This window comes from Ligilactobacillus sp. JN-6 (Y).1, from assembly GCF_058111525.1.
Map to the genome: position 1 here is coordinate 2,133,844 of NZ_CM176599.1, position 57,671 is coordinate 2,191,514.

Annotated in this window: 55 protein-coding genes, 1 other RNA gene and 2 pseudogenes (2 of these 58 only partly in view); 18 read left to right on the forward strand and 40 right to left on the reverse strand. The window is 39.7% G+C overall.

All coding sequences use genetic code 11. The annotated features are described in order from the left end of the window. The 5 genes from topA to AC3XNE_RS09950 all read left to right on the forward strand — a co-directional run. Positions 1-284, forward strand: the 3' end of a protein-coding gene (gene topA, locus AC3XNE_RS09930) for a type I DNA topoisomerase (RefSeq protein WP_489831909.1). Its footprint begins 1,837 nt before the window's first position; only the last 284 of its 2,121 coding nucleotides appear in the window; the start codon falls outside the window, past its left edge; it ends in the stop codon at positions 282-284. Between the two features lie 185 nt (positions 285-469). Continuing rightward, positions 470-1,369, forward strand: coding sequence for a tyrosine recombinase XerC (gene xerC, locus AC3XNE_RS09935; RefSeq protein ID WP_489831910.1), 900 nt, complete (start codon positions 470-472; stop codon positions 1,367-1,369). A gap of 29 nt (positions 1,370-1,398) precedes the next feature. Then, on the forward strand, positions 1,399-1,923 hold the full coding sequence (gene hslV / locus AC3XNE_RS09940) for an HslVU peptidase proteolytic subunit (RefSeq protein ID WP_489831911.1): 525 nt from the start codon (positions 1,399-1,401) through the stop codon (positions 1,921-1,923). A gap of 65 nt (positions 1,924-1,988) precedes the next feature. After that, complete coding sequence (hslU, locus tag AC3XNE_RS09945; protein WP_489833402.1) at positions 1,989-3,413, forward strand: ATP-dependent protease ATPase subunit HslU; 1,425 nt, start codon at positions 1,989-1,991, stop codon at positions 3,411-3,413. Between the two features lie 34 nt (positions 3,414-3,447). Further along, positions 3,448-4,326: an aldose 1-epimerase family protein gene (locus AC3XNE_RS09950; protein ID WP_489831912.1), complete on the forward strand. Its 879-nt coding sequence runs from the start codon at positions 3,448-3,450 to the stop codon at positions 4,324-4,326. A gap of 59 nt (positions 4,327-4,385) precedes the next feature. Here the strand turns inward: AC3XNE_RS09950 and plsY are convergent, their stop codons facing one another. After that, entirely contained in the window at positions 4,386-5,015 is a 630-nt protein-coding gene (gene plsY / locus AC3XNE_RS09955; protein WP_489831913.1) for a glycerol-3-phosphate 1-O-acyltransferase PlsY, read from the reverse strand. 279 nt (positions 5,016-5,294) lie between these two features. Between plsY and parE the strand changes: the two genes are divergently transcribed. The 4 genes from parE (at position 5,295) to AC3XNE_RS09975 (ending at position 11,609) form a co-directional block, all read left to right on the forward strand. Further along, positions 5,295-7,325 (forward strand): DNA topoisomerase IV subunit B, encoded by a 2,031-nt coding sequence (gene parE / locus AC3XNE_RS09960; RefSeq protein WP_489831914.1) that lies wholly within the window; start codon positions 5,295-5,297, stop codon positions 7,323-7,325. A 65-nt stretch (positions 7,326-7,390) separates the two neighbouring features. Next, positions 7,391-9,799, forward strand: coding sequence for a DNA topoisomerase IV subunit A (gene parC, locus AC3XNE_RS09965; protein WP_489833403.1), 2,409 nt, complete (start codon positions 7,391-7,393; stop codon positions 9,797-9,799). Positions 9,800-9,913: 114 nt separating this feature from the next. Next, positions 9,914-10,414 carry an LURP-one-related/scramblase family protein gene (locus tag AC3XNE_RS09970; protein WP_489831915.1) on the forward strand — a complete coding sequence of 167 codons (501 nt, stop codon included), beginning with the start codon at positions 9,914-9,916 and terminating at the stop codon, positions 10,412-10,414. 64 nt (positions 10,415-10,478) lie between these two features. Next, a complete protein-coding gene (locus AC3XNE_RS09975) occupies positions 10,479-11,609 on the forward strand; it encodes an NADH-dependent flavin oxidoreductase (protein WP_489831916.1) in 1,131 nt (376 codons plus the stop codon). A 499-nt stretch (positions 11,610-12,108) separates the two neighbouring features. On the opposite strand, the gene lepB is transcribed toward AC3XNE_RS09975, so the two are convergent. The 5 genes from lepB to AC3XNE_RS10000 all read right to left on the reverse strand — a co-directional run bounded on the left by lepB (position 12,109) and on the right by AC3XNE_RS10000 (position 15,450). Beyond that, positions 12,109-12,705: a signal peptidase I gene (gene lepB / locus AC3XNE_RS09980; protein WP_489831917.1), complete on the reverse strand. Its 597-nt coding sequence runs from the start codon at positions 12,703-12,705 to the stop codon at positions 12,109-12,111. A gap of 10 nt (positions 12,706-12,715) precedes the next feature. Then, a complete protein-coding gene (locus AC3XNE_RS09985; protein WP_489831918.1) occupies positions 12,716-13,144 on the reverse strand; it encodes a hypothetical protein in 429 nt (142 codons plus the stop codon). Positions 13,145-13,242: 98 nt separating this feature from the next. Next, a complete protein-coding gene (locus tag AC3XNE_RS09990) occupies positions 13,243-14,052 on the reverse strand; it encodes a TIM barrel protein (protein ID WP_489831919.1) in 810 nt (269 codons plus the stop codon). 20 nt (positions 14,053-14,072) lie between these two features. After that, positions 14,073-14,939 carry a DegV family protein gene (locus AC3XNE_RS09995; protein WP_489831920.1) on the reverse strand — a complete coding sequence of 289 codons (867 nt, stop codon included), beginning with the start codon at positions 14,937-14,939 and terminating at the stop codon, positions 14,073-14,075. A gap of 82 nt (positions 14,940-15,021) precedes the next feature. Beyond that, positions 15,022-15,450: a MarR family winged helix-turn-helix transcriptional regulator gene (locus AC3XNE_RS10000; protein WP_489831921.1), complete on the reverse strand. Its 429-nt coding sequence runs from the start codon at positions 15,448-15,450 to the stop codon at positions 15,022-15,024. Positions 15,451-15,611: 161 nt separating this feature from the next. Here AC3XNE_RS10000 and AC3XNE_RS10005 point away from each other — a divergent pair, with 161 nt between their 5' ends. After that, positions 15,612-17,312, forward strand: a complete 1,701-nt coding sequence (locus AC3XNE_RS10005; RefSeq protein WP_489831922.1) for an Rqc2 family fibronectin-binding protein — start codon at positions 15,612-15,614, stop codon at positions 17,310-17,312. Positions 17,313-17,383: 71 nt separating this feature from the next. Here the strand turns inward: AC3XNE_RS10005 and AC3XNE_RS10010 are convergent, their stop codons facing one another. The 23 genes and pseudogenes from AC3XNE_RS10010 to AC3XNE_RS10120 form a co-directional block, all read right to left on the reverse strand. Next, on the reverse strand, positions 17,384-17,845 hold the full coding sequence (locus AC3XNE_RS10010; protein WP_489831923.1) for a hypothetical protein: 462 nt from the start codon (positions 17,843-17,845) through the stop codon (positions 17,384-17,386). Positions 17,846-18,020: 175 nt separating this feature from the next. Continuing rightward, complete coding sequence (locus tag AC3XNE_RS10015; protein WP_489831924.1) at positions 18,021-18,713, reverse strand: YjjG family noncanonical pyrimidine nucleotidase; 693 nt, start codon at positions 18,711-18,713, stop codon at positions 18,021-18,023. Positions 18,714-18,717: 4 nt separating this feature from the next. Next, positions 18,718-19,242 carry a GNAT family N-acetyltransferase gene (locus tag AC3XNE_RS10020; protein ID WP_489831925.1) on the reverse strand — a complete coding sequence of 175 codons (525 nt, stop codon included), beginning with the start codon at positions 19,240-19,242 and terminating at the stop codon, positions 18,718-18,720. 33 nt (positions 19,243-19,275) lie between these two features. Beyond that, a complete protein-coding gene (gene murI, locus AC3XNE_RS10025) occupies positions 19,276-20,058 on the reverse strand; it encodes a glutamate racemase (protein WP_489831926.1) in 783 nt (260 codons plus the stop codon). A gap of 27 nt (positions 20,059-20,085) precedes the next feature. After that, positions 20,086-21,252 carry a pyridoxal phosphate-dependent aminotransferase gene (locus AC3XNE_RS10030; RefSeq protein WP_489831927.1) on the reverse strand — a complete coding sequence of 389 codons (1,167 nt, stop codon included), beginning with the start codon at positions 21,250-21,252 and terminating at the stop codon, positions 20,086-20,088. 91 nt (positions 21,253-21,343) lie between these two features. Continuing rightward, a complete protein-coding gene (locus tag AC3XNE_RS10035; protein ID WP_489831928.1) occupies positions 21,344-22,108 on the reverse strand; it encodes a DeoR/GlpR family DNA-binding transcription regulator in 765 nt (254 codons plus the stop codon). A gap of 188 nt (positions 22,109-22,296) precedes the next feature. Next, positions 22,297-23,220, reverse strand: coding sequence for a manganese-dependent inorganic pyrophosphatase (locus AC3XNE_RS10040; protein ID WP_489831929.1), 924 nt, complete (start codon positions 23,218-23,220; stop codon positions 22,297-22,299). Positions 23,221-23,306: 86 nt separating this feature from the next. Continuing rightward, the gene (locus AC3XNE_RS10045; protein WP_489831930.1) at positions 23,307-24,272 is read right to left on the reverse strand and encodes a LysR family transcriptional regulator; all 966 of its coding nucleotides are present in this window, start codon (positions 24,270-24,272) and stop codon (positions 23,307-23,309) included. Positions 24,273-24,769: 497 nt separating this feature from the next. Next, the gene (gene pyrE, locus AC3XNE_RS10050) at positions 24,770-25,387 is read right to left on the reverse strand and encodes an orotate phosphoribosyltransferase (RefSeq protein ID WP_489831932.1); all 618 of its coding nucleotides are present in this window, start codon (positions 25,385-25,387) and stop codon (positions 24,770-24,772) included. A gap of 1 nt (position 25,388) precedes the next feature. Next, complete coding sequence (gene pyrF / locus AC3XNE_RS10055) at positions 25,389-26,039, reverse strand: orotidine-5'-phosphate decarboxylase (RefSeq protein WP_489831933.1); 651 nt, start codon at positions 26,037-26,039, stop codon at positions 25,389-25,391. Further along, positions 26,005-26,898, reverse strand: a complete 894-nt coding sequence (locus tag AC3XNE_RS10060) for an IS982 family transposase (RefSeq protein ID WP_489831357.1) — start codon at positions 26,896-26,898, stop codon at positions 26,005-26,007. Before AC3XNE_RS10060 ends, pyrF begins: the two co-directional genes overlap by 35 nt. A 105-nt stretch (positions 26,899-27,003) precedes the next feature. Next, positions 27,004-27,114 (reverse strand): annotated as a pseudogene (locus AC3XNE_RS10065) (orotidine-5'-phosphate decarboxylase); the annotation flags it as partial. Next, positions 27,101-28,048, reverse strand: coding sequence for a dihydroorotate dehydrogenase (locus AC3XNE_RS10070; protein ID WP_489831934.1), 948 nt, complete (start codon positions 28,046-28,048; stop codon positions 27,101-27,103). The gene AC3XNE_RS10070 and the pseudogene AC3XNE_RS10065, both read right to left, overlap by 14 nt. A gap of 64 nt (positions 28,049-28,112) precedes the next feature. After that, positions 28,113-29,402: a solute carrier family 23 protein gene (locus tag AC3XNE_RS10075; RefSeq protein WP_489831935.1), complete on the reverse strand. Its 1,290-nt coding sequence runs from the start codon at positions 29,400-29,402 to the stop codon at positions 28,113-28,115. A 261-nt stretch (positions 29,403-29,663) separates the two neighbouring features. Beyond that, positions 29,664-30,188 carry a bifunctional pyr operon transcriptional regulator/uracil phosphoribosyltransferase PyrR gene (gene pyrR / locus AC3XNE_RS10080; RefSeq protein WP_489831936.1) on the reverse strand — a complete coding sequence of 175 codons (525 nt, stop codon included), beginning with the start codon at positions 30,186-30,188 and terminating at the stop codon, positions 29,664-29,666. Between the two features lie 189 nt (positions 30,189-30,377). Beyond that, positions 30,378-31,280 carry an RluA family pseudouridine synthase gene (locus tag AC3XNE_RS10085; protein ID WP_489831937.1) on the reverse strand — a complete coding sequence of 301 codons (903 nt, stop codon included), beginning with the start codon at positions 31,278-31,280 and terminating at the stop codon, positions 30,378-30,380. Further along, the gene (lspA, locus tag AC3XNE_RS10090; RefSeq protein ID WP_489831938.1) at positions 31,277-31,720 is read right to left on the reverse strand and encodes a signal peptidase II; all 444 of its coding nucleotides are present in this window, start codon (positions 31,718-31,720) and stop codon (positions 31,277-31,279) included. The genes AC3XNE_RS10085 and lspA overlap by 4 nt, the downstream gene beginning before the upstream one ends. A 112-nt stretch (positions 31,721-31,832) precedes the next feature. Continuing rightward, the gene (locus AC3XNE_RS10095; RefSeq protein ID WP_489833404.1) at positions 31,833-33,497 is read right to left on the reverse strand and encodes a formate--tetrahydrofolate ligase; all 1,665 of its coding nucleotides are present in this window, start codon (positions 33,495-33,497) and stop codon (positions 31,833-31,835) included. Between the two features lie 46 nt (positions 33,498-33,543). Beyond that, positions 33,544-33,933 carry an EbsA family protein gene (locus AC3XNE_RS10100; RefSeq protein ID WP_489831939.1) on the reverse strand — a complete coding sequence of 130 codons (390 nt, stop codon included), beginning with the start codon at positions 33,931-33,933 and terminating at the stop codon, positions 33,544-33,546. A gap of 31 nt (positions 33,934-33,964) precedes the next feature. Further along, positions 33,965-35,110, reverse strand: coding sequence for a THUMP domain-containing class I SAM-dependent RNA methyltransferase (locus AC3XNE_RS10105; protein WP_489831940.1), 1,146 nt, complete (start codon positions 35,108-35,110; stop codon positions 33,965-33,967). A 127-nt stretch (positions 35,111-35,237) separates the two neighbouring features. Continuing rightward, an RNA gene (gene rnpB / locus AC3XNE_RS10110) (RNase P RNA component class B) lies at positions 35,238-35,614 on the reverse strand. Between the two features lie 12 nt (positions 35,615-35,626). Then, positions 35,627-35,965: a cell division regulator GpsB gene (gene gpsB, locus AC3XNE_RS10115; protein WP_010494256.1), complete on the reverse strand. Its 339-nt coding sequence runs from the start codon at positions 35,963-35,965 to the stop codon at positions 35,627-35,629. 139 nt (positions 35,966-36,104) lie between these two features. Beyond that, positions 36,105-36,674 carry an SLOG family protein gene (locus AC3XNE_RS10120; protein WP_489833405.1) on the reverse strand — a complete coding sequence of 190 codons (570 nt, stop codon included), beginning with the start codon at positions 36,672-36,674 and terminating at the stop codon, positions 36,105-36,107. Positions 36,675-36,895: 221 nt separating this feature from the next. Between AC3XNE_RS10120 and recU the strand changes: the two genes are divergently transcribed. Both recU and AC3XNE_RS10130 read left to right on the forward strand, forming a co-directional pair. Further along, the gene (gene recU, locus AC3XNE_RS10125) at positions 36,896-37,528 is read left to right on the forward strand and encodes a Holliday junction resolvase RecU (protein ID WP_489831941.1); all 633 of its coding nucleotides are present in this window, start codon (positions 36,896-36,898) and stop codon (positions 37,526-37,528) included. A gap of 21 nt (positions 37,529-37,549) precedes the next feature. Continuing rightward, the gene (locus tag AC3XNE_RS10130) at positions 37,550-39,961 is read left to right on the forward strand and encodes a transglycosylase domain-containing protein (RefSeq protein WP_489831942.1); all 2,412 of its coding nucleotides are present in this window, start codon (positions 37,550-37,552) and stop codon (positions 39,959-39,961) included. A 63-nt stretch (positions 39,962-40,024) separates the two neighbouring features. On the opposite strand, the gene nth is transcribed toward AC3XNE_RS10130, so the two are convergent. The 6 genes from nth to AC3XNE_RS10160 all read right to left on the reverse strand — a co-directional run bounded on the left by nth (position 40,025) and on the right by AC3XNE_RS10160 (position 47,618). Further along, positions 40,025-40,678, reverse strand: a complete 654-nt coding sequence (gene nth / locus AC3XNE_RS10135; RefSeq protein ID WP_489831943.1) for an endonuclease III — start codon at positions 40,676-40,678, stop codon at positions 40,025-40,027. Positions 40,679-40,702: 24 nt separating this feature from the next. After that, complete coding sequence (locus AC3XNE_RS10140; RefSeq protein ID WP_489831945.1) at positions 40,703-41,422, reverse strand: DnaD domain protein; 720 nt, start codon at positions 41,420-41,422, stop codon at positions 40,703-40,705. Between the two features lie 144 nt (positions 41,423-41,566). Further along, positions 41,567-42,868 carry an asparagine--tRNA ligase gene (asnS, locus tag AC3XNE_RS10145; RefSeq protein ID WP_489831947.1) on the reverse strand — a complete coding sequence of 434 codons (1,302 nt, stop codon included), beginning with the start codon at positions 42,866-42,868 and terminating at the stop codon, positions 41,567-41,569. A gap of 11 nt (positions 42,869-42,879) precedes the next feature. After that, positions 42,880-44,064, reverse strand: a complete 1,185-nt coding sequence (locus AC3XNE_RS10150) for a pyridoxal phosphate-dependent aminotransferase (protein ID WP_489831948.1) — start codon at positions 44,062-44,064, stop codon at positions 42,880-42,882. Positions 44,065-44,234: 170 nt separating this feature from the next. Then, entirely contained in the window at positions 44,235-44,729 is a 495-nt protein-coding gene (locus AC3XNE_RS10155) for a cell wall elongation regulator TseB-like domain-containing protein (protein WP_489831949.1), read from the reverse strand. A gap of 93 nt (positions 44,730-44,822) precedes the next feature. After that, positions 44,823-47,618 (reverse strand): helicase C-terminal domain-containing protein, encoded by a 2,796-nt coding sequence (locus AC3XNE_RS10160; RefSeq protein ID WP_489831950.1) that lies wholly within the window; start codon positions 47,616-47,618, stop codon positions 44,823-44,825. 265 nt (positions 47,619-47,883) lie between these two features. Between AC3XNE_RS10160 and mvk the strand changes: the two genes are divergently transcribed. The 4 genes from mvk to fni are packed head-to-tail and all read left to right on the forward strand — an operon-like array spanning position 47,884 to position 51,962. Next, positions 47,884-48,840 carry a mevalonate kinase gene (gene mvk / locus AC3XNE_RS10165; RefSeq protein WP_489831951.1) on the forward strand — a complete coding sequence of 319 codons (957 nt, stop codon included), beginning with the start codon at positions 47,884-47,886 and terminating at the stop codon, positions 48,838-48,840. After that, positions 48,840-49,814, forward strand: a complete 975-nt coding sequence (gene mvaD / locus AC3XNE_RS10170) for a diphosphomevalonate decarboxylase (RefSeq protein ID WP_489831952.1) — start codon at positions 48,840-48,842, stop codon at positions 49,812-49,814. Before mvk ends, mvaD begins: the two co-directional genes overlap by 1 nt. Before the next feature lie 30 nt (positions 49,815-49,844). Beyond that, the gene (locus tag AC3XNE_RS10175) at positions 49,845-50,918 is read left to right on the forward strand and encodes a phosphomevalonate kinase (RefSeq protein WP_489831954.1); all 1,074 of its coding nucleotides are present in this window, start codon (positions 49,845-49,847) and stop codon (positions 50,916-50,918) included. An 18-nt stretch (positions 50,919-50,936) separates the two neighbouring features. Then, positions 50,937-51,962: a type 2 isopentenyl-diphosphate Delta-isomerase gene (gene fni, locus AC3XNE_RS10180; protein ID WP_489831955.1), complete on the forward strand. Its 1,026-nt coding sequence runs from the start codon at positions 50,937-50,939 to the stop codon at positions 51,960-51,962. A 101-nt stretch (positions 51,963-52,063) separates the two neighbouring features. On the opposite strand, the pseudogene AC3XNE_RS10185 reads toward fni, so the two are convergent. The 4 genes and pseudogenes from AC3XNE_RS10185 to AC3XNE_RS10200 all read right to left on the reverse strand — a co-directional run bounded on the left by AC3XNE_RS10185 (position 52,064) and on the right by AC3XNE_RS10200 (position 55,536). Beyond that, positions 52,064-53,453: pseudogene (locus tag AC3XNE_RS10185) on the reverse strand (RsmB/NOP family class I SAM-dependent RNA methyltransferase). Beyond that, positions 53,450-54,421 (reverse strand): ABC transporter permease, encoded by a 972-nt coding sequence (locus AC3XNE_RS10190; protein ID WP_489831956.1) that lies wholly within the window; start codon positions 54,419-54,421, stop codon positions 53,450-53,452. The pseudogene AC3XNE_RS10185 and the gene AC3XNE_RS10190 overlap by 4 nt, the downstream one beginning before the upstream one ends. 20 nt (positions 54,422-54,441) lie before the next feature. Next, on the reverse strand, positions 54,442-54,768 hold the full coding sequence (locus tag AC3XNE_RS10195; protein ID WP_489831957.1) for a metal-sulfur cluster assembly factor: 327 nt from the start codon (positions 54,766-54,768) through the stop codon (positions 54,442-54,444). 15 nt (positions 54,769-54,783) lie between these two features. Further along, positions 54,784-55,536 (reverse strand): alpha/beta fold hydrolase, encoded by a 753-nt coding sequence (locus tag AC3XNE_RS10200; protein ID WP_489831958.1) that lies wholly within the window; start codon positions 55,534-55,536, stop codon positions 54,784-54,786. A 225-nt stretch (positions 55,537-55,761) separates the two neighbouring features. Between AC3XNE_RS10200 and AC3XNE_RS10205 the strand changes: the two genes are divergently transcribed. Next, positions 55,762-55,884 (forward strand): hypothetical protein, encoded by a 123-nt coding sequence (locus AC3XNE_RS10205; RefSeq protein WP_489831959.1) that lies wholly within the window; start codon positions 55,762-55,764, stop codon positions 55,882-55,884. 80 nt (positions 55,885-55,964) lie between these two features. Here the strand turns inward: AC3XNE_RS10205 and lysA are convergent, their stop codons facing one another. Continuing rightward, positions 55,965-57,257: a diaminopimelate decarboxylase gene (gene lysA, locus AC3XNE_RS10210; protein ID WP_489831960.1), complete on the reverse strand. Its 1,293-nt coding sequence runs from the start codon at positions 57,255-57,257 to the stop codon at positions 55,965-55,967. Positions 57,258-57,488: 231 nt separating this feature from the next. Here lysA and AC3XNE_RS10215 point away from each other — a divergent pair, with 231 nt between their 5' ends. Next, positions 57,489-57,671, forward strand: the beginning of a protein-coding gene (locus tag AC3XNE_RS10215) for a C69 family dipeptidase (RefSeq protein WP_489831962.1). Its footprint extends 1,248 nt past the window's final position; 183 of the gene's 1,431 nt are visible here — the first part of the coding sequence; the start codon lies at positions 57,489-57,491; its stop codon lies off the right edge, out of view.

A 57,671-nucleotide genomic window follows, 5' to 3' on the forward strand; every position in this document is an offset into this window, starting at 1 on the left:
CTTGCAGCCGTTTTCCTGATTGTCGTAATACTAAAGCGATCGTTAAAAAGATCGATGTTACTTGTCCGAAGTGCAACAAGGGCGATATCGTCGAGAGAAAATCTAAGAAAAACTGGGTCTTTTACGGGTGTTCACGTTATCCTGACTGTGATTTCATTTCATGGGATCAGCCAGTCGGCCGTAATTGCCCCAAATGCGACCACTTCTTGATCTATAAGAAGTCCAAAAAAGGTGCACAGGTCAAATGCCCAAATGGCGATTATGAAGAAGCACTACAAAAATAGATATTAAACAAGACGCGAGTGAACTTCTCTAGCAAAAGAGAATGTCACAGAGCGCCTTTTTTATCGCAACAATAATAATAAGGTTTGTGAAAGAATTAAGAAAACAGAATAAGTCTCTCGGATTTCTTGACTATTTTTGACCATTATAGGAAAATACAATTAAATATTGATTTGAAGGTGACACGATGGAAGTTAAGTGGATCACGGAATATCAGGATTACCTGCAGTATGAACGTCAATATTCCGCGCAAACTGTTAAAGCTTACACTGATGACATTACCGATTTTTGTAAATTTTTAACTGAAAACGGCGGCGAAAGTTCTTTTGCCACGGTAACGGAAAACGATGTGCATGTTTATATGAGCTATTTGTATGAACGAGATTATAAAGAAAATAGTGTCTCGCGCATGGTTTCCGGGTTACGTTCGTTTTATCGTTTCTTACTAAAAAATGGTTATGTTACAAGTAATCCGTTCGTCTATGTGCAGCTAAAGAGACATTCTCGCGCTTTGCCTCATTTTTTCTATGAAAAAGAAATGAACGCTTTATTTGAAGCCACAACAGGTGATTCGATCAAGGATATTAGAAATAACGCCTTGCTGGAGACTTTGTATGCCACAGGGATGCGAGTTTCCGAGTGTACAAGTTTAACGATGCAAGTCGTTGATTTTGATAATCGTGCAATGCTTTTACGTGGAAAGGGCGGTAAAGACCGTTATGTTCCCTTTGGTCAATATTGCGCGGATGCTTTGACCAGATATTTTTTACAAGCACGGACACCATTAATGGAAAAGTATCATAAGGAACACGATTTCGTGTTTATTAACCATTATGGTGATCCGATCACGGCTGCTGGCGTGACGTACGTCTTATCCCAAATAGTAAAACAGAGTTCTTTGCAAACGACGATCCACCCCCACGAATTGCGACATACGTTTGCGACTCACTTAATGAGTAACGGGGCTGACCTAAGAGCCGTGCAAGAATTATTGGGACATAGCAGTCTTTCAACAACACAAATATACACTCACGTAACAACGGAAAATTTACAAGAAAATTATCGTAAATTTTTCCCGCGTGCGTGAGCACTTTAATAACAGGAGGAAATTAATTCATGACAACAATTTGCGCTGTCCGTCATAACGGACATACGGCAATGGCTGGTGATGGGCAAGTCACCATGGGAGAACAGGTCATTATGAAAGGGACAGCTCATAAAATCAGAAAGATATATGACGATAAAGTTGCAGTCGGTTTTGCGGGCACAGTTTCGGATGCCTTTAATTTACAAGATCGCTTCGAAAAAAAGCTCAACCAGTATAGTGGTAATCTCCAGCGTGCTGCTGTAGAACTAGCACAAGAATGGCGTGGTGATCAGCAACTCCAAAAACTTGAAGCTTTACTAGTCGTGATGGATAAAGATAATTTATTGCTCGTTTCAGGCTCGGGTGAGGTCATTGAACCTGATAATGATGTCTTAGCGATCGGGTCAGGCGGTAATTATGCTCTTGCAGCGGCTATCGCAATGACCTCCCATGCGCCAGAAATGACTGCCGAAGAAATCGCAAAAAATTCCCTTCATATTGCTGGAGACATTGACATCTTCACAAACCACAATGTGATCACAGAAGTTCTCTAAACAAACTTGAAAGTCAGAAAGGAGTGAAGGTGAAGTGTTTCTTAGTATCTTCACCGCTTAATTTTATGGATCCAATGGATAAAACACCAAAAGAAATAGTTAAAGAACTTGACCGTTATGTGATCGGTCAAGATGCAGCTAAAAAGGCGATCGCGGTTGCTTTGCGTAATCGTTATCGGCGGATGCAGTTGCCTGTAGATATGCAAGAAGAAGTGACTCCTAAAAATTTATTGATGATCGGACCAACTGGGGTCGGTAAAACAGAAATTGCACGCCGGTTAGCTAAAATAGTTGATGCACCCTTTGTTAAAGTTGAAGCAAGTAAGTTGACTGAAGTTGGTTATGTTGGCCGTGATGTTGAATCGATGGTCCGCGACCTAGTTGAATCTGCTTACAAGATGGAACAAGACAAGTTATACTCAGAGGTAAGAAGTGAAGCTGTTGCCAATGCGGACAAAAAACTTGTTAAACTGCTTGTTCCTGCCCAGCGCAAACAAGCCCAACAAAATCAACAGGAAACCTTCATGCAAATGATGCGCGATCTGCAAAACGGAAAAATGCCTCAACGAGGAGAGACTGGGCAAGAAGATGACGAAGGAGAAGTTACTGATCAAGTAAGAGATCAACGCTTAAACACTTCTGAAAAACTCAAACGAGGACAGTTAGAGAATGAAGAAGTGACTATCAAAATTGATGATCCGTCACAAAATACTAACAACTCTTCAGATATGCTCAACCAAATGGGGATCGATTTAAACGATGCTTTAAGTTCGCTTGTTCCAAAAAGAAAGGTCAAGCGAACTATGGCCGTTAAAGATGCGCGTGAAGTCTTGGTCCAAGAAGAATCTGAAAAATTAGTTGATTCAGCTGATCTAGCTGCTGCAGCTATCAAGCGCGCAGAAAATACTGGGATCATCTTTATTGACGAGATCGATAAGATCACTTCAAAAGGCACGCAAAACTCAGGCGAAGTTTCCCGTGAAGGGGTACAAAGAGACATCTTACCAATTGTTGAAGGTTCAGCTATCAAAACTAAATATGGCTTTATTAACACTGAACATATCTTATTTATTGCATCTGGTGCATTTCAAGACAGCAAACCTAGTGATCTAATCGCAGAACTCCAGGGACGTTTTCCGATCCGAGTAGAGTTAAATGATCTAAATGCGGAAGATTTTGTCAAGATCTTGACCGAACCGGACAATGCCTTAGTCAAGCAATATATTGCATTGATTAACACCGATAATATTTCTGTGACGTTCACGATCGAAGCTATTCGTAAGATCGCAAATGTTGCCTTTTCAGTTAATCGTGATACAGATAATATTGGTGCCCGTCGTTTGCACACTATCTTGGAGCGACTCTTACAAGACCTATTGTATGAAGGTCCAGATATGCAAATGGGTGATATCACGATCACAGAAGCTTATGTTGAACAAAAAATCGGAAAGATCGCAGCAGATAAGGACCTTGCACACTATATTTTGTAAAAAATATTCACTAATTTGGGGAGGTTGTCAAAAGATGGCAGTTATTATCGAAAATGATAAGATCCGGGCAGTGATCAAAGAACACGGTGCCGAGTTAAGTAGTTTAATAGCTAAAAATAGTGGGATCGACTACATGTGGTCTGGCGACTCAAAGTACTGGGCACGGCATTCTCCTGTATTATTTCCTATTGAAGGTAAACTAAAAAATGATAGTTATCGATTTGAAGGACAAGAATACCAGATGACTCAACATGGCTTTGCTCGTGACCAAGATTTTGACGTAGTCGAAAAAGACGCACAACATGCCACTTTTGAACTAACTCAAAATGAAGAAACTAAGGCAAAGTATCCCTTTGATTTTCGTTTGCGTTTAACGTATTCGCTCGAGGAGCAAGAGTTAACACTCGGTTACTCTGTTTATGATCCTGATATAAAACAAGACCTTTACTTTGCACTAGGGGCTCATCCTGCTTTTAAAGCACCTTTAGAGCCTGGTAAAAGCTATACAGATTATGAGCTGACTTTTTCCCCGCTCAAAACCAGAAAAAAGATCCCTTTGCGAAATAGCTTGACGGATCCAGACAATGAATTCGATGTTAAAGAAGATCGTTTGGCTATCAGTCGTGAATTATTTAAAGATGATGCATTGATCTACGATTTACAAGAAGAGCCAACAATGATCACTTTACAAGATACGAAACAGCAACACGGGGTGTGCGTTAATACTAAAAATGCTGAATATGTCGGTATCTGGTCGACCTACCCTAAAGATGGTCAATTTGTATGTATCGAGCCGTGGTGGGGTTTAGCTGACCCACACGATGCTGACGGTGAACTGACTCATAAATTTGCCATCAATAAATTGGGACCACACCAAGAGTTTAAAGCCAGCTTTTCAGTTGCACTGTTTTAAATAAAAAAGATAAGCTGGTGTCTAGCTCAAATTTTTGAGTGATAGGACAGCTTATCTTTTTATTTAGTCTCTTTTTCGTGTTTTTGGCGCTGACGGTAACCAAGACCAAATGGGACCATATTTTCTTTTCCTTGGCGGATCCTAGAGATATTTCCCCAGTGTCGGATAAAGACAAAAATAGTTAAAACGAATGCTACGGTAGTCAAGATCCAATCTTGGTAAAATAATGAACTAAGTGTGATCAATGAAAAACCGATCATACTAGCAACACTGACCATGCTGGTCAAATAAATAGTGACCAAGAAAATTGCCCAGGCCAACAGGAAAAACTGCCAATTATAAACTAACAAGACACCAACACTAGTAGCGACTGTTTTACCGCCTTTAAACCTGGCAAAGAGTGGAAAGGCATGTCCAAAAATCGCTGATAGACCGATCAATAAAGCGTTCGCGTTTGAATTGAACAACAAAGGAAGTAAGGCCGTAGCAGAACCTTTTAACATGTCGATCAATAAGACTACCACGCCGGCTTTTCTTCCTAGGACCCTAAATGTATTAGTTGTTCCCATATTGCCACTACCATAATTTCGGATATCTTTACCAAAAAAAGCCCGGCCGATCCAAATACCGGATGGTATGGAACCGAGTAAATATCCAATTATGATCATCCAAATAATATTCAGATCCACAGTTGTGCCTCCTTTACCTTGCTTTATAATTCTAGCAGTTTATTGTGCTGGGGGCAATTTTTATTACTGGATATTTTTGGGTAGCAAATATATAAACGACCTTACCTTACTTTATTTTAATTTTTAGCGTTAGTTTTCTTTTTAAAGACCGCCGTTATAGGCTATATAGCCGAGAGTCAGCTTTACAGATCGACTATAAATGGGTTATGATAGAAAAAGTTTGTCGGACTTGCCGAACGGTGGTCTGACTTGTTCAATCGGAAGGGATTTGAAAGTTCAATGACAAAACCTAATTATAATGACGATTCGATTCAAGTTTTAAAGGGTCTCGAAGCAGTTCGGAAACGACCTGGAATGTATATCGGATCTACTGATACTCATGGTTTACATCACCTTGTTTATGAGATCGTAGATAATGCCGTCGATGAGGCTTTATCAGGCTATGGCAAAAAAATTGATGTTACGATCCATGCCGATGAATCGGTCACAGTTTGCGACTATGGCCGTGGGATGCCGGTCGGTATGCACTCTACAGGTATTCCGACAGTCGAAGTGATCTTCACAGTGCTGCACGCTGGTGGAAAATTCGGTCAAGGTGGCTATAAAACTTCAGGCGGATTGCACGGTGTCGGTGCCTCTGTCGTTAACGCCTTGTCTTCTAGCTTAACTGTTAACACGGTGAGAGACAAAGTCGAATATGAAGAAGATTTTAAGGACGGTGGTCAACCGGTCGGCACATTACGCAAAATTGGCAAAACTAAGCGTCCAAGCGGTACTAAAGTGACTTTTAAACCGGATCCGACCATCTTCTCTACGACTCACTATCACTATGATGTCTTAGCTGAGCGTTTAAGAGAATCGGCATATTTGTTAAAGGGCGTTCAGATAACATTAACTGATGAACGGACTGATCAACAAGATATCTTTTTATATGAAGAAGGGATCAAAGAGTTTGTTACTTATTTGAATGAAGATAAAGAAACGATCGGCGATGTCATGTATTTTGATGGTTCCAAGCAAGGTATGGAAGTTGAAGTTGCAGCTCAATATAATGATGGTTATTCTGAGAATATTTTATCGTTTGTCAACAATGTCCGTACCAAAGATGGGGGTACTCATGAAGCTGGGATGCGCTCAGCGTGGACAAAAGCTTTTAACGACTATGCGCGCAGTGTTGGTCTATTAAAAGATAGAGACAAAAATATGGAAGGCAGCGATGTGCGTGAAGGCCTGTCCGCGGTGATATCTGTTAGAGTACCAGAAGACCTCTTGCAGTTTGAAGGTCAGACAAAAGAAAAACTTGGGACTCCAGAAGCGCGTACGATAGTGGACGGTCTCGTTTCTGAACAACTTAATTACTATCTCATGGAAAACGGTGAGTTTGCTCAAGAATTGGTGAGAAAATCACTTCGTGCAAGGGAGGCCCGTGAGGCAGCACGCAAAGCTCGGGATGAGAGTCGTAATGGTAAAAAACGGCGTAAAAAAGACCAGCTGCTTTCAGGTAAATTGACTCCCGCGCAATCCAAAAACGCTAAGAAGAATGAATTGTTTTTAGTTGAAGGGGATTCTGCCGGCGGGTCAGCTAAACAGGGACGGGACCGCAAATTTCAGGCGATCTTGCCGTTAAGAGGGAAAGTCCTTAATACTGAACGGGCTAAGTTGCAAGATATCGTTAAAAACGAAGAGATCAACACTATGATCTATACGATCGGTGCTGGCGTTGGGGCAGAGTTCAATATAGAAGATGCTAATTATGACAAGATCGTGATCATGACAGACGCTGACACTGATGGCGCTCATATTCAGATTCTTTTGTTAACTTTCTTTTATAAGTATATGCGCCCAATGATCGAGACTGGAAGAGTATATATTGCTTTGCCTCCACTGTATAAATTACAAAAAAGTATCAAGAAAAAACAGGTCGCCAAATATGCATGGACTGATGAAGAACTTGAAAAGGTCAGTGCAGAAATGGGAAAGGGCTATTCGCTGCAACGGTTCAAAGGTTTAGGTGAAATGAATGCCGACCAATTATGGGAAACGACCATGGATCCAGAAACACGGACTCTTGTTCGAGTTAAAATCGACGATGGTGCCTTAGCCGAAAGACGTGTGACTACATTAATGGGCGATAAAGTTGAACCGCGACGAAAGTGGATAGAAAACAATGTTAAGTTTTCACTGGAAGAAGATGGCAGCTTGTTAGATACGGTCGCTGCTCAGGAAGCTCACAGTGAGGATGCTGATTATTCAGACACAAGTGAGGCCTTGTTCGACGATAAGCTTGCTCAAGCTAAAAATAATAAGTAAAAGGGTGAGAGTACGTGGCTACTATAGAACATAATAATATTCAGGAATTATCGCTTGAAGCTGTCATGGGCGAACGGTTTGGACGCTATTCCAAATACATCATCCAGGAACGTGCTTTACCTGATATTCGTGATGGTTTAAAACCAGTACAACGACGGATCTTATTTGCAATGGATCAAGATGGCAATACATTTGACAAGGCTTTTAGAAAGTCTGCTAAGTCAGTTGGGAATGTCATGGGTAATTACCATCCGCATGGCGATTCATCGATTTACGAAGCGATGGTTCGTTTAAGCCAAGATTGGAAACTACGTGAACCATTGATCGAAATGCACGGGAATAACGGTTCAATGGATGGTGACCCACCTGCCGCAATGCGTTATACAGAAGCGCGTTTGTCAGAGATCGCGGGGGACATGCTACGCGATATTGATAAAAAGACAGTCGAAATGGTTTTAAACTTTGATGATACAGAGTATGAGCCCACTGTTTTACCAGCTCGTTTTCCTAATCTGTTAGTAAATGGTGCAACTGGGATCTCTGCTGGATATGCAACTGATATACCAACCCATAACCTGGGAGAAACGATTCAGGCTACAATTTATTTGCTGGATCATCCTGATGCTACATTGGATAAGTTAATGAATTTCGTTAAGGGCCCGGACTTTCCAACTGGTGGTATCTTGCAGGGCAAAGACGGCATTAAACAAGCCTACGAAACTGGGCGTGGAAAGTCGATCCTACGTTCGCGCACTACTATTGAGGAATTACGTGGTGGAAAACAGCAGATCGTGATTACAGAGATCCCCTACGAAGTCAATAAAGCATTATTGGTTAAAAGGATCGATGAGTTACGTTTATTGAAAAAAGTTGAAGGGATCGCCGAAGTACGTGACGAAACTGATCGTGAGGGGCTCCGGATCGTGATCGAATTAAAAAAGAATGCAAATGCTAGCGGGATCTTAAATTTTCTTTTTAAAAACACTGATTTGCAGATCTCGTATAATTTCAATATGGTAGCGATCAATAAAAAACGGCCAGAGCATGTTGGGCTAAAAACTATCCTTGCGTCTTATATTGATCATCAAAGGGACGTAACAACCAAGCGTACTAAGTTCGACTTGAATAAAGCACAAGAACGAGAGCACATAGTTGCGGGGTTGATCAAAGCTCTTTCTATTTTAGATGAAGTTATAAAAACGATTCGTTCGTCTCAAAACAAACATGATGCTAAACAAAATTTAATCACAAAATATGATTTCAGTGAAAAACAGGCAGAAGCAATTGTTTCTTTACAATTATATCGGCTGACTAACACCGATGTCACTGCTTTAAGAGCTGAGGCACAGAAACTAGAAAAACTGATCAGCAAATATCAAAATATCTTAGCTGATCCTAAAGAACTGGATAAGGTCATCAAAAAAGAATTAAAAACTGTGGATAAGAAATATTCAAGCCCAAGATCGACTGAGATCCAAGACGAGATCGAGTCGCTTAAGATCGAAACAGAAGTGATGGTGGCCTCAGAAGATGTTAAAGTCTTAGTTTCAAGAGACGGTTATGTTAAGCGTTCATCCTTGCGCTCATATAAAGCTTCAGGACCTGCCGAAAACGGGCTAAAAGAAGATGATCATGTTATTTTTTCTACAACTGTCAATACTTTAGACCATCTGTTCATGTTTACTAATAAAGGAAATATGATCTATCGGCCTGTACACGATGTAACAGAAGCACGGTGGAAAGATACTGGTGAGCATCTTTCACAAACTGTTGGTTTACAAAGTGATGAATATGTTATTTCTGCCTATTGTTTTAAAGACCTGACACAGGGGGGCAAATTCGTGTTTGCTACCAAAGAAGGTTTTATTAAGCAGACAGAACTCAGTGATTTAAAGCCTGGTAGATCTTACAGATCACGTGCCAGCAAATTTATGAAACTAAAAACAACTTCAGATGAAATCATTTTGATCGATTACAACCAGCAAGAAGATCCCGGGTTGCAAGTATTTTGTGCTTCTTACGGTGGCTATGGTTTACGTTATTTATTAGGTGATGTTCCAACTAGCGGCGCTAAAGCAGCTGGGGTCAAAAGCATGGATCTAAGAGAGGATCATCTGGCTAGCGTAACGCTTATTCATGAAATGGATGAATTAGCCCTCGTTACACAACGAGGTTCATTCAAGAGAATGAAAGTTGCTGAGGTCCCACAGACAACTAGAGCCAGACGTGGTGTTCAAATATTACGTGAGCTTAAGAAAAATCCACATCGTGTGCAGTTGACAACACTTTTATATCCTAATAGCAAGTTGTATATTACAACTGATAGGGAGCAAACTATCGAAGCTGATCCGTTTGAGCATCCAACCAATGATCGTTATTCGAATGGTTCATTCATTTTGGATGTCGAATCACAAGGAACCCCCGTTTGGCTCCGGCTCGAAGATCAAGATGATTCAGACTCGACTGAGGTTTAACAGAAGTAGTAAAAGCTAGGAATGCTTTTCCTAGCTTTTTGTATATAGCAAATCGATTGATGATTTTGTCTACCAAGTTTCTCTGCTCTTTGTTTATTATAGGAGGATTTATTAATGAAGCAATTTTATATTAAACAACAACTTTTTAGCGTTGCTGAAAAATTTACTGTGACTGACAGCGAAAATAATGTTCAATACTACGTTACGGGGAGCTTATTTAATGCACAAAAAAATTTTGAAATTCGCAATACAGCGGATGACCTTGTTGCAAAGATCACTAAGAGGGTCCTGGCTTTTTTACCAAAATTTATTGTTGAGACTCACAATAATGAAACGGTAGAAATAAAAAAAGACCTTTCTTTGTTGCGACCGCACTATACTTTCACCCCACAAAACATTTCAGTTCAGGGAGATATTTTTGAAATGAACTTTTCTATTTTAAACAATAAAGAAGAGATCGCTACTATTCAAAAGAAACTATTTTCTTTTGGAGATGCCTATGAAATAACGATCCTAGATACGAAAGAAGGGCAATATTCAGGGGCTAACGAAATTTTAGTGGTAGCATTAACAATAACGATAGATTATATGATCTCCCAAAAGCAAGCAGGATAAGTGTTTTTTCTTTAACAAAAAGGATGAATGTACTATTATCGTATGAGATAGGAGGTTTTAAAAGATGGCTAAGTATTCATTTTTACGACCATATAGTTTTGCAAACAAAAATATAGAACTTAAAAATCGCATAGTGATCCCACCAATGACAGAACGTATGTCATTTGAAGATGGGACTGTTACCAGCGACGAAGCAGCATATTATGCACAACATTCTGGTGGTGCTGGTATGTTTATTACTGCTGTTGCTAACGTAAATTCTTTAGGTAAGGGGTTTGAAGGCGAGTTAAGTATTGCTGATGATAGATTTTTACCTGGTTTGAACAAGTTGGCTCGCAGTATCCAAAGGGATGGTACCAAAGCGATCGTGCAGATTTTTAGTGCAGGTAGAATGTCAAATAGTGCAATTTTACGAGGAGAACAACCGGTCAGTGCAAGTGATATTGCTGCTCTTCGTTCAGATTCACAAAAACCGCGCGCACTATCAGAAGATGAAGTTTTTCAAACGATCAAAGACTTTGGTGCAGCTACAAAAAGGGCGATCGAAGCTGGATTTGATGGAGTTGAACTTCACGGAGCAAACACTTATTTATTACAACAATTCTTTTCTCCACATTCCAACAGGCGCACAGATGAGTGGGGCGGTTCATTAGAAAATAGGATGAAGTTCCCACTTGCTGTGATAAAAGAAGCCGCACAGGTGGTCGAAAAATATGCTAAGAAACCGTTTTTGCTCGGCTATCGTATTTCACCGGAGGAACTTGAGGAGCCGGGAATAACTTTAGATGATACGCTTAACTTTATAGATAAGTTAAAGGAAACTAAGATCGACTATCTACATGTTTCACAAAGTGATGTTTGGCGGACACCAATGCGCGATAAGAACTTAACTACGGTTGTTAATAAAGCCATTAGAGAGCGAGTTGCCGGCGCATTGCCGCTGATAGTTGTTGGTAATATTAAGACTCCTCAGGATGCAGAAAAAGCAGCGCGATCATTTGATATGGTCGCCATGGGTCATGAATCTCTCTTTGAGCCTAAATGGGTCCAAAAAGTCGAAAATGATGATGCAGGGTCTATTCGCTATTCAGTAGCAAAGGCAGATCTACCTGATTTAGGTATTCAGCCAAGCTTTATGGATCAAATTGCTGATTCCATGGGTGGTTATGAAAACATGTTTAAAAAACAAAAATAGTCGTCACACGGATCGCTTTGAGCAACATATAATTTTAAATTAAACAAATGGACAGCTTTTTGGCTAAACGCGTTATAAAAAGCTGTCCATAATTTTGTATATTTAAAGTTAGCATGACGTGTTGTTTGTGGATCAGTAAGCAATAACAAAATGTGACTCCAAGCAATAACAAAATGTGACTCCAAATTTGTCTAAACATTGATCCATGAGTCATTGTTTATCAAAGATTTCTCCAATTTTTGTTGTTTTTCCTGTTTAAATCAACAATTACCAGCTTGCTTTTAGATCATGGTTTACAAATCTGAGAGGGCCCACGCTGATTTTTTATTTTTATTCTAGTTTACATAATATACATTATCAAAAGTAGAGTCAAAAAGAAATTAACCGCCCCAGCTGCCCCAAAAACATTTTAGCTACTTTTTTATCGTTTTGTAGTTTTTGATTTTGTTATACTAAAAAAGTCTGGTGATCATTAACCAGACTTTGATGTAAAACTTATTTAATTTGTTGCAAAAGAATTTACTACATCGCGTTTATTATTCCAAACTGCAACTTTGACAACTCCCAGTATCTTGTCTCGTGGAACAAAACCATAATAACGGCTATCGTTAGATTCCTTCCGGTTATCTCCTAGCATAAAATATTTGCCTTTCGGAACTGTAAACGTCTTACCTGTTCCTAAATGAACTCCAGGAGCCGGCTTGAGACCATCTGCTAATTGCAAAGTCCCATTCTTTTGCTGAGATTTCGTGATATAGCTTTGCGATTGAAACTTGCCATTAACATACAGGTCGCCGTTATCTTTATATTCGACCTTGTCGCCAGGACGCCCAATGACCCTTTTAACATATTTCATATCCTTAGTCATACTCTTGTTTTGATGGTCAACTCCATACGCATTAAACACGACCACTGAGTCTCGCTTGATATCCGCTCTTTTAAGTAATAAAACATATTCGCTTGACTCTAAGTTAGGATACATGGAAGAGCCGTCAACTTTTACGGGGGTAAACCAAAAAGTCTTGATCAATGCTGCGACCACTAAACCGATCAAAATAGGCATCAACCAACTCATAATAGATTTAAATTTGTCCATACTTCTCCTTTTACATTTGTTTATAATTTTCAAACTCAGAATCAGATATATCTTGCTTACGATGGCTTATCTTATATAGATAAATAGAAAATAGCCCTATAAAGAAAACTTCGAAACAAAGACTTACAACAGCTTCTCCATGAACAAATGGCAAGAAAAAACCACTGGTAGTAAAAATAACTCTCAAAATAAAGTCTGCTCGAACAAACAAAAAAAGATTACTGATCAGAGCAGGTAAACTAATTAACGACATTATACATGTCACAACTAAGATAATTGTAAAAAATAGGCTTCTATTATCAGCAAGTCTAAAAGCTAAAGGGTATGAAATTTTTTTTAACTGCATTAAACTCCAAACAGTTAGGTGAAAAACAATATCTACTAAGATATACAAAACCCCGATGATTCCGGTACAAACATTGAGACCTCGATTGATCATAGTACTCCCTTCTTCTCCAAATACGTGTCGATAATAGTATTATAGACATGTCTAAGGATTAGGTGTAAGTAGATAAGTTGTTCTTAATTTAAATTTAACTAAGATTCAATTTCCTTTAGGTATTGGTAACTTGCTACTTGTTCAGTGGCGTCTTCTTCATTTGTAAGTTTTATTTCGAAAATATTGGTTGCTTGTGGATTTAACAGCGGCACAACTTGCTGCCAATTTATCTTTCCTTGTCCTACAGGTAAACTGTCATGTGTCTTACCGAAAGAATCGACTAAATGATAATGCACTATCTGCTGCTTTAAATTAATTAAAGATTTCATCAACGCCTTGTTGCTGCCATTTGTTTTAATAAAACAGTGTGATGTATCAAAAGCTAGACGATAATTATGTGCAGCAATTTTTTCTTCATCAACCGGACAGCCATAAGCAAAAAGTTGAGCAAGCGAGTTTTCAAACATTACATGTTGATCTCCCAGTTTTTGGAAATGGTCAAGACGATCAAAGGCCGCTGCTTCAGCATCAGCAAAAGAATGATACATCGCAATGAAATCTTTTGTTTGCCGTGCATAAGCACCATGGATCAAGACCTGAATATCATTGTCGTAAGCCAACTGGAGAAGATCCAAAGTTGATCGTTCAATAAACGAATACAATTGTGGACACTCATGTTCTGGAGCTATTATCTCTGTGGCATATCCCTGGTATTTCATCGGATGGTGAAGCACTATTTTACCTGTTGCTTCACTTTTGACCCACTGAATGTCATATTTCAAGCGCTTTAATCCTTCGGAAGTAAAGTCATTTTCATTAGTATAAAACTCGAAAACATCGGGATGATACTGTAGTCTGTCCTTGATTTGACTGGCGGCTGTACTAGCTTTTAATCCTAAATCGATCATACCCCTACAAATCACCTCTTTTATCTGTCTATATCTTCCATCCATGCCAAAGCAAGTGCTTTTTCCCCTAAATGAGTACCGATCACCGGTCCAAAATAACTAATATCTATCGGAAAATCGGGATATTGTTTAGCGAGCTTTTGCTTCCAACTGACAGCTGCTTCTTTATTGTTAGCATGGATGATCATCATTCTAACAGGATAATCAACTTTGCCTATCCTTTCATCAAACAAAGTTTCCACCCGTTTTAAAGCTCGTTTAGACGAACGGACTTTATCGAAAGCCACGATTTTATCTGACTGTTCGTCAAAAGTTAAAATAGGCTTTATTTTTAAAACACTGCCAATAAACGCAGACGCATTGGATAACCGGCCGCCACGAACAAGATTCTGCAGATCGTCGACCACAAAATATTCCTTGACGGTTTTCCTTAAATGCTCTAATCGTTCAATGATCCGCTGGCTAGTCTCGCCACGTTGTGCCATTCGTGCTGCTTCTATGACCATGTTTCCCATTAACATGACCGTGATCTCAGAATCAAATGGGATCACGGTAACACTTTTAACCTGAGGTGCAACAACAGTTTCTAAGGTATTGTATAAACCGGAGATAGTTGCTGCCAGGTGAATACTGATCACAGTATCGAATCCTTGTTCACCAAGATCTTCGTACATTTGAACCAATTCACCGATCGGTGGCTGTGAAGTACTTGGAAACGACTCTGAAGACCTTAGCTTATCAAAAAACTGTTCAGTTGTGATATCTACGCCTTCCCGATATGTTTTTCCGTCAATTACGACCGGGATCGGTATAACATGAATATTATATTTTTCTATTTGTTTTGATGAAAGATAAGCCGTACTATCAGTAACAACAGCTATTTTCATATATTCACACCTACTTTGATGATTGTTCAATTAAACTAAAAATAATTGCGATTTTAAGAATAACATACTCATACCCTATTAGCTAGTTTTCGATCCTTTCAAAACTAGTGTTGAGCCGATTTAACAAGATCTTCAACAAATTTTGCTCTTCATTCGTCCATTGAGAAAAAAGTTCACGGCTCATTCTTTCAAAATCAGCGTCCATTTCTGACAAAGCCGTTTTTCCTTGAGTAGTTATTTGGTATGAATACTTTTTTCTAGCCATTGGCTTTTCACCCAATTTTTCAATGGATAATAGTTCTTTTTTTACCAATTTACCTAATTGGCGACTGAGAGTCGAGACATCTAACTTGGTTTTATTGACAAGTTCAGCTTGAGTATCACTACCATGCACAACATTCTGAAGTAATTGCCATTCTGCGATCGTCATAGTATGTGAGTGTGTCATTTTCTTCAATAATTGATTATAACTTTTCTGAACATCTAATAAGATCTCTAAACTTGCTTTCACTGTTTCACCTCCAACTTATGGACCATACTTGTATAATACAACCTAACTTAACAACAAACAAGCTTTAGTTTGATCATATGCAAAAAAGTCAAATAGTTTTGCCATAAAGATAAATAAAGGTTAAAATAAGATTACTGCATACAAAAAAGGAGTGTTTAGTAATGGCTTTCGATGGTTTATTCGCGCACGCGATGGTCAATGAATTAAAAAACATGTTAGTTGGCGGTCGTGTGGCTAAAATATCGCAGCCCTATCCCAATGAAGTGATCTTGACGATCCGAGCCGATCGCCAGAACTATCCCTTGTTGTTATCAGCAAATCCTAATTATGCGAGGATCCAGATCACAAAAATACCTTATGAAAATCCGCAAACCCCTACGAATTTTACAATGATGTTGCGCAAATACCTTGATGGTGCAAAAATTCAGGATATTTGGCAACTACAAAACGACCGTGTACTTTATCTAAGTTTCACACGTAGAAACGAACTTGGAGACCAAATCACTCTTCTTTTAAGTATAGAGATCATGGGTAGACATAGCAATGTGATCTTGATAGATTCCGAGGAAAATAAAGTGTTAGATGCAATAAAGCATGTTTCAGTCCAACAAGATCGTTACAGGACTCTGTTGCCGGGATCAACCTATCGTACGCCTCCGAAACAAGAAAAGACTGATCCTTTTTCTGAGCAAAGCTTTTACGCGGAACTGAATACAAAATATCCTAACAGAGATGTCTTGGCCTCTGAGCTAACTAAAGTTTATCAGGGCTTTTCTCGCTTATCAGGTTTGCTTTTGGCTGACACGTTGCATTCTTCTCAGTATGCTTCACCAAAAGAAGCATTTAGCTATTTTCTTAAAAAAACTCATGAACCAGAGCCTGTCATTATCAGTGATAATGACACAATAGACTTTAGTTTTTTTGCTGGTGAAATGAAGGTGCAATCAAGGTGGGAGTCGCTCAGTGAATTACTAGATAATTTATACCAGGACAAAGCGCAACGAGATCGTGTCAAAGAACAAGGTGCGAACTTGATCAAGGTCGTTAGGAATAATCTACGTAAAAACGAAAGAAAATTAAAAAAACAGGATAAAGAACTCCAAGCCACTGAAAACGCCGATTCTTATCGTGTTAAGGGTGAGCTGTTGACCACCTATTTATATCAAGTTAAGCGTGGAATGACTTCTGTGACTCTGCCTAATTATTATAAAAATGAAGAGCCCGTTAAGATCGCTTTGTCTAATCAATTAGGCCCGTCACAGAACGCACAAAAGTATTTTAAACGCTATCAGAAACTTAAAAACGCCGTTAAATATCTAGGTGAACAAATAAAGCATACAAAAGCTGAAATAACTTACCTTGAATCTCTTGCCAGCACTATCGAGTTAGCAGAGCCCAGTGACTTGCCTGAAATTAAGCTCGAATTGCAAGAACAAGGTTACTTGAGATCTCAAAAAAACAAGCAAGCTGCTAAAAAGGATCGCCGAAAAAAGCCTACCAAGCCTGCTGAATATACAAGCAGCGATGGCACGCCAATTTCAGTGGGTAAAAATAATAAACAAAACGACCAATTAACTATGAAAACGGCCAAGAAAAGTGATTTTTGGTTACACGTTAAGAATATCCCTGGTTCACACGTTATTGTGCATAGTAGTAGTCCGAGCGATGAAACGCTAAATCAAGCAGCACAAATCGCAGCATATTATTCTAAGGGTAGGTCGTCAGCTAATGTGGCGGTCGACTATGTTCCAGTAAAAAATATTCGTAAACCAAATGGCGCTAAGCCCGGATTTGTTATTTATGAAGGTCAAAAGACCCTCTATGTAACTCCAGAAAAAGATGAAATAGACAAATTAAAATAGCACATAGCATACGCCAAAAAAGTCTCCGTCTGTCTGATGAAAATTATTCACCAGACAAGCGAAGACTTTTTTTATGGATCCAGGGGATCATTTTTAACTAATTTCATATGACGCTGTCTTGAAGCTGTAAAGGCTTCTTCCATTTTATCATTGGGCCATTCCTTAACTGGGGCAAACTTATAACGAACTCGCATGCCCTCTTTAGAAAAGTTTACTTCTCGGATCTCAATGATATTGATCCAGATCCCGATCGTATTATCAAAGAAAATATCACCAACTTGAGGAATATTGTAGTATTGATCAGGTGAAAACTTTAATTCGTTTTCGGTAGTCAAATAGTCGGCAGCCAGATCTGGAGAACCATACAGTTGACCAAGACAATAATAGAAAACACTATTATCATCTTCACGCAGTGGTTTGGTGTCAACTCCGAGGATATTGATGATCACAAATGTCCCGCCATGGTATTGAACTACATCACCGATCGCAATTGGAGCCGTTTGCTTTCTTTTTAAGCGAATACTCTCGATCATGATCGTACCTCCTGTTTAAATATATTCAGGTTTGCACGAGAGTCAAAGCTCGAACTAATAATTCAACCTCGATTTAATTATAAACTCTTCGAACGAAAGTTCCAAATGACAATTAAATTAGACATTAGACTAACAGTTGAAAAATGAGCCAGATCCAACAATAATTATCTTTCTTTTAGGCAAATTTGACAAGCTCGCTCAACGAATCGATCTGATAGCTCGGTAATATTTGTGAAAAGTTAGTATTTCTTTGCGGATTAAACCAGACAGTATCGATCCCAGCGTTGATACCACCCAAAACGTCTGAACTTAAAGAATCTCCTACTATCACTGTTTGTGAAGGATCGGCATTGGAATGGCTAAACAGATAGCTAAAAAAACCAGGATCTGGTTTTTCTGTTCCAATTTTTTCAGAGATAAAGACTTGCTCGAAAAAGTTAGCCATTTGTGCATCCTTAAGTCTTTTTTCTTGGACTCTAGTAACACCGTTAGTTGCTAAAAAGAGATGTTTATCCTCTGAAAACAAGGTGTTCAATAGTTCTTTAGCACCCTTTATTTCTTTATGCCCAAAAGCCAAATAAGACAGATACTGATCTGAAGAATTATTTCCGTTGATCTCTAGCTGATAGTAATTTTTTAAAAAAGTGTGAAATCTTTCTTCAAAGAGTTGTTCACGTGTGATCTCTTTTTTTTCTAATTTTTTCCATAGACTCTGATTAAAGGTGCTAAAAGCTTTTTTTGCTGGAACGTCTAATTCTAACTTCAAATCGGCAAATAACATTTGAAGTGCTTGCTGCTCAGCAGATTTAAAATTTAGTAATGTATCGTCTAAATCAAAAATAAATGTTTGGTATTTTTTTTTAGTCAACTGTCTACTCCTGTTCAAGTTTTAAGTCATAAGCTTTTCTGACTGGGTCACTTTGTTCTTGTTCAACTTCAACGATCCCACAATACTGGAATCCTAACTTATTGATCACATGCTGCATACCCGTATTTTGCGGATGAGTATCGATACGAACATGTGAGAGCCCTTTTTTTAAGATAATTTCAAATAGTTTTTCAAAAAAAGTTCTACTTAAATTCTTTCCCCGATATTTTCCACTTATCGCAAAACGATGAATAGCATAATATTGTTCATCAGATGACCACTTCCCATGTTTGATCACAGAATAAAAAGGATCTGGTCCTAATTTTAAAGCTGCGATACCTAAAATGTCTGTATCATTGATCAATAGAAATAAATCTTTATTTTTAATATCCTCTAAGAATGTATCTTTATTTGGTGTGCCATCTTGCCATTGCGGTATGTCAGCTTGCTTTAAAAATAAACGAGCTTGCTCAAAAATATCCATAGCAATGGGCAAGTCATTGAAAGTTGCTAGTCTCACTTGTAACATAATATCTTCACTACCGATCTCAAATGAATAATGTCAAAGGGAAAACAGTTTTTTACTTAACTCTATCTCAGCTGGATCTGGGTTACTATTATAAAAATGAACTTCTCCTTGACCGGTTTTACTATTTTTCAATGAATAGTTATCCAATTGAGTTTTTAAGCGGGAGGCAGCCCCCGAAGCACCATCAGTAATGAAAACATTAAGTCCGACGATTTTTTGGATAGCTGGACGAGCAAACGGGAAATGGGTGCATCCCAACACGATTGAATCAACAGTGTCTTTGTATGGCGCTAACAATTTTGTTAAATATTCATATAGCGCTGGACTATTGGTGTCCCCACGTTCTATGAATTCTACTAATTCAGATGCAGGCAAAGGGATAATATCTGCTTGATCTGCATATTGAGAGATCAACTCTGAAAACTTTTTTTCTCTCAAAGTTAGCTTCGTGGCCATTACAACAATTTCGGAATTCTTCTTGTTTTTGATTGCGGGTTTCACAGCGGGTTCCAAACCAACAAAAATGATACTTGGAAATTCCGCTCTTAGACGTACAATGGCCGCGCTTGTGGCAGTATTGCAGGCAACAACTATTGCTTTAACATTAAATCTAATAAACTTTTCAACGATAGCATGACTTAATCGAAATACTTCCTCTGTGGACTTAACACCATAAGGCGCGTTTTGAGAATCACCATAAAACAGATATGTCTCATTTGGCATCAATTTATATAATTCCTTCAAAACACTAATACCACCGACCCCGGAATCAAAAACTCCGATAGGTCTATTTTCATTATTAGAATTAGAATACAAAACCTTTTGCCTCCGTTTTAGCTGAAATCAATTATTTTTCACATATTCCTTGATCCTTTTAGCTGCTGTCTCCAAATCAGCAATTGAAGCGGCATAGCTAACACGTACATAGCCTTCACCGCCAGGACCAAAAGAGGCGCCAGGTATCAAAGCGACTCGCGCATCTTTGGCAAGATCTCTTACGAATGCCCATGAATCTGTTCCAAACTTGGCAGGGATCTTTGCAAACAAGTAAAATGCGCCGTCAGGGCTGGCTACTTCAAAACCGCAATCTTCTAATTCCCTACAGAAGAAATCGCGTCTTTTGATGTACTCTGCCTTCATTGGCTCACTATCTTCCTTTCCATTGGTTAAGGCTTCAAGCGCCGCAAATTGCACATTATCTGTTGGTGCAGTTACTAAGTATTGATGAGCTTTGATCGCTTGTTCAATGAAATCATTTGGCCCCATTAGGAAACCGGCTCTCCACCCTGTCATTGCATGAGATTTAGATAATCCGGTAACTAATAACACTTGCTCAGGTAAAAATTCAGCTAAACTCGTATGTGTTTTCCCATAGGTCAGTTCTGCATAGATCTCGTCGCATAATACCCACATGCCACTTTCTTCGATAACTTGAGATAGCTCTTGTAATTGTTGTCTTGAATAATTGACTCCTGTCGGATTACTTGGATAGACCAATACCAAGGCTTTAATGTTGCGCTCTTTGTTAGCCTCAATGGTTTCCTTCAATTTTTCCGGTGTCAAAACAAACCCGTCGTCACTAGTATCGATCGTGACACATTCACCATGATTTATTTGAGTGATCGGCATATAAATTGGGAAAACGGGGGTCGGAACCAATACCGTATCTCCTGGATTTAGGATAGTTTGTAATGCCGCAGCGATCCCCTCGGTCGCACCAATAGTTGTAATGATCTGCTCTGGTTGATAGTTTAAATGGTATTTCGAATTATAATAATCAGCTGCAGCTTGACGTAAAGCCGGGATCCCCGGATTTGGTGTGTAGTGAGACTGGTTATCATGAATGGCATCAATTGCAGCTTGTTTGACATGCTCGGGCGTATTAAAATCCGGCTCACCTAGAGTTAATTTAATGATGCCTGGAATATCACTGACATCAATGTCAAATTGCCGGATGTCCGAAATTGCGACTTGTTCAACTTGTTGGTTAAATCTGTGCTTTAAATTCATTCTCTCACGCCCTTTTAATTAAATTGACACTATTATAACAACTAAAAAGTAGGTATTGCTATCCGATTCATAAAATTTTTCAAAATAATTGCTATTTACCGGTTCCGTTTACTACTTTGATCTCAGTTTCAGGGGAAAATAGTTCACGTTGCTCTTTAGTCGGCATCGTATCGGTAATAAATAATGAGATACGATCTAAGGAGCATATTCTATAATACGACTTGTTGACAAATTTTTGGTGTTCTGCAACTAAAATAACTTTGCGGGCACGTTTAGCAGCCATGCCAACTATCTCAGCGTCATCTTGATCCAGCAAATAAACACCATTTTCATCGATACCAGAAGCAGCTATAAAGGCGATATCGAACATAATGTCTTGTAATTCCTCCATTGCTAAGTGAGAATAGAAAAAGCGATTATCATGGTCTAAAGTTCCACTCAAACTTTTAACAGTCACCTTTTTATTTTGTGCTAAAGCAATGCAATTATCTAGTGAATGAGTAACCACGGTCAAGGGGGTATTTAAATTCTGACAGGTTTTCAATAAAATTGTTGAAGAGTCAACAAAATAAACATGTTGCGGTTTAAAGTAATTCAGTGCTTCAAGTGCAATTTGCGTTTTAAACTTGGTGAAGCGAGATAAACGGCTCTCATAATTAGGGACGCTGCGTCCAAAATCAAGCGGTAAGATCCCCCCATGTGTCCGACGCACTTCTCCTCGCTTACTTAACAATACGATATCTCTGCGCGCAGTATCCTGTGAAATACCAAATTCATTCATAATGTCTTTAGTCGATAATTCTTGTCGTTCGTCTAGTAATTGTTTAATAAGCTCTATTCTTTTCTCCTGGCTCAAGTTGATCACCTCAAAATAATGTTTTCAGTTCCTATTATATGTTTTTCTTTACGTAATTAAAAGTATTTATAATGATTAACTTTGCCTTGTTTCTGTTTTTGTTTAGTAGTTTAGTTAAAGTAACATTTTACAAATTTATAACAAAATAAAAAGACTTCTTTAAAGAAGTCTTCGTCCATGCTTATATTTTATTTAAAAGCCTCTTCCAATGGCGGGACAACTTGCTTTTTACGTGAAACTACACCAGGCAGATCAACTTTATCATCTTTTAAGTCGTGACCAAATGCTTTTTCTACGATATCTTGCCCTGCCCCAATTGCTAATAAGCGGCTATTGGAATCCAAGATATTTGTGACCATTAACAAGAAAAGATCATATCCATTGTCTTTATTTTGCTTTTCAATGGCTGAACGAAGCTCGTCTTCACGAGCAAAAACTTCTGCCAGATCAACAGTATTTACTTGATCGACACGCACAGTTTTACCGCCCATTTCAAAGGACTTTGCATCAGAAGTAACTAGTTCTTCAGCCGTCTTTGTAGCTAAATTAGTTCCGGCTTTAAGCATCGACAGTCCATATTCTTCATAGTCGACTCCAGCAATTTCGGCCAACTTCTTACCGACTGCAATATCAACATCTGTTGTAGTTGGTGATTTAAATAATAAAGTATCTGAGATAATAGCAGATAACATCGATCCGGCCAAGTTTTGTGGGATCTCAACTCCACGCTGCTTAAATTCTTTAAAAATGATCGTACTACTGCAACCAACTGGTTCAGCGTGATAATACAACGGAGCAGCTGTAGCAAAGTTAGCGATCCGATGATGGTCGATCACATGTGTTACAGTTAGATCAGCGATATCATCTACACTTTGTTGGCGCTCGTTATGGTCAACTAAGACGACCTCATTCGTCTCTGACCCAGCTTCAGAAATAACTCGTGGGTAGGGTTCTGAAAAATGATCAAGAACGAATTTCGTTTCATCATTAGGTTCGCCTAGTGCAACAGCTTCAGTATCTGCACCTAATTGATTTAACAAATATGAATATGCTTTTGCTGCGACGATAGCATCAGTGTCCGGATTTTTATGCCCAAAAACTAATTCTTTCATGTAATTTAATCTCCTTATGTTCACCGGGCTTATTAGTCTAGCGAAAGACTAAAGCACTGGCTTGATAAATTCTTTCATAACCTAGCTTATTGCTCAAGACTAGATTCTGTCAAGCGAGAAATGTAGTCTTTTTCAACAAGATATTGATCAAATTCACGGAAAAAATTAACGATCCGTGGGATATCCCCTTTACCTTTGCGATAAACATACGACATTTCAAAACTGATCGCCGGTTCGAACAAGGCAGTATACATCTCACCACTTTCTTTTTGGTGGGCTGAAACGAAAGAGGCTGGTAAAGCAGTATAATTCCCAGTTTTTTCAGAGAATTTAAGTAATTGTTTAGGTTGGGTAAAGCGCGCCGCAAAATCAGGAGAATCAAGAGTTGCATCCCTGTAGGCCTCGCGAAGTTGCGTGTTCACATAAAAATCAGCCGGATAACCGACCCATGGCCGTGCCAAAGTATCCTTTAACTTGATTTTTCTCCTCTTCTTCATTTTTTCGTTTTGGTGAACAAAAACTAAATTCTCAGTCAATATTTTCTTTGCTGCATATGGCTTCCAATTTTTGATGTTTTCATCAGGAAGATACATGATCGCTAAGTCTAGTTGATTACTCTCCAAATTTTCCCAGATCTCTTTGCGTGTCAAAGAATACACATTCAATTTAACGTCACGATGCCTTTGATAAAAATCACCAACGAAATCGAAAAATACTCCCGGATCGATCGAAGCTAAAATACCAATATTTATTTCCCCGATATCTGGACTGGTGGACTGTTGGATCTCATCAGTAGCCTTGTTTAATGTTTCGTAGATTTGGTGAGTAGCATCTAACATTGTATAACCTGCATCGGAAAGATGTAGTTTCTTTCCGACAGAATAAAACAATGGTGATCCAACATTTCTTTCAAGCTTTTTAATTTGTTGAGTCAATGCCGGTTGGGTGATACCCAAAATTTGAGCAGCCTGCGTATAACTCATAGTTTCTGCTAACTGAAGAAAATAAGTTAGCGTTTTAGATGAAAAAATAGTTTCATGCTGTGTCTTCATAAAATACGACCCCTTTCGTTTTCTTCCGCACAAACAAAACACATATTTAAGATTTACTAGCACAAACCGCAAAACACGTTCCTGAACTACAAGAACCACGTATCTAAAAATTCGTTATTTTCAATTAAGAAAATGTTCATGCCGCAATTACTTTATTCTACTTAAGTGTTCTGCCAAAATCGTTTGCTCTTACTTATAAGTATATCAAGTAAAAGTTAATTTTACACTAATAAAAGTTAGTGCTTTGAAAGTGGATAGATATTTTTTACAATAAAAAATCACACTAAAAATTAAACTAAACTGATACATATAATAAGTTTACACTTTAAATAATTTTTTCGCAAATATCGTTTTCATTGTCTGTTAAACGGTCTAAAAGACATCCAAATTTTCATACCTAAAACTATCATGTTTTAAAAAAACAAAAAATATACTTGCTATTGTGATTCAAGATGTAAAACTTCAAACAGGTATATTTTTTTAATTTATTGAAATTTTTACTTCCAAGTTTTTGGTGATTTTTTCCAATCAAACATGGAGTCGACTTCCGCTTGCGTGAATGACTCTTTTTGTTGAGCAGCACTGAGTAGTTCTGAAAAGTTTGTTAGCGTATGGTAGGTCAAATTGCTCTTTGCAAAATTTTCGTTTAAATTTTCTAATTCATAACTAAATATTCCAACGACCCCTAAGACAACTGCATTTTCTTCTATCAAAACAGATGCTGTCTTAAGTACACTACCACCAGTCGATAACAGATCATCGATCAAGACAACTTTTTGTTTATCCTTTAAAACACCCTCCGTTTGTTTTCCTTTGCCATGATCCTTAGGATTTGAACGAACATAGATCAACGGCAATCCCATTAGATCTGCGACCCAAGCCGCATGTGGTATACCAGCAGTTGCCGTTCCTGCGATCACCTGAACTTCAGGATAATACTTTTTTATAAGTGAGACTATTTCTTTGGCAATGTCCTTTCTAATAGTCGGATAACTAATAGTTAACCTGTTGTCGCAATAGATGGGACTTTTAATGCCGCTTGCCCATGTAAAAGGAGATGACGGAGATAATTTTACTGCATTAATGTCGAGGAGTGCTTCAGCGATTTTTTTCAAATTAAATACCTTCTTTCCAAGATCTTTTTATTTCACAATACGTTTGGTATGGATCTGCGGCTTGTGTGATACTACGACCAACCACGACCATTGAAGCACCGAAACGTGCAGCTTGTGCTGGTGAAACGACACGTTTTTGATCATCGTGGTCATCACTTTTCAAGCGGATCCCAGGTGTAACTGTTAAAAAATCGTCGCTCGTTACCGCTTTGATCTGTCGTGCTTCAAAAGCCGAACAAACTACGCCGTCTAGTCCTGCTTGTGCTGCCAATTTAGCATAGTGCTTGACGCTTTCTTCCATACTTACGTTAGCTAATTGCTCTTTGTGTAACATGTTTTCCGAAGTTGAAGTTAACTGAGTAATGGCTACGATCTTAGTTGCCGTGAAGTTTTGGGTAAGCCCTCTTTTAGCTGCTTGCATCATTTGTAGACCACCGCTTGCATGGACTGTAGTTAAAGTAACATTTAACTTTGAAATGCTACTCATGGCTGCTTCAACTGTGTGTGGGATGTCATGACATTTCAAGTCAAGAAATACATCGTAGCCACGTGTAGACATTTCTTCGATCAAATCCGGCCCGCATCTATAAAATAATTCCATACCGATACGCGTGGTGCTAGTTCGTAATAATTCTATTTTCTGTAAAATCAAAAAAGCCTAAATTATAAATAAAGACGGTCAATTCAATTTTTAACCAAAAGCCTACCACTGACCGCGTGAGATTTTTTTCGATTCCATAATCTTCAACTAGGATCGAGAAACGGGATTCGATCGTGCGCCGGAGATCTTTCAAAGCCGGAACATTGTGCTGTTTGGCTCCTTTCATGTTTGAACGGTAAGGTGTCCAGAGCTCATAACCTAGCTCGCCAAAATCTTCTTGTAAGGGCTGTCCCACATAACCGACATCCGCTAAAACAAAGGGACACGGACAGCCTGCGATCAAAGTTGACGCCGCTTGGGTGTCATGTTTAGAGGCCTCGGTGACAGTGTAATTTAAGATATAACCGCTGAGCGAGGTCTCAAAATGAGTCTTAAACCCGTAAAAATACATGTCTTTGGTCGCATTGTAGCCTAGGTCAGCTATGCCGCGGAAAACCTTGGCCCGCTTATTTCTAACTTTTTGGCATAAAGGGTTAGGCAAACTATCAATGATCGCAAACTGTCCTGTTTGCGCATAGTCGCGAGTCAACCCCTGCCGCATGGCCATGACCACTGGGAGAAGACGTTGTGCTCGTCGGTTAAAACGGGAGCGCTCAATGTTCAATTGATGTGGGATGAAGGTCTGTGCCCAGGCAAAGAATTTACGCTGGGAGTGCATCTGTGTAATGACCTGTAAACACAGTAAGGCTAAGATCTGCACATCAGAAACACGAGACTTAGTGGTGTTACGGCGTTGCGAAATATAGCGCGGGCAGTATTTTTGATAAAGCTCAGCACAAAGAACTTTAAGTTGAGCTAAATTGACTTGTAAATTATGTCGTTTTTGTTTAAACTTTAAGTGGTCCAACAAGATCAGGTCTCCTTTGTTTAAGTCACTTAAGAGTCTAACCTTGTTGGGCTTTTTTTGTAAAATTTTGTACTAAATAGTTGAATGTTACGAACTAGCACCACGCGTCATACCGATCTTCACAAATAACTTTTCGTCTTTTGGAAATTTCTTTAAAAAATTTGTCACACTGTTTTTATCCGGAAAATCCAGTGCAATTATTGGTCTACCTTCTCTCATCTTGAAACTCCTTTTTTACTTCATTTCTCAACTTCGATAATGATTCAATATTTAATCTATCCATTTCAGTTTCCAATGCATCGATTATGTGCCAACAAGCTTGTGGATCATCAAATTGGGCACTTCCTACCTGCACAGCACTAGCACCCGCCAAATACATTTCGATCACATCCTGTGCTGAGGAAATACCACCGACACCGATGATCGGCAGGTCTACTTCATGTGCTACCTGATAGATCATCCGAATGGCCAAAGGCTTTAAACTTGGACCGGACCAGCCCCCGAACCTATTTCCTAACACAGGTATTCTCGTTTGCGGATCGATCCTCATTGCATAAAGGGTGTTGATCATCGTTAATCCATCGGCTCCGCCCTTTTCAGCGGCCTGAGCACACTCAACAATATCGGTTACATTCGGTGTTAATTTAACGTACACAGGAACCGAACTCCGTTGCTTAATTTCACCTGTCAATCTCTGGATCATCCCAGGATCGACACCAAACTGCATACCGCCTGCAGCAACATTTGGGCAAGAAACATTTACTTCAAGCGCATGGATCATCGACGAATTTGAAAATTTTTCTGCCACAGTACAATAATCAGCCACGGTCTCACCGGCGATGCTTGCAACAACAGGCAAGTTCGAATACTTTTCGCGCAAATGCGGCAATTTCTGGCCAACCACTTGGTCTACTCCAGGATTTGTCAAACCGACAGAGTTCAAAATTCCCTCTTTAAAAGAAACGATCTGCGGCTGTATATTTCCTTTCTTAGCCAACTTGGTGGTTGTCTTCAACACTAGCGCACCCAATTTGTTTAAATCATTTAACTTAGCTGCTTTTACATTGCCAAACCCAAAACTACCGCTAGCCGGCATCACTGGATCCTTTAAGGAAAGTCCGGGTAGTTGTACTGCCAAACGACTCTTACTCATTTAACCCCCCCCTTTCGTCAGGTCTTTGTCCATTTATTCATACTATAGCTAACGAGTTACTCGTTTATTCTTTTTCACTTGCTGCACTGTCAGGTAATACCAGATTTAACACGATCCCAAATACGGTCGAAAGAGCAATACTTGTTAACTGGAAGTTGCCTAGCTGAAGATATGTGCCACCAATACCGATCACCAAGATCACAGAAGTAATGATCAAATTACGCTTCTTTTCATAATCCACTTTGGAATCGACTAAGATCCGTAAACCATTGGATGCTATCATTCCAAACAACAGAAATGAGATCCCACCGATCACTGGGCCAGGGATAGTTTGGATCAGAGCTGCGATCTTACCGCAAAAACTAAAGACAACTGCGAAAAATGCTGCTCCGCCAAGGACCCAGACGCTATGAACTTTGGACATCGCTAAAACCCCGATATTTTCGCCGTAAGATGTTGTTGGAGGTCCACAAACAAAACCCGCGATAATGGTCGATAAACCATCCCCTAACAAAGTTTTGTGCAAGCCAGTATCTTTTAAGAAATTCCTTTTAGTCAACTTATTTAAAACCATAATGTGACCAATGTGTTCTGTCATCGTTACAAAAGCGATCGGCGCCATCCCGATGATAGCAGCAGGATATAACTTAAAATCATAATTAACGAACATCACATTAAATGCAGGCAAACTGAACCATTTAGCAGCTTTGACCGGAGCTAGGTCAACGATACCGACTGATAATGCTAACAAATACCCACAAATTATTCCTAGTAACACAGGGATTATACTTGAAAAGCCTTTAAGAAACATATTAAAAATAATCGTGATCACTAAGGTAAAAATTGCCACCCCAAAGAATTTCAGGTCATAGTGAGAGTTATTCATCATTGCATCTTTAGCCGCAGTCGTTGCTAACGAAAGTCCGATCACAATGATGATCGGTCCAACAACAACCGATGGCAAAACTCTGTCCATCCAGGTAGAACCGAACTTAGAGATCAGCCAAGCTACAACAACATAGACAAGTCCAGAAACTATCGCTCCCTGGCCGACTGCTGGATAGTCGTACTGGTGCATTAAACCCTGCATGGTAACCACAAAAGCAAAACTAGACCCTAAATAGGCTGGTATTTTAGCCTTGGTGCATAATATGTAAACTAAGGTCCCAACGCCTGATGCAAACAAAGCGATGCTTGGATTGATCCCGACTAACAATGGAACTAAGACAGTGGAACCAAACATAGTAAAAAGGTGCTGGATCGATAACACTAACCATTGACCAAATTTAGGCTTGTCACCAATATCTAAGATAGCTTCTTCGTTACGAAATTTATTGTTATTTTTATCTGCCATGTTTGCTTTCTTCCTTTCATTTATTAAAGTAAATATAAAAATCAACAAAACACATCCAGGTTTCCTGTGTGCCTATCGCCTTTGATCACCCCTCTTTTGTACCCACAAAAAAACCTAGGCCACCACCAAATGACCTAGGTAAACACACAGCCACAATTACACAAATCATGACCTGCTACTTAAACCGTTGTGCCCTCACTGGAGTCATTTAAATGGTTCATTCACTAATATTTAACTTTTTTCTAGATAGCAATAATCAGATCAAATCAGATCTATTTCATCTTTATCGTCAACTTCAGCCATATAGACTGCTACTTTTTCATTCCAAGAAGTGGGAATGTTCTTACCAACGAAATCCGCTCTGATAGGAAGTTGGCGGTGTCCACGATCGACTAGAACTGCAAGCCTGATCTTTCTTGGACGTCCTTGATCCATAATAGCATCAAGAGCCGCACGAATAGTCCGCCCTGTAAATAAGACATCGTCAACTAAAACAACGTTTTTATCACTGATATCATTTTTGAATTCAGCGACCTGTTTTTCCGTACCCGGCTGCTGACTGCTGACATCATCTCGGTAAAGTGATATGTCCAATTCATTGACACCAACATCAAGCCCCTCAAGTTCTTTTATACGTCTTGCGATCCGCCGAGCGATGAAAATGCCACGTGTTTTGATCCCAACTAGGACTAAATTATCGACCCCTTTATTATTTTCGATGATCTCATACGTGATCCTTGTCAGTGCCCTTTTCATCGCGATTTCATCAAAGATCTGCTTTGGCATCGAATTTCTCCTTTAACATCAATTTCAATTCAACAAAACTTAACCAGCTCTGATAAAATAGCTCAACTGCAGCCGTTTGAGGTCACAGTTGAGCTTGCCAAAACGGCTTACTAACTTTTTCTTCAATGCTGCCCTTACCAGTCTCTCTGGACTAAGCTTTAAAAGGAACTTAACTTCTGGATAATCTTACTAATTACTTATATCTTTGTCAAGGTCATTCAACGTTTTCTCAAAATAATCAGGTAATGGTGCCTTAAAGTTTAGCCTCTCACCAGTTACAGGATGAGTAAATCCTAATTGTTCGGCATGCAAGAACTGACCCGGCCCTGGGAGTGTCCCTTTTGGCCCATAAAGTGGATCTCCTGCCACGGGATGCCCGATATATTTCAAATGGACCCTAATCTGATGTGTACGTCCCGTTTCTAACTGACACTTGAGCAAAGTATAACCCTGGTACCTGCGTAACACCTCAAAATGCGTCACCGCGCGCCTACCGTCAGCAACAACCGCCTGCTTTTTGCGATCTTTTGGGCTTCTTGCCAATGGGGCATCTATAGTGCCCTGATCTTCTTTAATCATCCCATGAACTAAAGCGATGTAATATCTACTGGTCGTTTTATCCTTGAGCTGTTGAGCTAAGCTCTGATGAGCATGATCATTTTTTGCGATCATCAATAGACCCGATGTGTCGCGGTCGATCCGATGGACGATCCCGGGGCGTAAAGTGCCGTTGATCTTAGATAGGGGGCAATGATACAGTAAAGCATTTACCAGCGTATGATCTGGATGCCCTGGTGCAGGATGAACAACCATTCCTGTAGGTTTATTAATAACTAAAACATCATCATCTTCATAAACAATGTCTAACGGAATATTTTGCGCCACTAGGTCGAGCTTTTGAACTTCAGGTTCTTCGATAGTGATCCGATCCCCAGCTTTGACTTGATAACGAGGTTTCAATTTTTTGCCATTGACCAATATTTTACCGTCAAGCAGCAACTTTTTAATAGTAGAACGCGAATATTCTGAAAAAGACTCGCTTAGAACTTGATCCAAACGGCCATTTTGCTCTGTAATATTCAATTCCTTCATAATGAATCATCCTTTAGCATCACAATTAAAACTATAAGCACCCCTACAGTCAAAGCACAATCAGCAACATTAAAAATCGGAAAATCGATAAAATCCAATTGAAACATATCGATCACGTAACCAAGCCGTAAGCGATCGATCAAATTACCAATGGTGCCCCCTAAGATCAACGTTAAGCCTAAAGCGTAACCCCAATTCTTCCATAATTTAATAAAATAGTAGATCACAACAACGATCGCTATGAGTGAAATAACGGTAAAAAACCATTGTTGTCCCTGTAAAATGCTCCAAGCTGCCCCATAGTTCCTAATATGAGCTAGTGAAAAGATATTATTGAACAAAACTTCACTATGATTCAAAGGAATATGTCCTAAGACAAAAAATTTGACCGATTGATCAAGTAGGACAACTGCAAAAACTAATAATACATAAATCGGCATAAAATCGACGCCCTTCATCTCTAATATGAGTGAGAAAAAGCAAACAAAAACTAAGCTTTGCTAAACCACACAATAATATTTGTTATCTGGATCTTGCTGACCACCAAAGACACTAAAACAGTCCTGTGATCTTACCTGAACGATCAATGTCGATCTGATCGGCTGCCGGCCTAGCAGGCAAACCCGGCATAGTTAAAACATTCCCAGTCAAAGCTACGATGAAGCCAGCACCTAACTTAGGGATAAGCTCACGTATATGGAGCGAAAATCCTCGGGGCGCCCCCAAAAGTTTAGGATCATCACTAAACGAATACTGTGTCTTAGCCAGACAGACTGGTAACTTATCCCAGCCCAGCCGTTCAAACTCCAGCAATTGTTTTTTAGCCCTCGGAGAATAAATAACGTCACTTCCACCGTATATTTCGGTCACGACCGTAGCGATCTTTTGCGACAAAGTCGTTTTCTGCGGATATAAAGCATGAAAATCACTTTTAGTATTGCAACTGCTGATCACTGTTTGGGCTAATTTTTTGGCACCTTGACTTCCTTGTTCCCATACACTCACCAATTCTACTGTGACGCTTTCTAAATGACAAAGCTCTTGCAGGCAAGCTAACTCTTTTTCAGTATCTCCACTAAACCGATTGACTGCAACAACTACTGGAATACCATAACGTTGCATTGCGTGAATATGGCGTGACAAGTTACTATAGCCAGTCTCCAGTGCTTCGATATTCTCCTCGTTAAGGTCTTCTTTACTGACCCCACCATTCATTTTAAGCGCACGCACTGTGGCTACGACCACGATCGTATCAGGAGTCTTTCCAAGTACAGGTGTTTTGATATCTAAAAACTTCTCCGCTCCTAAGTCCGAGCCAAATCCCGCCTCAGTCACCGTATAATCAGCTAACTCTAATGCGGTCTTGGTTGCTAAAACACTGTTACAGCCATGAGCAATATTAGCAAATGGTCCGCCATGGATCAAAGTCGGTGTATGTTCGAGCGTTTGTACCAAGTTCGGCTTCAAGGCATCTTTCAAAATAGTAGTGATCGCACCTTGAACATTAAGTTGTCCAACTCTAACTGCTTGTCCTGCATATGTATAACCGATTAAGATCTTCGCAATTCTATTTTTCAAATCTTCAATATCCGTGGCTAAACATAATACTGCCATTAATTCCGAGGCTACCGTAATATCAAAGCCATCCTGACGAACAACTCCGGAAGTGGTACCGCCCATCCCGATAACTATATTTCTTAAAGCTCTATCATTAATATCCAAAACACGTTTCCACACAATGCGTCGTGGGTCTATGTTAAGTTTATTTCCTTGATATATATGGTTATCGATCAGCGCAGCTAAGGTATTATTCGCACTAGTCAATGCGTGCATGTCACCGGTGAAGTGTAAGTTGATATCTTCCATCGGGATCACTTGTGCATATCCTCCGCCCGTAGCGCCTCCCTTGGCACCCATGACAGGTCCCATTGAAGGTTCCCGTAGGGCGATCATTGCTTTTTTTCCAGCAGCTCTAAGGGCATCTCCCAAACCAATGGTCACGGTTGACTTACCCTCACCTGCAGGAGTGGGACTGACAGCAGTGACCAAGATCAATTTTCCCATCTGCATATGAGTTAGACCATCATTTAATGGCAAGTCGATCTTGGCCTTGTAGCGACCATATGGCTCCACTTTTTCAAGTGGTATCCCGGCATCTTTTGCAATTTGAGTTGTTTCCAATAGATCCGCTTTTTGTGCGATCTCAATATCTTCCACCACCGACTGCCTCCTTTTCTCTCATAACTATAATGCTAGCCAATGATCACTCCGCAGACATGTTGTTTTTGATCATGGCTGCTAGTTCATTGACATTTTTTTTCTTCATTAAAAATTCATATTGGTTATGCTGAGTTTTTACCATTAACTTGTGTGTTGTAGTAGTCACATCCAAAACATCTGCATACAAAATAGCTTCATTATTAGTCTTGATCACCTTATTAAGAATGAACTGATCTTGTCCTAACTCTATTTTACGCGACCTGACTTGAAGTACGAAAATCAAAATAAAGATAATAAAAGTAATGATCGTCCATGGTTGAAGAACAGTGATCTCCAGCCACAGTAACATACTCAACAAAAAAATCATCAGCGTAAATGACCAACAGATCACACTGGTTGCAATGTCCGGTTGGTAACTAAATTTCTTATCCATTTTTTGAGTTCACCTGACCTTTTAAGAGCGCTCATTTCGTCGCTACATTTCTATCTTTTTTATCCCAATATTGAAAAAGATCTGTCCTTAGAGCACCATTATAGAGTTTCCGACGTTTGGTAGCCTTTTTCCCGAACTCCTTTTCAAAATTCAAATCACTGGATAAGATATACTTACTCCACGTCTTCAGCGGACGGTATAATTCACCCATTTGTTGGTACAACTTTGCCGCTTGCTTTTGATCATCCAAACGGACTCCATAAGGTGGATTAGCTACTATCACACCATTTTTTTCTGTCGTTTTAAAATCTTTAACGGCTAACTGCTTAAACTCAATGTCGTGGAGGACACCAGCATTTTTTGCGTTTAAACGAGAGATCGAGATCATCTGTTCGTCGATATCATAACCATGAATATTCAACTTTTGTTCTGTATCCTGGGCAGCTTTTGCCTTGCTCCTTAATTTTTTAGCAACATCAGTAGGAAACAGCGGCCATGACTCGCAAGCAAATGTCCGCCAAGATCCAGGAGCAATATTACGCCCGATCAACGCTGCTTCGATCGGCAAAGTACCCGACCCGCAAACAGGGTCCACAAACGGCATCTCTGGATACCAACGTGCCAATAAGATCAAAGCAGCAGCCATATTTTCTTTTAATGGTGCTGGCCCCTTTTCCGCACGATAGCCCCGCTTGAATAAACTATCTCCTGTGGTATCCAACAACAGCATAACATGATCTTTATTTAAGCTCGCCTCGATCTGAAATTTAGCTCCGCTTTCAGGAAACTTAGTCCGCCGGTGATACGCATCCGCCATTTGTTTGACCACTGCCTTTTTTACGATCGATTGAATACTTGGCACATGGTGCAAAGTGGACTTTTGCGATTTGGCAGCAATTGGAAATTCAGCATCCATCGGCAAAAATTGATCCCATGCAACATCTTTGGTCTGTTCAAACAACTCATCAAATGTTTTTGCCTGAAATTCAGCCAAAACGATCTTGACCCGATCAGCAGTCCGCAACCACATGTTAGTCCAAAAAATATCTTCAAAGGTGCCTTTAAATCTTGCTCTGCCATTTTCGATCTGAGTGTCGTAGTTCAAATGACACAACTCTTTACCGACTAAGGCTTCGATCCCCGAAGCACAAGTCGCAATTAAATTATATTCTTTCATGAACGAGCCTCCATACTTGTACAAAAGAGATTTACTGCCGAAAAAAGGTGAAATTTTCCCAGCTCCCTCTAAATTTACTAAAAAAAGTCGGGATAATAAAATTACCCCGACCTCCTGTAATGTAGTCCTCTATAAGCCACGTTCCGTACGTCATCCGATCCAGGAACCGGAATCGGTGGTAATCATCTATCTCCGAGTGTCGAACACTCGCCCCCATGATTTGTTCATTTCCGTCATGAAGCGCCCCTACCATAATTTGGGTTACCTACTCGTGGGGTTTACCGCGTTCCACCAAACAAGTTTCCCTGTTTGCTTCGTCACTGTGGCACTTTTCAAGACTACTGAGGCATGATCGAAATTTTAGCCCCTTTATCTGCCATAACCTATTCACTACAGGCTCCTTGCCTTATTTTTTCAGCAAGCACGAACACTACAAGCATCGCAGCTTGTGTAAGCTTGGACTTTCCTCAGCCTGCTTAAAGCAGACCGCGATTACCAGAAGACTACACTTAATTATTAAAACTGATTACTTTGATCATCATCGTTAAGCTGGGCACCAAACACATGGCGCTCTAAATTAGACAAACGTTTCAAAATATCCATGTTCGTCGTATTAGATGCTGGACGTGATGTCTGTCCGGATTTACCAACTGCCACTTGTTTAGTAAGCTCATCAACTTTGCTGACTAAACGATCATTTTCAGCCTGTAGACGTTGGTTTTCTTTAGCATACATCTCATAATCCTGAATAACATCATCCAAGAATTCATCGACATCTGCGGGATCATAACCACGCATCTTAGGTTTAAAATGCTTGTTGACAATATCTTTAGGCGTTAGTTTTATGTTTTCCATTGCTTTGCACCCCATCCAAAAAGGAACTTAACTTATAACAATATTATTATATCAGTTACCTCTAAAAATTCAAGCTATTTTTATACTCAATACACGCAGCTAATAGCTCCTGGTAGATAAAATACTCAAATTCAATTAGTTACTCATAATCATCTTCTTGTTGTTGTCGCTGTTCATTTAACTCACTTGCGGCATCTTGGAGGTCAAGCATTTCCACCAGTTGCACAGTATAATTGGCTTTTTCTTGCCGTTGTTTGATAGCCTGATAGTCAAATTTAGTTTTGCCAGGATAGTCGGGATCATATATCAATAAAGCGCCTTCCGTATGGTCTAACATAAACCGCTGGTAATTTTTTAACTGTTGCGGTGAACTATACGGCTGCTTACTAACAGACGCACAAAAATCAGCTTTTTGCTTTAATTCCATTAGACGCTGTTTCTTTTCGTCCTGCCAATTTCCACCGAGATCCGCAAACGGCAACATCAAAGCTACTTTTAATTCAGGATATTCTTCTTTTAATTCAACTACTGCTTCAACCGTCCACTGTTCAACCCCCAACTGTCCTCCCGTTATGATCCAAGTTGATCCACTGTCGCAGCTCTCTTTTAAGTTATTTTTTATGACAGCCTTAATAACATCCTTTTTGGGATCTTTGTCATTGAATACATTCAATTCATAACTCCGATAACCTGTGACCCACAAACGCAAAGATATCACCTTCTCTTGCTTTAAAATATCAACTGCCACCGATCTGCTGTATAATATAGCTGTATTAAAATAGAAACAAGCAATGCTTACTTGAACAGACCAGCCATATTAACGTATATGTCTTATCTTCCAATTAAGTATATTCTGGTCAAAACTTTTTTTCAAACTTTGCCATTAGTGAGCTGAGTTGCTATAATGAAGCGCATAGGAGTGTGAAAAAAATGATCAAACACTATCCAAACGGAACTCCTTTTCAGGACCAAAGTACTCCAGGCCATGGTTCAAGCTTTCACACTGCTCTAGCAAATGAAAATGTCATCTATGGTAATCGTGGCATGTCACTTGAACAAGAGATCAATCTCAGCAATAAGTATTATTTGGAAGCCGGAATAGCCGTGATCCATAAAAAACCGATCCCAATTCAGATCGTGGATGTTAATTATCCTAAAAGGAGTGCCGCAGTGATCAAGGAAGCTTACTTCAAGCAAGCTTCTACTACTGATTATAACGGTGTATATCAGGGTCACTATATTGATTTTGAAGCAAAAGAAACTCGTAATCGTTCATCTTTTCCTTTAAATAATTTCCATGACCATCAAATCAAACACATGAAGGCATGTGAGAAACAGCAAGGAATATGTTTTACTATCGTCAAATTCGTTGCCCGCCAAGAAATTTACTTAATGCCTTCACATTTATTATTCCTGTATTGGGATGAGCAAGAAAAAGGACGTAAATCCATTCCCTATGATCAAATTAAAAAAGAAAGCTATTTGATCAATTACCATATCAACCCGCGGATCCCTTATCTTAAGGGTGTTGATGAGTTGGTCAAAAAATCAAATACGCCGTAATAAAAGGAGTTTATGTTTATCATGAGTAAACAAGATCCAAAATATTCACGTGTTGAGCAGCGTGAACAAGAACAAAAAAATAAGCGACCAAAACATCCGCGTAAAAAGCGGCATGTTTTTGCCAAAATATTTTGGTCACTAGTATTGTTATTGGTCGTGATCTTAGCAGCCGGGGCAACTTTATTTTTCTCTTATGCTAGAAGTGCTCCTGCATTGAATGAAAGTAACCTCAAAAACCCAGGAGCTACTAAGATTTATGACTCCTCTGACCATAAGATCTTGGACCTCGGTTCACAAGATGCCGAAACCTTAAAAGAAAGTGAAGTGCCACAACAACTAAAAGACGCTGTGATCTCCATCGAAGACCGCCGTTTCTATAAACACAAAGGTGTGGATATCAAGCGGATCGCTGGAGCAGCATTTTCTAATTTTTCTCGATCCACGTCCGGACTGCAAGGAGGAAGCACCTTAGATCAGCAGTTGATAAAATTATCTTTCTTCTCGACCAAAAAATCAGACCAAACACTTAAAAGAAAGGCGCAAGAAGCATGGTTAGCCCGTAAATTAGATAAAACCTATTCTAAAAACCAAATTTTGACCTTCTACATCAATAAGGTCTTCATGGGATATAGCTCATATGGTATGCAAACTGCCGCTAAATTCTACTACGGTAAATCGGTCAAAGACCTAAATCTAGGCCAAACAGCATTGCTTGCCGGTATCCCGAATGCTCCGTCGCAATATAATCCATACTCTAATCCTAAACTTGCTACAGCAAGGCGAAATGAAGTTTTAGATGCCATGCTGAAAAATAAGAAGATCACTCAAGCTCAGCACGACGAGGCTGAAAGTAAAAATGTCAAGGATGGCCTACTTCCTTATCATCAAAGCGAACAAAAAAATGAGAAGTCAAAACTTGCCGATCCTTATATCAAACAAGTTATCACTGAAGTTAAGAAAAAAGGTTACGATCCTTACGCTTCTAATCTCAAAATCTACACGAATATCGACATGGGGATCCAAAAGAGACTTTATAATATCGCTAATAGTGACCGTTATGTTAATTTCCCTGACAAGAAACTGCAAGTTGCTTCAACGATCGTGAACCCAAATAATGGGAAGGTCGTTGCTATGTTGGGTGGCAGAAAAACTGGTAACGTCACATATGGTTTGAACCGTGCAGTCCAAACAGACCGGACAAATGGTTCAACAGCCAAGCCTTTAATGGATTACGGCCCTGCGATCGAAAACCTGGACTGGGCAACTTACCACTCACTTAAAGATGAAAAGTACACTTATCCAGGTACCAACACCCAGTTAAATAACTTCGATAATCAATACAAGGGTACTATGACAATGCGAGATGCTTTAGTTCAGTCAAGAAATGTTCCGGCTATCAAAACTTTAGCAATGGTCGGTGTAGACAAGGCGCAAAACTTTATTGGCAAGTTAGGCTTCCATTATAAGAAGCAATTAGAATATCAAAATGGGATCGGTCTATCTTCTTCTACCCTGCAAAATGCAGCGGCCTATTCGGCTTTTGCTAACGGTGGAACATATTATAAGCCATCTTATATCAACAGGATCGAAACTGCCGATGGCCAGGTAAACGACTATTCAAGCAAAGGCAAGCGAGCAATGAAGTCATCAACAGCTTATATGATCACCGATGTTTTAAAGGGTGTTATTAATTCACCGATGGGCTCCGGTACTAGAGCACAGATCCCAGGCTTGTATCAAGCTGGTAAAACCGGTACCAACGCCTATCCAGATGATATTGCTGACAAATTCCCAGCGGACGTTTCCATGGACTCCTGGTTCAACGGATACACTAAAAACTATTCAATTTCAGTTTGGACTGGTTATGATCATCCATATCAAGGTAATAATTATCTAGATAAGGCCTCTGTGAGGATATCTCAGTTGGTTTATAAGTCTATCATGTCTTATATCTCACAAGGAAAGACAAATTCGGATTGGTCACAGCCAAGTAATGTTTTAAGTAAACAGGTCAACGGTGTTCGTGAGCTTTATCTTGCCGGTTCACCAGATCAGTCCATGATCGTCAAAAAGAGCAAAGATGATACAAGCAGCTCAAAGAAATCAAGTTCTTCCAAAGAAAGTCGCTCTAGTTCGAGTGTAAGCTCTTCTGAACCAAGCAGTTCAAGCTCAGAAGAATCAAGCTCCAGCAGTGAAAGTAGTGAAGAAAGCTCCTCATCCGAAGAGAGCTCCTCATCCGAAGAGAGCTCCTCATCCGAAGAGAGCTCCTCGACTTCTTCACAAGAGCCTTCTTCACAAGAGCCCTCATCAAGTACTAGTGACCAAGAAGACAACAGTCAAAGCAGCAGTAGGCAAAGCAACGATCAAAATAGCAGTCGTCCTAGCAGTTCCGAAACACAAAGAAGCGCTCCGCAAAGCCAAAACCAAGACTAATTTTTTCCAAGCAAAAAACCACGAATTTAAAATCGTGGTTTTTTGCTTGCTTTTAAATCAATTTCAATTTGCAAGTTTCTCTATGCGCTTTTTCCCTTCTTGACAGATAGAAAGTAACGGACAAGTTTCGCACGCCGGTTTTCTTGCTGTACAACGATAACGTCCCCAAAAGATCATTGTATGGTGAGCACGGATCCACATCGATCGCGGCAGTTTTTTCATTAAAACCTGTTCGACTTGAGCAGGGCTATCTTTTTGAGCAACGATCCTTAGTCTTTTGCAAGTCCTTGCAACATGCGTGTCTACAGCAATAGTTGGTACTCCAAAACAATCGGCTAAAACAACGGCAGCTGTCTTGCGACCTACTCCAGGTAAAGATGTCAATTCAGTTAAAGAGTGCGGCACTTCAGAGTGATATTGTTCGACTAGCATCCGCGCACAAGCTACTAAATATTTCGCTTTATTTTTATACAAACCGAGGCTCTTAATGTAGCCTGCAACTTCTTTAACATCTGCAAAGGCAAGCTCTTCAGACTTTGTATACCTTTGAAATAAAGCCGGTGTCACTGAATTTACCGCTTTATCTGTCGCTTGTGCACTGAGTATCACTGCCACCAAAAAATGAAAATTGGAAGCAGCTTTTAGTTCGGACTTGGCATCGGGAAATTCGTTCATCATTACTTTGATCGCCGCAACCGTTTGAGAATTATTCAACATATTTTGACCTCTATCGTTAATTTTCTATTTTGAGTCTGGCTTATCCGACCAACGATATAAGGGGATATGAGGTTTATTATTATTCCCTTGTTTCTTCGTTTCACCGGACTGGCCACTATATTTCTGGCGCCGTTTAGTTTGTAAATTTGCGACATCTGCGGCAGATCTAACATTTTGTTTTTCCCAGTTTAAGAGTATCTTATCCATATATTTCAAGTTATATACCCGAGCTAATACGGCTTCTCTTAAAGCTGCACTTATCAATTCAGGTGAATAATGATCTTCTTTCAGCCACGAATCGATCGTTTCCATTTCGATCGGCGATAAAGGATGCCCGAATTCTTCTTCGATCGAATTATAGACCTGTTCTTTTTCCATTAAAGAATCCTGATCTGCTTCCTTTTTCTCGTCATTTTCTTCTAAGGTCGTTAACTTGCGATATAACAATTCAAAGCTATAGCAATCATGTTTCTTGCCATTAGCATCGCTAACTGGAGCGATCGTCAACAATTTTTTCGCTAAAAGTTGGTGCAACAGGTCGTAGATCTCTGTATTTTTAACACCCATTCTTTGTGCGATCGATTCAAGATCAGGAAAATCTTGTCCTGCTTGTAAGCAACTGGAAATTTGTAAAAATAAGATAAATTCTTCATTGGTCAAGCCAAGTTGAGAATATCGGTGCAAGACCATATTTGAGATACTCAGTTGTCCCTGTTCAATAAATTTTGCAAATGTTTGGTCCAAATCATTTTCTCCTTTCACCTTGACAGTCAATTATATTATAAAATATTTAGCAGCAATAAATCACTCCACTTTACCAAATTAGCTAAAAAGGAATGGCAGCCACAGTCACACTATGGTTCCATTCCTTATTTTCTTAAAAATATGTTACGGGTAGATCCGATTAAGCATCCGTGGGAATGGGATCGCTTCACGGATATGTTCTTCACCAGTGATCCATGTGACCATTCTTTCCAGTCCCAAACCGAACCCCGAATGAGGTACGCTCCCATATCTACGCAAGTCTAAATACCACTGGTAGTCATCTTCATTTAGACCAGCTTTCCTGATTTGTTCAGCTAAATAGTCAGGATCAGTAGCACGTTCTGAACCGCCAATAATTTCTCCATACCCTTCAGGAGCTAATAAATCAGCACAAACTACCAAATCTTTTCGAGTCGGATGTGGCTTCATATAAAACGGCTTGATCGTCTTAGGATAGTTAACAACAAAAACTGGTTGATTAAAATGATTAGCCAGATAAGTTTCTTCTGGAGAGCCAAAATCAGCCCCCCACTCTAAGCCTTCAAACTCACCTGAGTCTTGCAGCAACTTAATAGCTTTGTCATAGGAGATCCGTGGATAAGGCAACTTAGTATAATTTTTTAATAGTTCCTTATCGCGACCTAAAAGTGTGAGTGCATAGTCACAATTATCCAGCACGTTTTGTACAAGAAAGGCAATGTAACGCTCCTGGATCTCTAGACTTTCTTCTTGGTGCATAAATGCCATTTCTGGCTCTATCATCCAAAACTCGATCAAATGTCTACGAGTCTTGGATTTCTCAGCGCGGAAAGTCGGGCCAAACGTAAAGACTTTACCATAGGCCATTGCCCCAGCTTCAGCATAAAGTTGCCCCGACTGAGAAAGATAAGCGTCTTTATCAAAATATTCGGTATGGAATAATTCAGTCGTTCCTTCTGGCGCACTACCGGTCAAGATCGGTGCATCAAATTTAATGAAACCTTCCTGATTAAAAAATTCAAAGGTCGCACGAGTGATCTCATTACGGATCTGCATATTTGCAAACTGCTTCCTGGACCGTAGCCAGAGATGACGATGATCCATCAAAAAATCAGTCCCATGTTCTTTAGGAGTGATAGGATAATCTTCACTCTCACCAACAATGGTAATATCATCAATTTCAATTTCATAACCAAAGTGCGAGCGGGAATCCTCATGAACCGTCCCAATAACATACATACTCGTTTCTTGTTTGACTTCCTTAGCCAATTCGAATACTTCAGGAGAAACGTTGCTTTTAACAACCACTCCTTGAAAATAAGCGGAACCATCTCGTAATTGTAAAAAAGCGATTTTTCCGCTGGAACGTTTATTTGTCAACCAAACACCAATTTTGACCTTTTGATCAACATGATTTTTTGAGTCGATAATACTAATAGTTTCCACAAATCTTCCTCCTACATATGTAATTGCATAAATTTATTGATCCTTCGAATACTTTCTTCTAAACTCTCCTCACTGGCAGCATAGGTCAACCGTACAAAACCGGGTGATCCAAATGCTTCGCCAGGTACTAAAGCAACATGTACCTCGGCTAACAGTTGGGCAGCGAACTCGATCGTTGACGTGATCCCCGTTAATTTCAAAGCTTCTCTAACATCAGGGAAAAAGTAAAATGCCCCCTGTGGTTTAGCTGGAAACGAAAAACCAGGGATCTCCACTAATTTAGGGTAAAAACGATTCAAGCGGTCCTCATAAGACACACGCATTTCTTCGACCTCATTTTCCGGTAATTCAAGCGCCGAAAGAGCCGCATACTGACTAGCAACAGTTAAATTGCTGGTCGTTTGGCCTAATAACGCATTGGCCTTTGCTATCAAAGCATCAGGGCCAACAATGAAACCGATCCGCCAACCAGTCATAGCGTAAGACTTCGAAAAACCGCTGACCAAAACTGCATGCTCTCGGATCTGATCAGCAAACTCGAAAGCAGAATGAAATTTAGTTTGATTATAAACTAAATCGCGATAAATATCATCAGTGATCAAAGTTAAGTCGTGTTCCGTTGCCCACTGAGATATTTCCAACAACTCCTCTTTGGAATAAACCAGCCCAGAAGGGTTCTGTGGTGAATTAATAATCAGGACCTTGGATTTTGGAGTAACACTTTTTTCTAAGTCGGCCACAGATACTTTTCCCGAAACATCTGTAGGTGCAACAAATACAGGCCGCCCGCCTGCTAATTTGACCTGTTCACCGTAGCTGACCCAAAACGGCACTGGGATCAGCACTTCGTCTCCAGGATCTAGTAAAGCCTGTCCTAACAAATACAAAGCAAATTTAGCTCCAGTTGTTACCGCAACATTCTTTGCAGAATAATCTGCCTGATACTGTTGATCAACTTTGGCAGCAAGCGCTTTTTTCAAAGGCAATATCCCACTAGCAGCCGTATATGAATCAACTTTGCCTTGCTTGATCGCTTCGATCGCACCATTTTTGATACTTGTTGGTGTTGCAAAATCAGGCTCACCTGTCGTCAAATTAACGACATCTACTCCTTTGGCAGCTAATTGCTTAGCTTGGTCAGACAAAGCAATAGTTGCAGATGGTTGTAAATTTTGCACACGCTGTGATAATTCCATTAGACATTCCTCCGACCCTTCGTTTAGTTCACTACAGCTTATTATTTTAGGACAGTTTCGCAACGCGAGAGATTTCGCTTATCGGGTTTGGCACTTATAGGGCACAAACCACATTAAAGTGCTAAACTCCACAATGCTCAGCTTCTAAGCGCATTTCTCCACCTTGTTTTTTACAAGTTCTGTATCTCCCTGATCACGGTTCCGTCTTTAAATGTTAACAGTGAATAGCATAAGTTACCTCTTTGATTTAAATAAGTTACTTCCCAGACAGGATGCTTTCTAGCAGAGTCCATACCTAAAGCAACGTTTAAAATCTTTTTTGGCTTTCTTTTAGACTGTATCAAAGCACGGGCTTGTTTGGCTGTGATACCTTTATTTGCTGCATAAATATTGATGCGACGATTATTACCTGCAACGACCGCATAGAGCTTATCACCTTGTTTATTATTGCCTTCGACAGTATGATAAGTTTGTTTGGGCCGTCGAAATTCAAAATAATTTGTTTTCTTAGTAATATGGGCATATTTTTCTGCCAACGCCGTCGCTTTTTGCTCATTTTGTTCGTAAGGGCCAGTCGCTCCCCTGAAGAAAACTATTATCAATAACAATAATGCCAACAAAAGTAACCAAAAATATTTCATTTTTGAGTGCTTATTTTTTCTCATTTCTTACCCTATCCTTGCTCACTCTTTTAAAAACTCATTAAATTTAGACATTAGTTAATTATACCAACACTATGCTCTTCTTTAAAGATTGACCTAAGTGTTTTTAAAAAAAATTTCCAAATTTTCTACCAATTCCGCAGTTTTTCTCTTCTGTAACTTAACTCCTGCTGGAAATGATTTTTCAAAAACGGTCCCATACTTTTTAGTCACAATACGTGGATCAAGCAAGACGAATGCACCAAAATCTGTCGGTGTCCTGATCAACCGACCAAATCCCTGGTTTAACTTGATCACGGCTTCAGGCAAGGCTATCGTTGAGAAAGGATTGTCTCCTGCCCTTTTGGCCTTGTTATATCTAGCCTGATTAATAACCGAATCAACTGGTTGAAAAGGCAATCGTGTCACGATCAGCAACTCCAGGTCATCATGGGGAAGATCCACCCCTTGCCAGAAACTGCCAGTCCCTAATAAGACCGCTTGGTGATCATGGTCCATTACAAAACGTTTTTTTATCTTCTCTACTCCACCAGAAATACCTTGAGCCAAAATATTCTTGGTCGACGTAACTCCTTTTTGTTGCAACAGTTTATAAACATCAGCAATTGTCTGCAAAGAATTAAAAAGGATCAAAGTTTGACGGGGGACCTTGTTACATATCTCTGCAATAGAAGTAGCCAGGTAGTTACAGTATTCCTGATAATCTACATTGCCGACGTCAGGCGCATCCGCAGCTACCATAGTCGTAACCTGCCGCCGATAATCAAATGGTGAATCATATTGTGAAATACGTGTTCTTTCAGGCAAGTCAAGATCAGTCGAGACAAAGTTCTTGATTTGCGGCAATGACAATTCTGCACCAGTTAGCAACGTATGTTGAAACGCTTCATAAATATGATTTTTCAAGAAATCCTTCGTTTGCATCAACCCACTGTGGATGCGCAAATGTCCCCCTCGAACATTGGGTTTTGACAACCAAATTATTTGGCTATCACGTAATTCTTCTAATTGATCTAGCTCAAATAATTTCCAGTTCCTCAATTCTTTTGTCAGTGAATTTGTCAACGTAAAATAATCATTTAAAAGTCTGTTTTGAAGCGAACTTAAGTGCATGGTCGAGCTTTGGGTAACAAATTTTTTATACAACTCACGAACTACCATTACTAGTTTTTGGGAAGCTTTAGAAACTGTTTGAAATTCCGCTAGCCGACTCTTAACAAAACCACGTATTTTTTCCGGACGGATCAACTGTTCATAATATTCATCCTGACTAGCTTTTCCCCTTACAAAGTTCTGCTCAACTTCAGCTCTTAACTCTGGAACTCTTGAATCGATCACTCTAATAACTTGCAATAAATGTTTAAATTCAGAACTGGTAATGAAGCCGGACTCAACTAAGTTGATGAACGAATACGACTCATGCGACCTAATTTTAACAAGTATTGAATCGGCGAGTATCTTAATTTCGTCAAAATCTAGTGTTTTGCGGTTACTTTTAACAGTGAAAGGCGCCAAATGCTGCGCTTCATCAACGATCAAGAGACTTGAGCTACCTTTTAATTCGTCAACATGATTACTCAAATATGCATGGTTGGTTAACACAAAATCAGCGTTTTTTTCTGCCACTTTTTTTCTACGCAAAAAATCAACTGCATAAAAAGGATCATCACTATCTAGTTCTTCAACACCATGGTGATAGATCTCATTAAACAATGGGTCTTGCATTTTAGTCAAATGCAACTCATCAAAATCTCCGGTTTTTGTTTGCATCAACCACACCATGATCCTCATTTGCAACAAATTGGTGTGAGAGTTTTGCGCCTGTTTTAGCGATCGTGCAAACCGCGCTAGGTCGATAAAGTGGTGGTTTCCCTTTAAAGAAACAACTGAACAACCGAATGGCAGTATTTCTTTTAACAGTACAAATGCATTTTCTTGTAACTGCGTCTGCAATACATTAGTTGCAGTACTAATAATTACCTGCTTTCCTTGCCCTGTTTGGTAAGCAGCCGGGAAAAGGTAACCTAACGTTTTGCCTGTCCCTGTTGGAGCATCTATCACTCGTACAAGTTCCGAACTGTTAAAAAACTCGAAAGTTTCATCCATCATCTCTACTTGTTGTTGCCTGACATCAATGATACCCGCAAATAGTTTTTGCTTATCAACTAGCTCAACAGGATAATCAAGGGGCGCCAACGTATCCTTCGAAAAAACAGGTCGTTGAATGATCAAACCTGACACCGACATTAAATCAGCGGGCAGTTTTGTTTCCTGTTTTTTTTTCTTATCGTATGCTTCTTTAAAACTATCGACTGTATCTAGCTCTAATTGTCTACCCATAGACGCCAATCTTTCTAATAAAGTCAACGGAAAGCTAAAGATCCTTTCTTGCAATTTAATAAAAAGCATGGCCGTCGTTTGGGCGTCACTCGCCGCATTATGTGGATGTTCATGAGTTAGAGACAAAAAATGGCTTACATCAGAAAGACGGTAGGACGGTAATGTCGGTAAAACGATTTGGGCCAGCTGAACCGTGTCGATACCCTTAAGACCCAATTCCGGATAACCTACACGGACCAATTCACTATTCAAAAAATTATAATCAAAGGCAATGTTATGTGCGACAAAAGTCGTATTTTGCAATAGAGAATAGATAGTTCCAGCCATTTCTTCGAAACTGGGAGCCTTCCTGACGTCTTTGTCACTGATATTAGTTAACTGTGAGATCTCTTTAGGGATCGGCTGTTTGGGATCGATCAGAGTAGAAAATTCATTCACGATTTTTTGTCTTTGAACAAAAGCACAGCTGAATTGTATGATCCTATTAGTCCCATTAATAGCAGTTCCCGTGGTTTCAAGATCCACCACGGCATAAGTTTTTAGACTACTCATTTTTTCACCACTTCTACAAATTGATCAAATCAAAAGTGTATATTACAATCGTTGATGTTACCAGTATTAGCGCCTTTTGTCTACTTCGTCTAGTTACAAAAGTCGTGTGATTCTTGAAAAGTATCATTCCGTTATGAATTTTGATTGTCTGATTTGAACCTAAAATGTATAATTATGTTGCTTAGTAATTACATTTAATATAAAAGCTAAACTAAAATTTTTTGAGCTTAAACATAAACATTAGTGAGAGGAAGTTTAACTAACTATGGAACAAAAGGCAGACGGCATCGGCCATAGTCACGCAAAAATAATTTTGATAGGTGAACATTCGGTCGTATACGGACAGCCCGCGATTGCCCTTCCTTTAACAACGATCCAAGCCGAAGCACAATTATTTTTTACACAAGATGGAAGCCAACTTTTAAAAAGTTCTTATTTTGACGGGCCAATCAACAAAATGCCCCCTGCCATGAACGGACTGCTACATTTAATAAAAACTATACTAGTGCAGGAGCACCAAGAAAAAAGTAGTTTTATTTTAAAAATAAAGAGTCGGTTACCAGCAGAACGTGGGATGGGCTCTTCTGCTGCGGTTGCAATTGCGATCATACGTTGCTTATATGATGCATTTGGTCTTCAGTTAACACATAGTCAAACACTGCGCCTCGCGAACATTTCTGAAACAGATACTCATAAAAACCCTAGTGGATTAGATGCTGCGACAGCGGCTAGTGAAAACCCGATCTGGTTGATCAGACAACGAGAATTAGTCCCGTTGCCAATCACCATGAATGCCTACTTGTTGATCTGTGACAGCGGTGTTAAAGGACAAACCGGCAAAGCAATCAAGATAGTCCAGGACAATTTAAATCATGCGCCAGAAGAAACAAATGATCACCTTGAACAGTTAGGAAGATTGTCTACCGCGGTTAGAAAACAATTGGCCGAAAATGACATCTATGGTTTAGGCAGAACTCTAACCATGGCACAGAGTCATTTAACTAAGATCGGTGTCAGCAGTCAGAATCTAGAAGATCTGATCGCCCTAGCCTTACAAAACGGGTCACTTGGCAGCAAATTAACCGGTGGGGGGCGTGGCGGTTGTTTTATCAATTTGACTAAAAACCGTGCAACGGCTGAGAAGTTAGGAGATATTTTGCAAAAACACGGTGTCACAAAATATTGGATCCAGCCACTATCATCTGAAATTGGAGGTCTATAATGCAACCTTTGCAAGCAACTGCTCGCGCACATACAAATATCGCGTTGATCAAATATTGGGGAAAGAAGGATCAAGACTTGATCTTACCCATGAATAATTCCCTTTCCTTGACCTTGGATAAGTTTTACACAGACACTTCAGTCGAATACTTATCAAGCCTCCACGAAGATCAGCTTTTTTTAAATGGTGAACAAAAAATCGACCCTAAGATCTCGACGTTCATGGATCATGTTCGTCGAACTACCGGACTTGCTTCTTATGCCCAGATCAAATCGACCAATCACGTTCCGACCGCTGCTGGACTCGCATCTTCAGCATCGGCATACGCTGCCTTGGCATTAGCGGCAACTGCAGCCGCCGGAAAATCATATACTAAAACTAAACTTTCACGTCTTGCACGTCGTGGTTCGGGCTCGGCTACACGTTCGATCTTTGGTAACTTTGTTGAGTGGGTCGCCGGTTATGACGATGAAAGTTCCTATGCTCGTCCGGTAAAAGTCAGTAATGATTGGAACGTTAGAATGATCGCAATCGTCATCGATCCCCGTCCCAAAAAAATATCATCTCGTGCTGGGATGCAAAATGTCGTTGAGACTTCGCCTTTTTATCCTGCTTGGGTCTCAACAGCTAAAGAAGATTTAAAGAACATTAAAATTGCACTAAAAGACGATTCATTTGAAAAATTTGGAAGGATCGCCGAAAGCAATGCCTTAAAAATGCACGCTCTAAACTTAAGCGCTTCTCCTCACTTCAATTACTTTGAGCCTGAAAGTCTGATAGCTATGAACGCTGTTGAAGGTCTCAGAGATCTTGGCATAAAATGTTACTATACGATGGATGCCGGACCAAATGTGAAGGTTATTTGTAAAAACAAAGACCTTGATGTTATATTAGAACAGTTACACCGTTATTTTGCCAGTGATCACTTGCTTGTTACGGCTCCTGGTCCTGGAGTTGAACTATTAGATAATTAAGAAATAATATCCTGAAAGGGTCTGATTTATTTGATCAAGGTCAAAGCCCCCGGCAAACTTTACCTAGCGGGTGAGTACGCCGTCGTTGAGACCGGTTATCCCGCGATACTAGTAGCATTAAACCAATTTGTTCATGTATCCGTTGAAGAGAGTCGTGACTATGGGTCTATTATCTCGCGGCAATACCAGGAAGAATCGCTTTACTGGAAAAGACAAGGAAACCAAATGATATTTGATAACCGTGATAATCCTTTTCACTATATCCTTTCTGGGATCAAGATCACTGAACAATATGCGCAATCTTTAGGCAAAAAAATGCAATGTTATCATCTAAAGATCGACAGTGAGCTTGATAGCCCGGATGGTAAAAAATATGGTTTAGGTTCATCTGCCGCTGTAACTGTCGCGACCGTTAAGGCACTGTGTGCTTTTTACAAACTGCCCGTTGCAAAAGACGAGCTTTTCAAATTAGCTGCTATCGCTCATTTTGAAGTCCAAGGGAATGGTTCTCTTGGTGATATCGCAGCTAGTGTATATGGAGGTTATATTGCCTATCGTTCTTTTGACAGAGAATGGTTGACTTTGGCACGCAAAGAATATTCCTTGAACGAACTAGTGAACTTGAAGTGGCCACAGTTAAAAATTGAGCCTTTGGAGGCACCAGTTGACCTTAATCTTTTGATCGGTTGGACTGGTTCACCTGCTTCGACCTCTCAACTCGTTGACGTTGTTGGGTTAAAGAAAGCAGAGAAAAAGGCCAAATACAGTCTCTTTTTGAAAGAAAGCGAAGCCTGTTTACAAAGGATCATCAATGGCTTTCGTCGCGGTTCACTAAAGCAAATACACCAGGGGTTAAAACAAAACCGTGAAAGTTTAAAAGAAATGGCAAAATTCAGCAATTTAGAGCTTGAAACACCTAAGTTAAAGCGACTGATCGAAATTGCAGAGTCCTTTGGCGGAGTTGCTAAATCTTCTGGTGCAGGCGGTGGTGACTGTGGGATCGTTGCTTTGAACAAACTGATCGACCCGCTGAACGTTTATCAAAAATGGCAAGCAGAAGGAATAGAACCATTAAACTTAAAGGTGCATAACGTAGTCGATTAGTCCGGGAGGAGTTACAGCATGGATATTCAGGCACACCGCAAAGATGAACATGTCATCATTGCCGAAAAGCTGTACCAAGAAAATGCTTCTAATGATTTAAGCGAAGTTCAATTGTTTTTCGATAGTCTTCCTGAGTTATCACTTGATGAGATCGACATTTCAACCAAGTTAGCTGGGAGGTCTATTTCGGCTCCTTTTTTTATCAACGCAATGTCCGGCGGAAGTCCGGAGACAGGTAAGCTCAACCGTCGTTTAGCTAAGATCGCACAAGCCAATGACATCGCAATGGCAACTGGCTCGCAAAGCGTTGCTCTCCATGATAAAGATGCAGCTCGCTTTTTCAAAGTCGTACGTGACGAGGACCCACAGGGCTTTGTGATCGCGAACTTAGGAGCTTCACACGGTATCAATGATGCCTTATCAGCGATCGAAATGACCGGAGCTCAGGCGTTGGAGATACACTTAAACCCGGCACAAGAACTAGTTATGCCCGAAGGAGACCGCAGCTTTTACTGGTTTGACAAGTTGACCGAAATTATTAGCCGCTGCCCTGTTCCAGTGATCATAAAGGAAGTCGGAATGGGGCTGTCTCCGAAAACCTTGACTAAATTGCAAAAGATCGGTGTAAAATACATCGACATCGCCGGTTATGGCGGTACAAATTTTATAGCGATCGAAAACCAACGTCGGCACAGAAAAGAGTATTCTTTCTTAAAAGACGCCGGACTTTCAACTACCAAGTCACTGCTAGCCGTTGAAAAATTTTCAAACGACTTTTCTATCACTGCTTCTGGTGGTATCCGATCTGCATTGGATATTGTTAAATGTTTGGCTTTAGGAGCCGATAATGTCGGCATATCCGGTCTGATGCTCCATACTTTGATCAAACAAGGTGACGAAGGGTTAGACCAGTTGATCAAAGATCTACGAATTCAGGTCGCAAAAATTATGCTCTTGTTAGGCTGCAAAAGCATTTCTGAATTGCATAATGAAAAGATCATCCTATCGAGTGAATTGCTAGCCTTCAAACAGCAGCTTCAATAAATATTGCATAACACAAAAACGCTATAAATCAGACATAAACTGGTTTATAGCGTTTTTTTATGGGTAGATTTACATATTGTTTTGCATTATACAATTAACGATCATGGTTCAAATCTCAGCCCCTTGGGGAAGAAATTTTTCACAGTCCCATTCACAAGCTTGCCAAAGGCAAAAGGCTTACCTTCGCAAATAAGCAGTTTCCAACCATTTGCTTGAGCAGCCGCGCAGTTATCAACCAGAGAAATAGTATCACCATGAACATACTTGGCCCAATCGGCGTGTGAAATTTCTAAAAAATACACGTAATCTTGTGGTTGTAGAGCCAAGGCCAAGGTATACGCTGGCTCAAATCTTTTCTTTTTAAACTCTCCTAACAAAAGTCCTGGACGCATGAACTTTAAACGAGAAATATCTGGCCAAGAATGGTCATAGAAATAGAGGTGACCTCCATAACAACGTAAATCAGCTGGCGAAAAATTAAATTCAGCCGATAGATCTGAAGCAAATTCCTGCCATAATTGAAGTTGTTCTTTAGTTAGTCCATTACGTGGACGGCCTTTTTTCTTTTTGTTCTTTTTGCCCGAAACTTCCGTTTGTTTTGGACGAGTATCTGTTAGCTTTGCAATAAAATGACCATCGCCTTTAAAATGATGAGGCCAAAGTCTGACAGTTTGGCTTAAGTTTGGATCAGCATTAGCAAAATCAGGTCTCCCTTCATCCATCCCCGCATATCTTTTTAATGGTTGGAGCTGTAGACTAGGATACTGTTGCAATGCCCACTCTATGACCTGTTCATCTTCTTCCGGTGCAAAAGTACAGGTCGAATAAATTATCGACCCACCTGGAGCCAACATCCGGTAAGCAGAAGCAAGGATCTCTTTTTGTCTGGCTGCACATTGTTTCGGATAATCAACACTCCAGTATGAAACTGCCTGATGATCCTTGCGAAACATACCTTCACCCGAACACGGTGCATCAACTAGGATCTGATCAAAGTATGCGTTAAAGTCTTTTTCTAAGTTAGTAGGTGATTCGTTTAAGACAACGACATTTTTTGCTCCGATCCGTTCAACATTTTCAGCTAAGATTTTAGCACGCGAACGGTTGATCTCATTTGAAACTAATAGCCCCCCGGTTGTTCATCAAGGACGCTACTTGGGTTGATTTACCACCCGGAGCAGCACAAAGATCAAGCACTTTGCTTGCAGGATCAATGTTTACATTCTCCGCAACATACATCGCGCTCAGATCCTGACTGTAAACATAACCACTTTGATGTTCTAAAGATTTGCCACTCACAGAACCATAATATCCGTACTGAGTATATTCAACAGGGTCAGCTAACGAATACTGAACGTTTTCTGGGTCAGTTTTAAGCGGATTGATCCGAAACCCTTTTTCTGAGGGTTGATCAAAACTAGCAAAGAAGGCATCCGCGTCTTTACCTAATAAATTTTGATATTTGTGTATAAATTCTTGCGGTAACCTCATTTACTTTTTTTAATATCCCTTTTTATAACTAAATTAAATGTTAAACTTGTGACTCCAAAGCAAAGTATCAAGTAAGAAATCAACGCAACATAATTTTGAATACTAAATGTTAAACATCCGATAAACGTCCCTGCAAGTAGACCCAAGCCGCTAAATAACGAATACGCAGCCCACTCATTCAACGCTAGTTGGACTGCTTTTGCTCCGGACCTTAACGCCCCTGCATAGAATCTGCGTGAAACAGCGCGCCATAAAAACACTTCACCAAGCATTATTGCAAAAATCACCAGCAGTGCTATCAATTCGAGCCAATGGGTAGTAGCCCACTCCCATTTTGTCATAACAAATTGCTGTGAATGACTTTTGTGAATATCCTTGACCGGTAAAACCGCTTCGATCGCACTTGCTTCCAGACCCTTGTCGCCATCTATCATAATATCGTACTGTGAGGCTTTCATCTGTTGTAATTTTTCTTTAGATGGTGCAATAAAAATTTGCTTATCTAAATCGGAACTGATCTTTTCACCCATAATGCCGATGACTGGTACATATCTTCCATTAAGCTTAAGGTATTGCTGGTCTTTAGGTTTATATAACTTCTTATCCAATTTTTTTCCTACAACTGCTACACTGAGATCTGAGGCAAAATCATTCTCAGAAAAAAAGGTTCCAGATACCATCGGCGGTGTCGCATACGAACCCTTCCCATAAAAATATGTTAATTTTTTTGAACCATGCGGGCGGTAATGAACTTGCACATTATCGACCTTTTCAGAATCATTCAATTTCTGATCGATCTTTGCGGCGCTCCAATCTTTTTTTAGCTGAACTTGAAAGGTATCCATCGATAAGTTATGGTCATTTAACTTGATCACCACATCACGCTGTTGGATCTTGAAAAAAATAAACACGGCAAAAAAAGCGATACAAGCACTTAAAAATGTTAAAAATGTTTTATTTCTAAACAAATCCGTTAACTCCTTTTAAATCAATGGATGCCTAAAGCCATCTTTGCATACCGTGTCATCCTGTCGATCGTCCATTGAGGTTCCCAGATGAAATCAACGTCGACGCTTTTGATCTCGGGCACATCTTTTAAGGCAGACTCGACCATATCCGCCAAAATATTAGTCAGCGGACAACCAATAGTCGTTAGCGTCATGTCGATCAAGCACGTGCCATCATCTTCTAAATCAACATTATATATCAATCCCAAATTTACAATATCTATGCCTAATTCTGGATCGATCACAGTTTGCAAGTGCGCGATAATATCATCTTTGATCTCCTTGGTGGTCCTAGCTTGCTCTTGCATATTTTTCAGACTCCTTTATTTAAGATAATTACTAAATTCTTGCACCATTTCTTGCGTCGTATCATAAGAAAGCTTATGTTTAGCACCCTGACTAATATGGACAGTCACATTAGTAGCAGCAGATTTATTTTCGACAGCTTTTCCAAAATCTTCAGTTAAAACATATGGGACCTTTTCGTCCGCATCGCCATGCCAAAAATGTAACGGACGGTTGGCGATTTTTTCTGGATGTAGCGAAAGATCATATTGTTCTAATATTTTCAGTTGTGAAGTTTTATATTCCGGAGAAATTTCAATATCAGCAGGTAATGAATCCAATATCTGCTTACAAAATTCCACAGGCTGTGGCGTCCCAGATAAAACGACTCCTGTTTTTATCGTTTTATTGACAGCCATTAACATACAAGTAGTTATTCCACCCATTGAAAAACCACCAACACCGATCAGATCATCTAATATTAGATCTCTGTGGCGATAGGCTTGGATAAGCTGGGTAAATTCTTTGACAGATTGTACTGGGATCTCCCAAAAGGAAAGAAAATGATCCGTCACTTTACCTTCAGCACGTACTCCATGGTATAACGCTTCTGGTAAAATAGCCCTAAAACCTTGTTTTGCCAGTTCATAGCCTTGAGTTAAAACCACTTCTTTACAATTAGTCCACCCATGATAAAACACCACTAAAGGTAACTTTTTATCAGTAGCAGAAGCATCTACTACTTCTAATACTGGTAATCCTGCAACCTGTTTTTCACTAACGCTGATCATCCGCTCCCCTCCAATACTCATCACAATAAATTATAGCAAAGATAGAAGGAATTATACATCCTTATTGATTTAAACCTCGTTTAAATTTTAAACTAAAAGTGATTTGTAAGTGCATAAAAGTTGAGCTCGAAGTCATTTATAAAAGCCATTTAAGTTTCTTTTGCAGTATTATGATATCCTCAACAAAATATCATCACTTTTGGCGATGAACAAAACGACGTACAAATGCTCAGCTATGCAGGGATCGGAGTCGCTATGCAAAATGCGGCTCCGTCAAATGAAACAGCACTAGTTGATAACGATCACGATGGGATCGCCCCGTACTTAGAACGATACCTTGCCCTTTAACTATTATGAAAATTTAATATTTTCTAAAAAACAACGGAGCTGTCATTTTAACAACTCCGCTGTTTTACCTCTTACGTTTTTTACTCCACTTCTAAATGTAACATGTCCTCATAGGTTTCTCTCTTAAGTATCAGTTTGGAGCTGCCATTTTCACAAAAAACAACGCCTGGCCGTCCGTTACGATTGTAATTGGAAGCCATCGAATAACCGTAAGCTCCTGTAGAAGGGATCGCTAAAATATCACCAGCCTGAATTTCTGGCAAGGCCTGGTCAGCAACCAAAACATCACCAGATTCACAGTATTTCCCAACAACAGTAGCTGTTTGAGTCCGTGGGGCATACGGATCTTTAGCTAAAAAAGCGGTGTATTTGGCCCCATACAGTGCCGGACGAATATTATCACCCATGCCACCGTCAACCGCAATAAAGTTGCAGATCCCAGGAACGCTTTTATTAGAACCTGTTCGATAAAGTGTAGTCCCAGCTTCACCGACCAAAGATCGCCCAGGCTCGACCCAGATCTCAGGCAATGCTAGCTCGTTTTTTTGTGCTTCAGTTCGAACGGTTTGTATGATCGCTTCGACAAACTCTGCAGGTCGCAAAGGTTGGTCTGCCTCTGAATATTTTATTCCAAAACCACCACCCAAGTTTAAAACTCGGGCTTCAAAATTCAACTCTTCTTTCCATTGTCTCAAGAGTTGAATCATTTTAACAGCTGCCATTTCAAAACCGGCGACCGCAAAAATTTGCGAGCCGATATGGCAATGAACACCAAAAACTTCTAGATTTTTAGCTTTTAGCAGAAGTTTCAGAGCTGTCTTTGCTTGCCCTGAATCTAAATCAAAGCCGAATTTAGAGTTGGATTGCCCCGTTGAAATATATTTATGCGTTTCGGCTTCGATACCAGGTGCTACACGTAAACTGACTCGAACCGATGTATTTTGCCGTGCACAAATTGCCCGCAAAAGTTCAATTTCATGAAAGTTGTCGACTACAATGCAACCAACATTTTTTTGAACAGCATACTCTAATTCTGCAGGTGTCTTGTTATTACCATGAAATTCGATCATTTCCGGGTCCATCCCACCTTTTAGAGCCGCATATAATTCGCCGCCAGAAACAACATCACAACCCGCTCCTTCCCTTGCTAAGAGACGATACATCGCTAGGGAAGAAAAAGCTTTGCTGGCATACACGATCCGATGCTTGACTCCAGCATTGACAAAAGCCTGTTTAAAAGAAGAAATCTTTTGTTTGATGATCCCCGTATCATAGGCGATCACTGGTGTACCATACTCTTTCGCTAACTCTAAGGTGTCTACCCCACCAATTTGTACATGACCAGCTTGATTTGTTTGTAAGTTATCAGGCAAATAAAGGACCTCCACCACTTATAGAATATTTAAATCCATTAATTTCTTTATTCTGTATCATACTTAAAGTCACGTAAAAAAGCAATATATAACACTACACAAACTACTTAAGTCCAAAAAATAGCGCTTCGTTAACTTACAACAAGTAACTTTATGATAAAATAGCTGTAACTGTAAATGTCTTGTTATTTTTTCAAAACATTTTCATATTAAGTAACAAAGGAGAAAATAATGCCATTTAATAAAGATGATTTTTCTGCTTGTACCAGCATTTTAGCCGGTAAAAAAGCAACGATCGATGGATCAACAATTATTGCAAGAAATGAAGACTCAAAAAGTGCCTGGCCAAAAAATATGAAGATCCACTTACACAAAGAATATACGGATCCTCAAGAATTTGTTTCGCCGGACAAT

What these genes read in the sequence shown, in the direction of transcription:
- xerC (WP_489831910.1), top strand. Translation starts at nt 470, where the DNA reads ATGGAAGTTAAGTGGATCACGGAATATCAGGATTACCTGCAGTATGAA.
- hslV (WP_489831911.1), top strand. Translation starts at nt 1,399, where the DNA reads ATGACAACAATTTGCGCTGTCCGTCATAACGGACATACGGCAATGGCT.
- hslU (WP_489833402.1), top strand. Translation starts at nt 1,989, where the DNA reads ATGGATCCAATGGATAAAACACCAAAAGAAATAGTTAAAGAACTTGAC.
- AC3XNE_RS09950 (WP_489831912.1), top strand. Translation starts at nt 3,448, where the DNA reads ATGGCAGTTATTATCGAAAATGATAAGATCCGGGCAGTGATCAAAGAA.
- parE (WP_489831914.1), top strand. Translation starts at nt 5,295, where the DNA reads ATGACAAAACCTAATTATAATGACGATTCGATTCAAGTTTTAAAGGGT.
- parC (WP_489833403.1), top strand. Translation starts at nt 7,391, where the DNA reads ATGGGCGAACGGTTTGGACGCTATTCCAAATACATCATCCAGGAACGT.
- AC3XNE_RS09970 (WP_489831915.1), top strand. Translation starts at nt 9,914, where the DNA reads ATGAAGCAATTTTATATTAAACAACAACTTTTTAGCGTTGCTGAAAAA.
- AC3XNE_RS09975 (WP_489831916.1), top strand. Translation starts at nt 10,479, where the DNA reads ATGGCTAAGTATTCATTTTTACGACCATATAGTTTTGCAAACAAAAAT.
- lepB (WP_489831917.1), bottom strand. Translation starts at nt 12,705, where the DNA reads ATGGACAAATTTAAATCTATTATGAGTTGGTTGATGCCTATTTTGATC.
- AC3XNE_RS09985 (WP_489831918.1), bottom strand. Translation starts at nt 13,144, where the DNA reads ATGATCAATCGAGGTCTCAATGTTTGTACCGGAATCATCGGGGTTTTG.
- AC3XNE_RS09990 (WP_489831919.1), bottom strand. Translation starts at nt 14,052, where the DNA reads ATGATCGATTTAGGATTAAAAGCTAGTACAGCCGCCAGTCAAATCAAG.
- AC3XNE_RS09995 (WP_489831920.1), bottom strand. Translation starts at nt 14,939, where the DNA reads ATGAAAATAGCTGTTGTTACTGATAGTACGGCTTATCTTTCATCAAAA.
- AC3XNE_RS10005 (WP_489831922.1), top strand. Translation starts at nt 15,612, where the DNA reads ATGGCTTTCGATGGTTTATTCGCGCACGCGATGGTCAATGAATTAAAA.
- AC3XNE_RS10010 (WP_489831923.1), bottom strand. Translation starts at nt 17,845, where the DNA reads ATGATCGAGAGTATTCGCTTAAAAAGAAAGCAAACGGCTCCAATTGCG.
- AC3XNE_RS10020 (WP_489831925.1), bottom strand. Translation starts at nt 19,242, where the DNA reads ATGTTACAAGTGAGACTAGCAACTTTCAATGACTTGCCCATTGCTATG.
- AC3XNE_RS10030 (WP_489831927.1), bottom strand. Translation starts at nt 21,252, where the DNA reads ATGAATTTAAAGCACAGATTTAACCAACAAGTTGAACAAGTCGCAATT.
- AC3XNE_RS10040 (WP_489831929.1), bottom strand. Translation starts at nt 23,220, where the DNA reads ATGAAAGAATTAGTTTTTGGGCATAAAAATCCGGACACTGATGCTATC.
- AC3XNE_RS10045 (WP_489831930.1), bottom strand. Translation starts at nt 24,272, where the DNA reads ATGAAGACACAGCATGAAACTATTTTTTCATCTAAAACGCTAACTTAT.
- AC3XNE_RS10070 (WP_489831934.1), bottom strand. Translation starts at nt 28,048, where the DNA reads ATGAGTAAGAGTCGTTTGGCAGTACAACTACCCGGACTTTCCTTAAAG.
- AC3XNE_RS10075 (WP_489831935.1), bottom strand. Translation starts at nt 29,402, where the DNA reads ATGGCAGATAAAAATAACAATAAATTTCGTAACGAAGAAGCTATCTTA.
- pyrR (WP_489831936.1), bottom strand. Translation starts at nt 30,188, where the DNA reads ATGCCAAAGCAGATCTTTGATGAAATCGCGATGAAAAGGGCACTGACA.
- AC3XNE_RS10085 (WP_489831937.1), bottom strand. Translation starts at nt 31,280, where the DNA reads ATGAAGGAATTGAATATTACAGAGCAAAATGGCCGTTTGGATCAAGTT.
- lspA (WP_489831938.1), bottom strand. Translation starts at nt 31,720, where the DNA reads ATGCCGATTTATGTATTATTAGTTTTTGCAGTTGTCCTACTTGATCAA.
- AC3XNE_RS10100 (WP_489831939.1), bottom strand. Translation starts at nt 33,933, where the DNA reads ATGGATAAGAAATTTAGTTACCAACCGGACATTGCAACCAGTGTGATC.
- AC3XNE_RS10105 (WP_489831940.1), bottom strand. Translation starts at nt 35,110, where the DNA reads ATGAAAGAATATAATTTAATTGCGACTTGTGCTTCGGGGATCGAAGCC.
- gpsB (WP_010494256.1), bottom strand. Translation starts at nt 35,965, where the DNA reads ATGGAAAACATAAAACTAACGCCTAAAGATATTGTCAACAAGCATTTT.
- recU (WP_489831941.1), top strand. Translation starts at nt 36,896, where the DNA reads ATGATCAAACACTATCCAAACGGAACTCCTTTTCAGGACCAAAGTACT.
- AC3XNE_RS10130 (WP_489831942.1), top strand. Translation starts at nt 37,550, where the DNA reads ATGAGTAAACAAGATCCAAAATATTCACGTGTTGAGCAGCGTGAACAA.
- nth (WP_489831943.1), bottom strand. Translation starts at nt 40,678, where the DNA reads ATGTTGAATAATTCTCAAACGGTTGCGGCGATCAAAGTAATGATGAAC.
- AC3XNE_RS10150 (WP_489831948.1), bottom strand. Translation starts at nt 44,064, where the DNA reads ATGGAATTATCACAGCGTGTGCAAAATTTACAACCATCTGCAACTATT.
- AC3XNE_RS10155 (WP_489831949.1), bottom strand. Translation starts at nt 44,729, where the DNA reads ATGAGAAAAAATAAGCACTCAAAAATGAAATATTTTTGGTTACTTTTG.
- AC3XNE_RS10160 (WP_489831950.1), bottom strand. Translation starts at nt 47,618, where the DNA reads ATGAGTAGTCTAAAAACTTATGCCGTGGTGGATCTTGAAACCACGGGA.
- mvk (WP_489831951.1), top strand. Translation starts at nt 47,884, where the DNA reads ATGGAACAAAAGGCAGACGGCATCGGCCATAGTCACGCAAAAATAATT.
- mvaD (WP_489831952.1), top strand. Translation starts at nt 48,840, where the DNA reads ATGCAACCTTTGCAAGCAACTGCTCGCGCACATACAAATATCGCGTTG.
- fni (WP_489831955.1), top strand. Translation starts at nt 50,937, where the DNA reads ATGGATATTCAGGCACACCGCAAAGATGAACATGTCATCATTGCCGAA.
- AC3XNE_RS10195 (WP_489831957.1), bottom strand. Translation starts at nt 54,768, where the DNA reads ATGCAAGAGCAAGCTAGGACCACCAAGGAGATCAAAGATGATATTATC.
- AC3XNE_RS10200 (WP_489831958.1), bottom strand. Translation starts at nt 55,536, where the DNA reads ATGATCAGCGTTAGTGAAAAACAGGTTGCAGGATTACCAGTATTAGAA.
- AC3XNE_RS10205 (WP_489831959.1), top strand. Translation starts at nt 55,762, where the DNA reads ATGCTCAGCTATGCAGGGATCGGAGTCGCTATGCAAAATGCGGCTCCG.